The sequence below is a fragment of the Streptomyces sp. NPDC048420 genome, from assembly GCF_040651535.1.
In the GTDB taxonomy this organism is placed as follows: domain Bacteria; phylum Actinomycetota; class Actinomycetes; order Streptomycetales; family Streptomycetaceae; genus Streptomyces.
The window spans coordinates 115,343-172,175 of the sequence record NZ_JBEZKG010000003.1 but is presented as its reverse complement, the minus strand read 5'-3'; the positions used below and the strand labels follow the sequence as shown (position 1 = coordinate 172,175).

General features: G+C 70.6%; 53 protein-coding genes (2 of these 53 cut by a window edge). 11 read left to right on the top strand and 42 right to left on the bottom strand.

Annotated elements, in window-relative coordinates; translation table 11 throughout:
- From AB0D34_RS05860 to AB0D34_RS05820, 9 genes are all read right to left on the bottom strand, one after another.
- Positions 1-102 carry the beginning of an alpha/beta hydrolase gene (locus AB0D34_RS05860; RefSeq protein ID WP_362657038.1) on the bottom strand. The gene continues 675 nt to the left of window position 1, outside the view, so the window shows 102 of its 777 coding nt (coding positions 1-102); the start codon lies at positions 100-102; its stop codon lies off the left edge, out of view.
- Positions 103-208: 106 nt separating this feature from the next.
- On the bottom strand, positions 209-1,522 hold the full coding sequence (locus AB0D34_RS05855; RefSeq protein ID WP_362657035.1) for an MFS transporter: 1,314 nt from the start codon (positions 1,520-1,522) through the stop codon (positions 209-211).
- Positions 1,519-2,556 (bottom strand): alcohol dehydrogenase catalytic domain-containing protein, encoded by a 1,038-nt coding sequence (locus AB0D34_RS05850; protein ID WP_362657032.1) that lies wholly within the window; start codon positions 2,554-2,556, stop codon positions 1,519-1,521. Before AB0D34_RS05850 ends, AB0D34_RS05855 begins: the two co-directional genes overlap by 4 nt.
- Positions 2,553-3,401: a TIM barrel protein gene (locus AB0D34_RS05845; protein ID WP_362657029.1), complete on the bottom strand. Its 849-nt coding sequence runs from the start codon at positions 3,399-3,401 to the stop codon at positions 2,553-2,555. Before AB0D34_RS05845 ends, AB0D34_RS05850 begins: the two co-directional genes overlap by 4 nt.
- A complete protein-coding gene (locus tag AB0D34_RS05840) occupies positions 3,398-4,489 on the bottom strand; it encodes an alcohol dehydrogenase catalytic domain-containing protein (RefSeq protein WP_362657026.1) in 1,092 nt (363 codons plus the stop codon). Before AB0D34_RS05840 ends, AB0D34_RS05845 begins: the two co-directional genes overlap by 4 nt.
- On the bottom strand, positions 4,486-5,421 hold the full coding sequence (locus AB0D34_RS05835; RefSeq protein ID WP_362657024.1) for an ROK family protein: 936 nt from the start codon (positions 5,419-5,421) through the stop codon (positions 4,486-4,488). The genes AB0D34_RS05840 and AB0D34_RS05835 overlap by 4 nt, the downstream gene beginning before the upstream one ends.
- Positions 5,422-5,777: 356 nt before the next feature.
- Positions 5,778-6,461 carry an HAD-IA family hydrolase gene (locus AB0D34_RS05830; protein WP_362657021.1) on the bottom strand — a complete coding sequence of 228 codons (684 nt, stop codon included), beginning with the start codon at positions 6,459-6,461 and terminating at the stop codon, positions 5,778-5,780.
- Positions 6,462-6,493: 32 nt separating this feature from the next.
- Positions 6,494-7,261, bottom strand: coding sequence for an SDR family oxidoreductase (locus AB0D34_RS05825; protein WP_362657018.1), 768 nt, complete (start codon positions 7,259-7,261; stop codon positions 6,494-6,496).
- On the bottom strand, positions 7,258-8,490 hold the full coding sequence (locus AB0D34_RS05820; protein WP_362657015.1) for a sedoheptulose 7-phosphate cyclase: 1,233 nt from the start codon (positions 8,488-8,490) through the stop codon (positions 7,258-7,260). The genes AB0D34_RS05825 and AB0D34_RS05820 overlap by 4 nt, the downstream gene beginning before the upstream one ends.
- A gap of 240 nt (positions 8,491-8,730) precedes the next feature.
- Between AB0D34_RS05820 and AB0D34_RS05815 the strand changes: the two genes are divergently transcribed.
- Both AB0D34_RS05815 and AB0D34_RS05810 read left to right on the top strand, forming a co-directional pair.
- Entirely contained in the window at positions 8,731-9,195 is a 465-nt protein-coding gene (locus AB0D34_RS05815; protein ID WP_362657012.1) for a hypothetical protein, read from the top strand.
- Positions 9,192-9,704 carry an alcohol dehydrogenase catalytic domain-containing protein gene (locus tag AB0D34_RS05810; protein ID WP_362657009.1) on the top strand — a complete coding sequence of 171 codons (513 nt, stop codon included), beginning with the start codon at positions 9,192-9,194 and terminating at the stop codon, positions 9,702-9,704. The genes AB0D34_RS05815 and AB0D34_RS05810 overlap by 4 nt, the downstream gene beginning before the upstream one ends.
- 27 nt (positions 9,705-9,731) lie before the next feature.
- On the opposite strand, the gene AB0D34_RS05805 is transcribed toward AB0D34_RS05810, so the two are convergent.
- On the bottom strand, positions 9,732-10,262 hold the full coding sequence (locus AB0D34_RS05805) for a hypothetical protein (protein WP_362657006.1): 531 nt from the start codon (positions 10,260-10,262) through the stop codon (positions 9,732-9,734).
- A gap of 210 nt (positions 10,263-10,472) precedes the next feature.
- On the opposite strand from AB0D34_RS05805, the gene AB0D34_RS05800 reads away from it, so the two are divergent.
- Positions 10,473-11,474, top strand: a complete 1,002-nt coding sequence (locus AB0D34_RS05800) for a 2-dehydropantoate 2-reductase N-terminal domain-containing protein (RefSeq protein WP_362657003.1) — start codon at positions 10,473-10,475, stop codon at positions 11,472-11,474.
- Positions 11,475-11,480: 6 nt separating this feature from the next.
- Here the strand turns inward: AB0D34_RS05800 and AB0D34_RS05795 are convergent, their stop codons facing one another.
- The 21 genes from AB0D34_RS05795 to AB0D34_RS05695 all read right to left on the bottom strand — a co-directional run bounded on the left by AB0D34_RS05795 (position 11,481) and on the right by AB0D34_RS05695 (position 35,706).
- Positions 11,481-12,215: a sirohydrochlorin chelatase gene (locus tag AB0D34_RS05795; protein WP_362657000.1), complete on the bottom strand. Its 735-nt coding sequence runs from the start codon at positions 12,213-12,215 to the stop codon at positions 11,481-11,483.
- Between the two features lie 5 nt (positions 12,216-12,220).
- Positions 12,221-13,099, bottom strand: a complete 879-nt coding sequence (locus tag AB0D34_RS05790; protein WP_362656997.1) for an ABC transporter permease — start codon at positions 13,097-13,099, stop codon at positions 12,221-12,223.
- The gene (locus AB0D34_RS05785; RefSeq protein WP_362656994.1) at positions 13,086-13,871 is read right to left on the bottom strand and encodes an ABC transporter ATP-binding protein; all 786 of its coding nucleotides are present in this window, start codon (positions 13,869-13,871) and stop codon (positions 13,086-13,088) included. The genes AB0D34_RS05790 and AB0D34_RS05785 overlap by 14 nt, the downstream gene beginning before the upstream one ends.
- 37 nt (positions 13,872-13,908) lie before the next feature.
- Complete coding sequence (locus AB0D34_RS05780; protein WP_362656991.1) at positions 13,909-15,012, bottom strand: aliphatic sulfonate ABC transporter substrate-binding protein; 1,104 nt, start codon at positions 15,010-15,012, stop codon at positions 13,909-13,911.
- Positions 15,013-15,234: 222 nt separating this feature from the next.
- Entirely contained in the window at positions 15,235-16,563 is a 1,329-nt protein-coding gene (locus AB0D34_RS05775; RefSeq protein WP_362656988.1) for a GTP-binding protein, read from the bottom strand.
- Between the two features lie 2 nt (positions 16,564-16,565).
- Complete coding sequence (gene cysD, locus AB0D34_RS05770) at positions 16,566-17,504, bottom strand: sulfate adenylyltransferase subunit CysD (protein ID WP_362656985.1); 939 nt, start codon at positions 17,502-17,504, stop codon at positions 16,566-16,568.
- Positions 17,501-18,064, bottom strand: a complete 564-nt coding sequence (cysC, locus tag AB0D34_RS05765) for an adenylyl-sulfate kinase (RefSeq protein WP_362656982.1) — start codon at positions 18,062-18,064, stop codon at positions 17,501-17,503. Before cysC ends, cysD begins: the two co-directional genes overlap by 4 nt.
- Positions 18,064-18,771, bottom strand: a complete 708-nt coding sequence (locus AB0D34_RS05760) for a phosphoadenylyl-sulfate reductase (protein ID WP_362656979.1) — start codon at positions 18,769-18,771, stop codon at positions 18,064-18,066. Before AB0D34_RS05760 ends, cysC begins: the two co-directional genes overlap by 1 nt.
- Positions 18,768-18,956, bottom strand: a complete 189-nt coding sequence (locus AB0D34_RS05755) for a hypothetical protein (protein WP_356589806.1) — start codon at positions 18,954-18,956, stop codon at positions 18,768-18,770. The genes AB0D34_RS05760 and AB0D34_RS05755 overlap by 4 nt, the downstream gene beginning before the upstream one ends.
- Positions 18,953-20,650, bottom strand: coding sequence for a nitrite/sulfite reductase (locus AB0D34_RS05750; RefSeq protein ID WP_362656976.1), 1,698 nt, complete (start codon positions 20,648-20,650; stop codon positions 18,953-18,955). The genes AB0D34_RS05755 and AB0D34_RS05750 overlap by 4 nt, the downstream gene beginning before the upstream one ends.
- Before the next feature lie 126 nt (positions 20,651-20,776).
- Entirely contained in the window at positions 20,777-20,860 is an 84-nt protein-coding gene (locus AB0D34_RS05745; RefSeq protein WP_349817346.1) for a putative leader peptide, read from the bottom strand.
- 127 nt (positions 20,861-20,987) lie between these two features.
- Positions 20,988-21,560 carry a GNAT family N-acetyltransferase gene (locus AB0D34_RS05740; RefSeq protein ID WP_362656973.1) on the bottom strand — a complete coding sequence of 191 codons (573 nt, stop codon included), beginning with the start codon at positions 21,558-21,560 and terminating at the stop codon, positions 20,988-20,990.
- Positions 21,561-21,577: 17 nt separating this feature from the next.
- Positions 21,578-22,873, bottom strand: coding sequence for a hypothetical protein (locus AB0D34_RS05735; protein WP_362656970.1), 1,296 nt, complete (start codon positions 22,871-22,873; stop codon positions 21,578-21,580).
- A gap of 150 nt (positions 22,874-23,023) precedes the next feature.
- Positions 23,024-24,313, bottom strand: a complete 1,290-nt coding sequence (locus tag AB0D34_RS05730; RefSeq protein WP_362656968.1) for a GAF domain-containing protein — start codon at positions 24,311-24,313, stop codon at positions 23,024-23,026.
- A gap of 291 nt (positions 24,314-24,604) precedes the next feature.
- The gene (locus AB0D34_RS05725) at positions 24,605-26,239 is read right to left on the bottom strand and encodes an acyl-CoA dehydrogenase family protein (RefSeq protein ID WP_362656965.1); all 1,635 of its coding nucleotides are present in this window, start codon (positions 26,237-26,239) and stop codon (positions 24,605-24,607) included.
- Positions 26,240-26,822: 583 nt separating this feature from the next.
- On the bottom strand, positions 26,823-27,806 hold the full coding sequence (gene sbnA / locus AB0D34_RS05720; RefSeq protein ID WP_362656963.1) for a 2,3-diaminopropionate biosynthesis protein SbnA: 984 nt from the start codon (positions 27,804-27,806) through the stop codon (positions 26,823-26,825).
- 30 nt (positions 27,807-27,836) lie between these two features.
- Positions 27,837-28,868, bottom strand: a complete 1,032-nt coding sequence (sbnB, locus tag AB0D34_RS05715; RefSeq protein ID WP_362656960.1) for a 2,3-diaminopropionate biosynthesis protein SbnB — start codon at positions 28,866-28,868, stop codon at positions 27,837-27,839.
- Complete coding sequence (locus AB0D34_RS05710; protein WP_362656958.1) at positions 28,865-29,851, bottom strand: TauD/TfdA family dioxygenase; 987 nt, start codon at positions 29,849-29,851, stop codon at positions 28,865-28,867. Before AB0D34_RS05710 ends, sbnB begins: the two co-directional genes overlap by 4 nt.
- Positions 29,852-29,864: 13 nt before the next feature.
- Complete coding sequence (locus AB0D34_RS05705; RefSeq protein ID WP_362656955.1) at positions 29,865-31,937, bottom strand: non-ribosomal peptide synthetase; 2,073 nt, start codon at positions 31,935-31,937, stop codon at positions 29,865-29,867.
- A gap of 56 nt (positions 31,938-31,993) precedes the next feature.
- Entirely contained in the window at positions 31,994-34,459 is a 2,466-nt protein-coding gene (locus AB0D34_RS05700) for a Pls/PosA family non-ribosomal peptide synthetase (RefSeq protein WP_362657811.1), read from the bottom strand.
- A gap of 38 nt (positions 34,460-34,497) precedes the next feature.
- Positions 34,498-35,706 carry a heparan-alpha-glucosaminide N-acetyltransferase domain-containing protein gene (locus AB0D34_RS05695; RefSeq protein WP_362656952.1) on the bottom strand — a complete coding sequence of 403 codons (1,209 nt, stop codon included), beginning with the start codon at positions 35,704-35,706 and terminating at the stop codon, positions 34,498-34,500.
- 585 nt (positions 35,707-36,291) lie between these two features.
- Between AB0D34_RS05695 and AB0D34_RS05690 the strand changes: the two genes are divergently transcribed.
- Positions 36,292-37,422, top strand: a complete 1,131-nt coding sequence (locus tag AB0D34_RS05690; RefSeq protein ID WP_362656949.1) for a YihY/virulence factor BrkB family protein — start codon at positions 36,292-36,294, stop codon at positions 37,420-37,422.
- Positions 37,423-37,440: 18 nt separating this feature from the next.
- On the top strand, positions 37,441-38,109 hold the full coding sequence (locus tag AB0D34_RS05685; RefSeq protein ID WP_362656946.1) for a helix-turn-helix domain-containing protein: 669 nt from the start codon (positions 37,441-37,443) through the stop codon (positions 38,107-38,109).
- Here the strand turns inward: AB0D34_RS05685 and AB0D34_RS05680 are convergent.
- A complete protein-coding gene (locus AB0D34_RS05680; protein ID WP_362656943.1) occupies positions 38,095-38,493 on the bottom strand; it encodes a VOC family protein in 399 nt (132 codons plus the stop codon). The two genes, AB0D34_RS05685 and AB0D34_RS05680, sit on opposite strands and share 15 nt — an antisense overlap.
- A 52-nt stretch (positions 38,494-38,545) precedes the next feature.
- Entirely contained in the window at positions 38,546-39,178 is a 633-nt protein-coding gene (locus tag AB0D34_RS05675) for a VOC family protein (RefSeq protein WP_362656940.1), read from the bottom strand.
- Between the two features lie 271 nt (positions 39,179-39,449).
- Here AB0D34_RS05675 and AB0D34_RS05670 point away from each other — a divergent pair, with 271 nt between their 5' ends.
- Positions 39,450-39,989, top strand: a complete 540-nt coding sequence (locus AB0D34_RS05670) for a peptidoglycan-binding domain-containing protein (RefSeq protein WP_362656938.1) — start codon at positions 39,450-39,452, stop codon at positions 39,987-39,989.
- A 33-nt stretch (positions 39,990-40,022) separates the two neighbouring features.
- Here the strand turns inward: AB0D34_RS05670 and AB0D34_RS05665 are convergent, their stop codons facing one another.
- The 9 genes from AB0D34_RS05665 to AB0D34_RS05625 form a co-directional block, all read right to left on the bottom strand.
- Complete coding sequence (locus AB0D34_RS05665; protein ID WP_362656935.1) at positions 40,023-40,457, bottom strand: helix-turn-helix transcriptional regulator; 435 nt, start codon at positions 40,455-40,457, stop codon at positions 40,023-40,025.
- 160 nt (positions 40,458-40,617) lie between these two features.
- Complete coding sequence (locus tag AB0D34_RS05660; protein WP_362656932.1) at positions 40,618-40,881, bottom strand: hypothetical protein; 264 nt, start codon at positions 40,879-40,881, stop codon at positions 40,618-40,620.
- Between the two features lie 173 nt (positions 40,882-41,054).
- Positions 41,055-42,098: a substrate-binding domain-containing protein gene (locus tag AB0D34_RS05655; RefSeq protein ID WP_362656930.1), complete on the bottom strand. Its 1,044-nt coding sequence runs from the start codon at positions 42,096-42,098 to the stop codon at positions 41,055-41,057.
- A 178-nt stretch (positions 42,099-42,276) separates the two neighbouring features.
- Positions 42,277-43,869: a glycoside hydrolase family 43 protein gene (locus AB0D34_RS05650; protein WP_362656927.1), complete on the bottom strand. Its 1,593-nt coding sequence runs from the start codon at positions 43,867-43,869 to the stop codon at positions 42,277-42,279.
- Positions 43,866-44,774 (bottom strand): carbohydrate ABC transporter permease, encoded by a 909-nt coding sequence (locus AB0D34_RS05645; protein ID WP_362656924.1) that lies wholly within the window; start codon positions 44,772-44,774, stop codon positions 43,866-43,868. The genes AB0D34_RS05650 and AB0D34_RS05645 overlap by 4 nt, the downstream gene beginning before the upstream one ends.
- The gene (locus AB0D34_RS05640; RefSeq protein ID WP_362656921.1) at positions 44,774-45,658 is read right to left on the bottom strand and encodes a sugar ABC transporter permease; all 885 of its coding nucleotides are present in this window, start codon (positions 45,656-45,658) and stop codon (positions 44,774-44,776) included. The genes AB0D34_RS05645 and AB0D34_RS05640 overlap by 1 nt, the downstream gene beginning before the upstream one ends.
- Before the next feature lie 19 nt (positions 45,659-45,677).
- Positions 45,678-47,012: an extracellular solute-binding protein gene (locus AB0D34_RS05635; protein WP_362656918.1), complete on the bottom strand. Its 1,335-nt coding sequence runs from the start codon at positions 47,010-47,012 to the stop codon at positions 45,678-45,680.
- 372 nt (positions 47,013-47,384) lie between these two features.
- The gene (locus AB0D34_RS05630) at positions 47,385-48,485 is read right to left on the bottom strand and encodes a LacI family DNA-binding transcriptional regulator (RefSeq protein ID WP_362656915.1); all 1,101 of its coding nucleotides are present in this window, start codon (positions 48,483-48,485) and stop codon (positions 47,385-47,387) included.
- A gap of 239 nt (positions 48,486-48,724) precedes the next feature.
- The gene (locus AB0D34_RS05625; protein ID WP_362656912.1) at positions 48,725-49,738 is read right to left on the bottom strand and encodes a hydroxyacid dehydrogenase; all 1,014 of its coding nucleotides are present in this window, start codon (positions 49,736-49,738) and stop codon (positions 48,725-48,727) included.
- 291 nt (positions 49,739-50,029) lie between these two features.
- Between AB0D34_RS05625 and AB0D34_RS05620 the strand changes: the two genes are divergently transcribed.
- The 5 genes in view from AB0D34_RS05620 to AB0D34_RS05600 are tightly spaced (at most 55 nt apart) and all read left to right on the top strand, a layout consistent with a single transcriptional unit that may run on beyond the window.
- Positions 50,030-51,379: an extracellular solute-binding protein gene (locus AB0D34_RS05620; protein WP_362656909.1), complete on the top strand. Its 1,350-nt coding sequence runs from the start codon at positions 50,030-50,032 to the stop codon at positions 51,377-51,379.
- Positions 51,376-52,374: a sugar ABC transporter permease gene (locus tag AB0D34_RS05615; protein WP_362656906.1), complete on the top strand. Its 999-nt coding sequence runs from the start codon at positions 51,376-51,378 to the stop codon at positions 52,372-52,374. The genes AB0D34_RS05620 and AB0D34_RS05615 overlap by 4 nt, the downstream gene beginning before the upstream one ends.
- Positions 52,371-53,234, top strand: coding sequence for a carbohydrate ABC transporter permease (locus tag AB0D34_RS05610; protein WP_362656903.1), 864 nt, complete (start codon positions 52,371-52,373; stop codon positions 53,232-53,234). The genes AB0D34_RS05615 and AB0D34_RS05610 overlap by 4 nt, the downstream gene beginning before the upstream one ends.
- A gap of 55 nt (positions 53,235-53,289) precedes the next feature.
- Entirely contained in the window at positions 53,290-55,074 is a 1,785-nt protein-coding gene (locus tag AB0D34_RS05605; protein WP_362656900.1) for a glycosyl hydrolase family 28 protein, read from the top strand.
- Between the two features lie 17 nt (positions 55,075-55,091).
- A protein-coding gene (locus AB0D34_RS05600; protein ID WP_362656897.1) for an alginate lyase family protein crosses the window boundary here: on the top strand, positions 55,092-56,833 show its 5' portion. Its footprint extends 1,597 nt past the window's final position; 1,742 of the gene's 3,339 nt are visible here — the first part of the coding sequence; its start codon is at positions 55,092-55,094; the stop codon falls past the right edge of the window.

The following is a 56,833-nucleotide window of genomic DNA, read 5'->3' as shown; positions in this document are numbered from 1 at the left end:
GGCGTCACCGGTGGCGCCGGTGCCGTGCACCAGGAGCAGACCGGGACCCTGTCCCTCGGTGCGGTAGTGCACGTTCGCGCTGTCGACGGTCGTATGGGGCATCTCGTTGCCTTTCACGGGTGGAGGGGGTGGAGGGGACGAAGGGCGTCGCCAGAAGCGTTAGTGCCACTATATAAGCATCTTGGTCTTTAAATTTGCACACCGACTTCTAAAGGCGCACCTCGACGTGCTGGTCGTCCTTTTCGCCGGGCGCTTCGGCCGCGGGCACCGGGCGCCGCACCAGGACGACCAGCAGCACGAGCGCCACCAGCACCGTCGAGGTGACCGGCAGCCACAGCGCCGACCGGCCGAGCAGCGCGGCGCCCAGGGCCGAGCCGCTCGCGATCCCGATCTGGAAGCCGGTGACATAGACGGAGGAGGCACGGTCGGCCTCCGGGCCGGCCAGGCGCATCACACCCGTCTGGAAGACCGGTCCGGCCGCGGCGAACGCACCGCCCCACAGGGCGACCGCGACAGCGGCCGCCGTACCACGCGCCAGGACGCCGCCGCCCAGCACCGACGCGAGCGCCAGCAGGCCGACGCCCACGGCGAACACCGCGATGGTCACGGACGCCGTCCGCTGGGGGACCGTGTCGTTGTACCGGCCCACCAGCCAGGTGCCCACGGCCCCGGCGCATCCGAAGACCGCCAGCAGCCCGACCGTCGTACCGGAGGCGCCGGTGACGTCGGTGACGAGGACGGCGAAGTACGTGTAGCTCAGGAAGTGCGCGCTGATCAGTACGACCGCCACGGCACACAGGGCCAGGACGCGGGGCCAGTGCGCCCCCCGCCGCCCGGCGCCCGTGCCGTCCGCTTCCCCGGCGCCCCCGTCCGTCACCGTCGCCCCGGCCGGCGTCGGCCGTGCGGGGCCGTACAGCCCGAGGGCCCACACCAGCCCGACGGTCACGGCCATGGTGGCCGCCGCCAGCAGCAGGGCCGTGGCACGCCAGCCGATCAGCTCGCCGACGAGGGTCGTCCCCGGGCTGCCGGCGATCGCGGCCAGGGTGGAACCGCCGAACACGGCCGCGGTGGCGGTGCCCACGCGGCGCCGCGGCACCAGCGTCGCCGCGGCCGGGGCGATCAGCGACCAGAGCACACCGTGCGTCAGGGCCGCGGCCACTCGGCTGACCACCATCATCGCGAAGCTCGTGGCGAACCCGGCGAGCACCTCGGCGACCACGAGGACGAGGAGGGAGACCACCAGGGCGGTACCCCGCGAGACCCGTGCGGCCAGCGCGACCGTCGGCACCGTGACGACGGCCGCGACCACGGCGTAGCCGCTGATGAGCAGCCCCACCCGGCCGGCCGAGACGTCGAGATCGCGGGCGATGTCCTGGAGGAGCCCGACCGGGAAGACCTCGAAGGTCACATAGACGAACGTGGCGCTCGCCAGGACGGCCAGCCGCGCGGCGGCCGACGCGTCGATACGGTCGCGGATCTCTGTCTCGCCGATACGGTCGCGGGCCCTTGTCTCGCCGCTCATGCCAGGCCGGTGGCGGCGAGCGCCGGGTCGATCCGCACGAGGACCTTGGGGCGGTGCCGGCCGCCGTCCGCGAGGTGGGCGAAAGCGGCGTCCAGTTCGTCCAGCGGGAAGACCCGGTCGACGAGCGCGTCGAGGTTCACCGCCCCGGACTCCACCAGGCCGACGAGCCGGTCCCAGTAGCCGATGCCGGACAGCACGCCGTGCAGGGTCACGTCCCGGATCACCAGCGCCGCCGCGTCGAAACCGTCGACGGTGTGGTGGGGCGTGCCCAACTGGGCGATGCGCCCGCCCGCCGCGACCAGCTGGACGGCGGCGCGGACGCCCGCCGCGCTGCCGGACGCCTCGATCACCGCGTCGTACGCCTCCTCGTCGGACGGGCCCGGGGTGTCCTGGACGCGCAGGCCCAGCTCGGCGGCGAGCGCACGGGCCGCGGGCTGCGGGTCGAGGACGAGGGGGTCCGCGCCGAGCGCGCGGGTGATCTGGGCCGCGGCGAGTCCGAGGGTGCCGGCGCCCAGCACCGCCACCCGGTCGGACGCGGTCACGGTGAGCCGGTCCACGGCGTGCGCCGCGGCGGCGGTCGGCTCCAGCAGGGCGCCCGCCGCGTCGGACAGGGCGTCGGGGATCCGCGTGAGGGTGTCCGCCGGCGCGGTGATCAGCTGCGCGCCGGCGCCTGGCCGGGGGCCCAGCACGCCGATCTCGCTGCGGTCCGGGCAGGAGCGGATGCGTCCGGCACGGCAGTGCGCGCACCGGCCGCAGACACGGAAGTTGTGGCCCGACACCCGCCGGCCGAGCAGGTCCGGGTCGATCCCGGGACCGGCCCCGACGACGGTCCCGATCCATTCGTGGCCGAGGACGAACGGGTAGCTCTTCAGCCCGTCGCGCAGGTAGTTGCTGCTGCCGTCGAAGAAGCCGAGGTCGGTGCCGCACAGGCCGAGCAGGCCCACCCGGACGAGGACTTCGCCGGGTCCGGGCTCGGGCGGTGCGGTCTCGGTGACCGACAGCGAGCGGGGAGCGGTGAGCTGGATGACTTTCATGGCGTGTCCTTGATGGGTGCTTCCTTGAGGTGGCGGGGGTTCGCCGCACGGCGGCACAGGGCGATGTCCTCGCGCAGGCGGGCGGGGGAGTGCCGGTAGTCGTTCTCGACGAGCACCGAGCGAGCGCCGGACGCCCTGAGCAGGGCCGGGAGGTCACCGGCCGAGGGCGCCGTCGTACCGGAACCGTCCTTGACGTGCACGTCCGGCAGCAGCAGCCCGGCTGCCGCGACCGCTTCGGCGAAGGCGAGCGGCCGCAGGCCCGCGTCGCACAGGTTGCCGGTGTCCAGGACCAGGCGCAGGGCCGGATGGTCCACCGCACGGGCCAGCGCGAGCGACTCCCGCGCGTCCAGCGGGGACTCGTAGGCGACCAGCAGGTCCGTGCCGGTGAGCCGCGCGCACACACCGCGCAGCGCCTCCACCGTGCCGGCCCGGACGCCCGCGCTGTGCGGCAGGCTGCGCCGGAATCCGGGCACGTGGAGCACGGCGACGCCCAGGCGCAGGGCGCAGTCCAGGGCGTGCCGCAGGAGGTCCACCGCCGCGGGGCCGGGTACGCCCCGCTCGTCCGCGAGGCCGATGTCGTTGAGGTGGTTCACGGCGAGCACGGGCACCGGGAGTTGTCGCGTGACGGCCTCGGCCGCCCGCAGGGCGACGGGGTCGCTCAGCGGCGGGCCGCGGTGGGCGCCGCCGTAGTCCAGGTGCAGTTGGTCGGCTCCCGCCGCGAGCGCGGTGTGCGCTGCCGCACGGCGGTCGGTGTGGATCCGCCACTGCGGGGCGGCGACGGCCGGGGGACTGATGCGTGTGTTCGTGGCTGTGCTCGACGCCGTGTCCGCGGGCGCTCCGGTCATGGCCGGCCCCCCATGTCGATGGACGTCTTGAGCACGCGGCGCCCGGAGGCTTGGCGCGTGCCCGAGGTGAGCACGGTGTTGACGAGGTCGGCGGCCTCCTCCGGTCCGACCCGGTGGGTCAGCACCCGCGCTCCGAGGTCCGGCGCGGTGCGCAGGAGGTCTACGGCGTGCCGCAGATGGCCGTCGCCGACTCCGCGGTGACCGCAGAGCAGAAGCCTGCCGTGCGGGCGCGTGAACTCCTCGACGCGTGGTGGCCAGGGAGTGCCTCCGCAGTTGGCCGCGCGGATCGCGGCCACGTCGATGTCGCCGGCGGTCAGCGGAAGCGGCCCGGGCTCAAGGCCGGCGTGGACGTCGACCAGGAGCGTGCCCGGCACCTGCCGGTCCAGCGTCGTGAGCGCCTCTCGTGTGCCGGTACGCGGTGTGGCGATCACCGCGACGACCGGCGAGGGGAGAGCGGCCAGCAGCCCCGGCAGCTCCGGGTCGGCCGGGTCGGTGGCGTCGGGGCCGTGCCCCACGAGGCGGCAGTGCAGCCCGGGGAGTTCGGTGCGCCAGAGATCGCGCGCGAGACGTCCCACGATGCCGTCTCCCCATACGACCAGGGCCGCGGGCCGCCGCACCGCGTGACGCGCGATCAGCATCCCGTACAGGGCCGAGGCGAGCGGTTCCGCGAGGGCGGCCACCTCCGGCCGCGCGGCGTCCTCGGGCACCGGGACGACCAGTCCGGCGCGCACGGCCGTGGCCGGGACGCGGGTGCGTTCCGCCCACAGGCCGGGGAGGTTGTGGCCGAGCAGGAAGGACGGGTCGTGCGGGTGTGTGGGGTTCACGGTGACCGGGGTGCCCTCCGCCAGGCCCGAATCCCCGGGTTCGACGACGTACGCGACGCCTTCGTGGCCGAGGACCGGGGTGGGGTCGTCGCGCAGGCCGCGCAGGATCTGCCAGTCGGTGCCGCAGATGCCGACGGTCGCCGGTGCCAGCAGGGCATCGCCCGGTTCGAGCCGCGGCACGGGCACCTCGGTCAGCTCGACCAGGGTGTGGCCGGCTGCGTCGGGCGGCCGGCGGACGAGGGCGCGGTGGGTCGCGGCGCTCATCGGGTGATCCCGGGGCGCCAGTCGGCGACGCGCTGTGCGCCGCGCAGCGGGTCGACCCGTCCGGGTGCGCAGAACACGAGCCGCTCGTCGAGCCAGGCGTCGTCGCGGCCCCGGTCGGCGTAGGACGTGGCGGTGGCGAGGAGGCGGCGGATCTCGGCCGCGTAGGGTCCGGAGAGCCCCTCGGCGACCCCGCCGCCGATCCCGATCAGGTCGAGGTGCGGATCGAGACACCACATGGTGCGCAGCAGTTCGGCGACCGGGGCGACGCACAGCTCCAGCAGCCGCCGGGCGCCGGGGTCGTCGGCGGCGAGCGCGCCGGGGAGCCAGTCGGCGACCTGCGCGGGCCGGGCGAGTCCGAGCCGCTCGGCCGCCCGCGCGAGGCCCGGCCCCGAGGCGACCGAGGCGAGGTGATCCCGCGCGCCGCACTCACAGGGCAGGCCCGCGAGGACGTCCGAGCCGGGGGCGGTGAGCGCGACCGGGAGGTGGCCCACCTCGCCCTGCAGTCCCAGGTCGTCGACCGGGATCCGGTGCTGCTCCAGATCCGCCGTACGCAGCGCGATGCCGCTGCTGACGGTCAGATAGGCGACGCGCCGGATGCCGGGCCGGGCGTGCACGGCGGCGAAGTCCAGCAGGGCCGCGGTGACGTCGTTGACGAGGTGCCAGGTGACATCGGGCCTACGCCGCCGCAGCTCGGCGGCCACGTCGTACGGGGCGGTCTCCTCGCCCCACAGCGGGGCCGAACCGTAGACCGTGCCGGTCAGGTGGTCGATGGCCGCGCCGAAGGAGAGAGCGGCTCGGGCACCGGCCGGCACCCGGTCGCACAGCAGGCCGACCAGGTCCGCCCGCAACCGGGGGACGGAACGCTCCGGATGCCGCAGCCGACTCGGCGACGGAACCCGCTCCACCGGTTCCTCCGGCCCACCGGTGCGCATACGCACCCACGTACCGCCGATGTCCGCCGCGAATGCGGTGGGCGCGGGGGAGGCCGGGGGGCTCTCGGGGGTCGGGGGCGCCGGGCGGCCGGCCGATGCCGCGGGCGTCACGGGTGCCGGGGGTGCCGGGTTGCCTGCGGAGGCCGGGGCTGCCGGGGGCGCCGAGTGACCTACGAACCCGCCGGCGGCCTGGGACGTCGTGGGCACCCAAGACCCCGCAGACACCCGAGACCCCGCAGGCACCGACTGACCCACGAACCCCCCGGCAGCCCGGGCCCCCACCCACGAAGGCGTCGCGTCGGTCCCACGACCCTCGCGCGCCTCCCGGGCCGCCCACGCAGGAGTGACGGCGCTCATCAGCTCGCGACCGCCTGGCCCGCGGCGACCGGCTCGGGTACGTCCAGCAGCACGCCGGGGACGCCGGCCTGCGGCGGTTCGACCCGGAAGCCGCGGAAGTCGGCCCAGCGCGGTGCCACGTCGTCGTACGTGTCGAGACCGCCGATGACCACGGTGCGTCCGCAGGCGGCGAGTCCGGCCCGCACCCCGGCGCCGGAGTCCTCGACGACGATCGCGTCCTGCGGCGGGCAGCCGAGTTGGGCGGCGGCGCTCAGATAGCCCTCGGGGTCCGGCTTGCCGCGGCTCACCTCGTCGGCGCTGACCAGGATCCCGGGCAGCGGGAGTCCCGCCGCGGCCATCCGCACCTGTGCGAGTCGGCGGCCCGCCGAGGTGACGACGCCCCAGGTGTGCGGCGGCAGGGCGGTGAGCAGCGCCCGTGCGCCGGGGACTTCGGTGATGCCCGTGGTCTCGGACTCCTCGTGGGCGACGAGGCGCCGGGTCTCCGCCGCCGCCAGGCCCGGGTCGGAGAGGAAGTGGCCGACGGTCTCGCGGGTGGGGCGGCCGTGGGCGAAGTCCAGCACCTCCGCGAGATCGAGTCGGTGCCGTGTGCAGAATCCGGCCCAGGTGGACTCCACCAGGGCGGTCGAGTCCACTAGGGTGCCATCCATGTCGAACAGCAGTGCTGTGGCGTGCAGTTGAGGCAAGGGTTGCTCCAGGGAGAGGGGACAGGCCGCGGCTACGCGCGGACGTCCGCGAGGGGACGCGACTGGGAAACGGGCAGGTTCCCGGCGACGGGCGACCAGGTGGCGTCCTCATGCACGACGAGCGCCTCGCCCGGGTACGGGACGCCCCGGGTGCGGGCGAGCTCCACGGCCAGGGGCGCGAAGGCGGCCGGTGACATGTAGCCGCGATAGTCGAAGTCGGCGGACCGCCGGGCGCGGATGCCCGGGGTGTCGACCATGCCCGCGGGCAGTGTCTGTACGAAGGTCACCTCGGCGGGGTCGATCTCCTGCGAGACCGACCGGATCAGGGAGTCGGCGGCGGCCTTGGTGGCGGCGTAGCCGGAGCGGTGCGGGCCCGCGTTGTACACGACCTCGGACGACACGTGCAGGAACAGCCCCGGTGCCGACTCGCGCAGCGCCGGCAGTGCGGCCCGCAGCGTCCAGGACAGGCCGTGCACGTTGACGGCGAACTGGTCGAGCCAGTCGGCCTCGGTCGTCCGGGTGAACGGCTCCCGCCGGGAGGTGAAGTAGACGGCGGAGTAGCAGACCAGATCGATGCGGTCCGGCAGCCCTGAGCGCAGGCTCTCCTTGGCCCGCTCGGCGTCGCGCAGGTCGGTCCGGTGCCACACCAGCCGCTCGGCGTCGGGGCCGGCCGGGCGGCTGCGGCTGAAGACGTGGGTCTCGATCCCGTCCGCGGCCCAGGCGTCGGCGATGCCGCGCCCGATCCCGGTCGACCCGCCGATCACGACGGCTGTGGCGGGCGTGCGGTCCGGCGCGCTCATACGCTCACCAGCGCCTCGTCCGAGGCGGGCGACAGGTCCGCCGCGCGGCTGTGCAGCAGCCTCGCGGCATCGCGCAGTTCGGCCGGGGTGACGTCGTTGACGAAGCGGTGCCGCCCGATGCCCAGCGGCAGCGGCAGCCGCTGCTGCCCGTCGCGGTGGCGCACGGTGTCCTGCAGCGCGTGTTCGAGCAGGGAGGTGTCGTCCAGCACGTCGTTCCAGAGCGGCAGGCCGAGCGCCCGGATCACAGAGAAGACCCGGTCGGCCTGTGCCTCGCTGACGTCGCCGCGCAGTGCGGACAGCGCGGTGGTGAGGGCCATGTCGATCACGACGGCCTCGCCGTGCAGCAGCTCGGGCAGGGCGTGCATCTCGACGGTCGGGCTGAAGGTGTGGCCGTAGTCCACGCAGCGCTCCAGGGACGACTCCCACAGGTTGGGCTGCAGTTCCTCCAGCATGAGGTGGATGGACTCGGCGATGATCGCGTCGGCGGCGCCGGCGAGGTCGCCGGTCGTGCCCTGGAAGCGGTCCGCGCGCACCGCGGGACCGTGCGACTCCAGGAGGCCGAACAGTTTCTCGGACCGGATGAGGGCCATCTTCAGGATCTCGGCCAGGCCGTTGCTGATGTGCCGCAGGTCCAGGCTGCGCAGGAACGAGCGGTCCAGGAACGTGGCCGTGGCGGGCGCGTAGGTGCCCAGGCGGTTCTTGCCGGTGGAGTAGTTGACCCCGGTCTTCACGCCCACGCCCGCGTCGACGAGGCCGATCAGCGTCGTGGGGATGCGGATGTACGGCGTCCCGCGCCGGTAGATGCTCGCCGCGAAACCGACGATGTCGGTGAGGACTCCGCCGCCGATCGCTATGACCGGCTCACGGCGGCGGTCGATTCCGAAGTCGTTCATCGCGTCGACGACCTGGCACACGGCGTCCCACTGCTTCACGGTCTCGTCGGCGCGCAGGGTGAGGACCGTCGCCCTGACGCCGTGGAAGTCGAGGAACTCCCTGATCTGAGCGCCGTAGAGCGCGTCCACGTTCTCGTCGACGACGAGCAGACGCCGCTCTCCGGAGCGCATCGGCGCGTCCGGGCAGCCGGTCAGCAGTGTGGTGTTGTCCCGCGCGAAGAGGTGGTCGGAGCTGACGACGTGGTAGCGCGCCTGGCGTACGGCCTCGACCGTCCAGGCCGGACTGTCACCCATGGCCAGACGAAGCCCCTGGGCGAGCTGGGTACCGCTGTGCATGTCCCCTCCGGATCTTGGGCGCCATATTGGCGGACAGGAGATAGATTTATAGGCGCCGTGTTCAATATAGTAGCACCAAGGCTCGCTGTGTGACGTGCGTGCTAAAGTTCCCGACAACAGGAGAGGCGGCGACACCGTCGGCCCGCAGCGATGCGCCCGGCGCGCCCACCAACGGGCTGAACCGCTCAGCACCTGGTCACCGCCCCCTTGAGCCGTTGGAACCCCGGGAAGGTCGACCGCATGGCCACGTTGGCAGAACGCCTGAATGCCTGGTTCGCGGATGCCGCAACACCTGACGCTGTGGGACGCCTGCGCGAACCCACGACGGCCGAGGTCGCCAAGGCGATCTCGGAGGACCCCGGTCACGACGTGACGATCTCCCGGAGCTATCTGACGTCGTTGCGCAACGGCTCGCAGACCAACCCGACGATGAACGTGCTCTCGGCGATCGTGCGGTTCTTCCAGTCCCGGGACATGTCCCTGCCGGTCTCGGTGAGCGCGCTCATCTCCGAGCCGGCCCCGGCCGGCGCCCGGGAGGAGAAGGAAGAGCGGACCGAGACCCTCGCCGACCGGCAGGTCCGCTCGATCGCGATGCGGGCCGGCGAGCTCACCCCGGAGCTGCGCGAGCAGCTTCTGTCGATCATGGACGTACTGGACGCCTCACGCAGGGCCCCGAAGCCGGCCCCCGAGGAGGAGGACGCATGAGGGCCGTCGGCCTGACCAGGACCGGTGGACCGGAGGTCCTCGAAGTCCTCGACCTGCCGGAGCCGGAAGCCGCCGACGCCCTGGTGATCGAGACCGCCGCGGCCGCCGTCAACCCGGTGGACCTGGCGACCCGTTCGGGCCTGATCCCCACCTCCCTGCCCGCCGTGCTCGGCTGGGACCTGGCGGGCACCGTCGCGCACGCACCCGCCGGCTCCGGCTTCCGCACCGGCGACCGCGTCCTGGCGATGACGGCACAACTGGGCACGGGCGTGGGCAGCATGGCCGAGTACGTCGCCTTCGACCCCGGCTTCGTGGCGCACGTGCCGGACGGCATGAAGCTCGAACAGGCCGCGGCGCTGCCGCTCGCCGGAGTGAGTGTCGCCGAGGCCGCGGCCCGTGGCATCGCACCGCGTCAGGACCTCACTGTGCTCCCGTTCGAGGACGCGGCCGAGGCCCACCGCCGCCTGGAGCGCGGCGGCTTCCGCGGCAAGCTGCTCCTGGCGCCCTGAGGCCCGCGGCCCCGGAGCACACTCGGTTCACCGCAGGCCGTCCTCGAAGACGAGGCTGCCGAAGACCGAGGGCCGCCACGGCTCGTCGAGGCCGTAGCGCTGGGCCTGTCGGTGCATCGACATCGCCTGGTGCATCAGCGTGGACGCGACGACCTCGGCGTCCCGTTCGTCCCGGTCGGAGTAGCAGGTGCGCAGCAACGGCAGCTCGGGCCGCTCTCCCGCCAGGTCGTAGGCGATGATGTGGCCGATCTCGTGCAGCACGATGTGCGCCTGGTGCGCCTTGGTGGTGTTCGCCTGGTAGACGATGACGTCCTCGTCCGGCCGGGACAGCAGCACACCGAAGGGGCCGTCGGCCGACAGCTCCCACTCCAGCAGTGTGATCGGGGTTCCGCGCTGCTCGGCCAGCAGCTCGCACAGCTTGGTGATGCCGAGCGGCAGCGGAGGCGCGAGCCGGTGGAGCAGCCGTCGGCTGTGCGCCCGCAGCTCGGCGTCCCGCCGCCGGTCGCCGCTCCCACGCGGCCAACGCCCTCCACGACGCCGGAAAGCTTCTCTCAACACCTGTCGTGTCCCCCAGCTAGACCCACAGCAACTGACAGGCCGTTACTCACGCGACGCGTCGTTGAGCCGGAGCCGACCAGCCCTCAAGGCTACGCTCCCGGACTGACACCCGCCACGAGGGCGACCGGGAACAGCCGCAGGCGGCGAGCCGGGACGCCCGTCCCTGCCCCCGGGGACACGGCAACCCCCGTCCTCTGCGAGGCTTTTCCCATGCGCTACATCATCATCGGGGCAGGGGCGGTCGGCGGGACCGTCGGCGGACGGCTCGCGGGTTCGGGGCACGAGGTCGTGCTGGTCGCGCGGGGCGCGCACCACGCGGCCCTCCGCGACGACGGACTCAGGCTGCGGGTCCCGGAGGGTGAGCTGACGTACCGCCTGCCGGTCGTCGACGGGCCGGCTCCGCTCGGCGAACTCAGGGAGGACGACGTGCTCGTCCTCGCCGTGAAGACCCAGGACACGGAGGCCGCCCTGGAGGCCTGGGGCCCGGCCCCGGTCGAGGGTGGCGGCACCGCGGCCGAGCGGCTGCCGCTGTTGTGCGCGCAGAACGGCGTGGAGGGCCAGCGCCTGGCCCTGCGCCGCTTCCGGCACGTGTACGGCGTCTGCGTCTGGCTGCCGGCGACCTTCGTGGAACCCGGACTCGTCTCCGCCGCGGGCAGCCCGCTCACCGGCATCCTGCACCTGGGCGTCTACCCGCACGGCACGGACGAGACCGCCCGACAGATCGCCGCCGACCTGGAGAAGTCCAGGTTCGAGGCACCGGTCGTACCGGACCTCGCCCGCTGGCAGTACGCCAAGCTGCTGGCCAACCTCGCCAACGCCGTCGAAGCTGTCACCGGTCCCGTCGAGAGCGAGGAGGCGTCGGCGTTCGTCGACCGGGTCCAGGCCGAGGGCGCGGCCGTCCTCGACGCCGCCGGAATCCCGTACGCGAGCACCGAGGAACAGCGTGCGATGCGCGGCGACAAGATCACCCTGCTGCCCCTCGACGGCACCCCGCGCGGCGGCGGCTCCTCCTGGCAGTCCCTCACCCGCGGCACCGGCAGCATCGAGGCCGACTACCTCAACGGCGAGATCACCCTCCTCGGCCGCCTGCACGGCATCCCGACCCCGCTCAACGAACTCCTCCAGCACCTGGCGAACACCTTCGCCCGCGAGCGCAGGGGGGCCGGGTCGATGCCGCTGGTGGAACTCGTACGGCTGGCCGGCGAGATCTAGGGCGTCCTACGCACTCACGGACAGCAGCACCCGCGCCGACGCGGTGTCGTACCGGCGCAGCGCCACCCGCGCCACCTCCGGCGCCGCCCCCAGCACCTCGGCCAGCACATCCGCGTCCGCCGCGCCCCGGGCGATGCGGTCGGGGAGGAAACCGGGGGCCAGGACGTACGGGGCGACGGCGACGCGGGAGCAACCCAGCTCCCTCAACTCCCGCACCGCGTCCTCGGTCCGGGGCAGTGCGGCGGAGGCGAACGCAGGCCGCACGGCGCACCAACCGGTGTGCCGCCACTCCCGCGCGATTTCTGCGATCACTGCGATCGCCTCCGGGTCGGTGGACCCCGCCGAGGCCAGCACGACCCCGGTCGAGGATTTGTCTGCGGGCGTCAACCCCGCTTCGTACAACCGTCGTTCGAGCGCCGACAGCAGGAGCGGCGACGGGCCCAGCACCTCCGCCTGGTGGATCCGCAGTTGCGGTGGTGCGTCCCGCAACACCGCCGGGATGTCCGCCTTCGCGTGGAACGCCCGCGTCAACAGCAGCGGCAGCGCTACGACATCACGCACGCCCTCCGCCGCCAGCGACTCCAACACTCCCTGCACGGAAGGGATGTTGAAGTCCAGGAAGCCCGTCTCCACCCGCAGGCCGGGGCACATCGCGCGCACCCGGCGTACCAGAGCGTGCACCGTCGCGGCATGCCGTGGATCACGGCTGCCGTGGGCGATGACGAGGAGGACGGGCTTCATGGGAGTCAGCCCTTCACCAGCAGACCGCGGCTGCGCAGCACCCACCGCTCCAGCGGGCTGAAGATCAGCAGGTCGATCGCGATGCCGACGAACAGGATGAGCAGGATCGCCTCGAACACCATGGCCATGTCGCTGTTGGTGCGGCCGTTCTCCAGCAACTGGCCGAGACCCACGCCCAGGTCGGGGAACTGGGCGATGATCTCCGCGGCCATCAGCGAGCGCCAGGAGAACGCCCAGCCCTGCTTGAGGCCCGCCACATAGCCGGGTAGGGCGGCAGGAAGTGTGATGTGCCAGATGCCCTTGATGCCCGTCGCACCCATCGTGCGGCCGGCCCGCAGGAACAGCGGCGGCACCTGGTCGACGCCGGACACCAGGCCGTTGGCGATGGAGGGGACCGCGCCGAGCAGGATCACGGCGTACATCATGGAGTTGTTCAGGCCCAGCCAGATCACGGCCGGCGGCACCCACGCCACCGACGGCAGCGACTGGAGGCCGGACAGGATCGGGCCGATGGCCGCCCGGATGAACTTGACCCGGGCCACGATCAGACCCAGCGGGGTGCCGATGAGCAGGGCGAAGAAGAAGCCCAGCAGACCGCGCGAGACGCTGGTCCAGATGTAGCCGAGCAGATCGCCCTGGAGCCAGGCCTCCTTGAACGTGGAGCCCACGGCTGCCGGCGACGGCAGCTTGGACGGGTCGTCGACGATCGGGTAGAGGAGCGTCCAGACCGCGAGGACCACCGCGAGCGCGATGACCGGCGGAAGGATCTTGTTGACGAGGGTCTGCCGGAAGGTCGGCCGGCCGGTGGCCTGGGTCTCCAGCGCGTCGAGGCCCGCCTCTACGCTCCCGGCGTCCTGGGCCGGTGTCGTGTCAGTGCTGGCCATGACGGCGGATCTCCCCACGCAGTTCTTCGGTGATCTCACGGGCCAGTTCGGCCACGGGCGCGTCCTCGATGCGGCGCGGCTGCGGGATGTCGACCGTCCACTCGCGCGCGATCCGGCCGGGGCGCGAGGACAGCAGGATCACGCGCTGCGCGAGCCGTACCGCCTCCCGGACGTTGTGCGTGACGAACAGGACGGACAGGCCGGTCTCCGCCCAGATCCGGGTGATCTCGTCGTGCAGCACGTCCCGCGTGATGGCGTCCAGGGCCGCGAACGGCTCGTCCATCAGCAGCAGGTTGCTCTCCTGGGCGAGCGCGCGGGCCAGGGCCACCCGCTGGCGCATACCGCCCGACAGTTCGTGGACGCGCTTGCCGTACGCGCCCTTCAGCCGGACCAGTTCGAGCAGCTCCTCGGCCTTGTCGCGCCGCTCGGGCTTGGGAACTCCCCTGAGCTTCAGGGCGAGTTCGATGTTCTTGCCCGCGGTCAGCCACGGGAAGAGCGCGTGCTCCTGGAACATCAGGGCGGGGCGGCCGTCCGTCGTGATGGACCCGGCGCTCGGGCCGTCCAGCCCGGCCACCAGGTTCAGCAGCGTGGACTTGCCGCAGCCCGAGGCTCCCAGGAGGGTGACGAACTCGCCGGGCGCGACATCGATGCTGATGTCGTCCAGGACGAGCTGCTGTCCACCCGGTCCCGCGAAGGACTTCGAGACGTGGTCGAGACGCGCGGCGTACTCGACCGACTCGTCGGCCTTGGCGAGCGTCGTGGTCGTGGCCATGGTCGTCACCTCCTGGGAACTCATCGGGGAACGGGGGTCAGCTGGTGCCGAGACCGGCGGCGTCCACCGCGGACTCGCCGTCGGCCTTGAGGACCTTGTTGAGGATCGTGAGGTCGTAGATCCCGTTCAGGTCGGGCTTCTCCAGCAGACCGGCCTTGACCGCGTGCTCCGCCTCGGTGTTGAGGGTGGCGGCCAGCGGGTCGTTGGTGAACTGGATCGACTTCCAGGCCGGGTCCAGGACCGCGGGCTTGAGCGCCTTGCCGGAGTCGGCCTCCAGCTGCTTGTTGGCCGCCGCCTTCGCCTCGTCCGGGTTGGCGTTGATCCACTTGTTGGCTTCCACCGACGCCTTCAGGACGGCCTCGACCGCCTTCGGGTGCTCCTTGAGGAAGTCCTGGCGCACGATGATGTTCGTGATCACGAACTTCTTGTCCGGCCACAGCGACGACTCGTCGAGCAGCACCTTCGCGCCCTCGGCGACCAGCTTGGACGCGGTCGGCTCCGGCACCCAGGCGCCGTCGATGGAACCGGACTTGTAGGCGTCCGGCGTGATCTTGTTGTCGGTGCGGACGACGGTGACGTCACCCTTGCCGCTCTGCGCGTCGACCTTCCAGCCCTGGTCCGCGATCCAGTTGAGGAACGCCACGTCCTGCGTGTTGCCGAGCTGCGGGGTGGCGATCTTCTTGCCCTTGACGTCCTTCAGGGACTTGATCTTGTCCGGGTTGACGACGAGCTTCACCCCGCCGGACGCCGAACCGCCGATGATCTTCAGGCTCTTGCCGCCCGACTTGACGTAGCCGTTGATCGCCGGGGAGGGGCCGATCCAGCCGATGTCGATCGACTTGGAGTTGAGCGCCTCGATCTCGGACGGGCCGGCGTTGAAGGTCGCGTACGAGGCCTTGGTGGCCCCGAGCTCCTTCTGGAAGAAGCCCTTGTTCACCCCGACGAGCGCGGTGCCGTGGGTCAGGTTGCCGAAGTAGCCGATCTTGACGGAGTCGAGCCCGTCGATCTTCTTGGCGCCGGCAGCGACCTTGACGGTGTCGGTGTCCTTCGCCTCGGAGCCGTAGCCGCAGGCGGCGAGGGTGAGAAGCGGGAGCGCGGCGATGACCGCGAAGGAGCGGCGAAGAACTGATGTAGCAGGCACGGGAGGTGTTCCTCTCGGAGGCCCGGCGGTCACGGTCTCTCAGGTCGTGGCCGGGAGGTCGGCAGGTCTGCGTCTACGGCTGTGGGGGGACGGGGCGCGCAAGCGGTGCGCGTACGTCAGCGCACACATCGCGCCACCCCGCCCTGCCCGCTGCCGAGCGCGCCGCTGCCTACGCGGCCGCCCTCCTTCGCGAACGTGGACCAGTAGTCGGTGGAGTTCATGTCAGAAGTCCCACCCGTCGTCCTCGGACTCGTCCTTGACGGGCTCCGGGGACGCGAACGACTCGCCGACCATGCCCGCGGTGAGCGTGGTCCCGTCGTTCGGGTCGATGAGGATGAACGAACCGGTGCGCCGCGAGTCCGAGTAGGAGTCGACGGGCAGCGGCTCCGCGGTACGGATCTTCACGCGGCCGATGTCGTTGGCGACGAGCTGTCCCGGGTGCGGGTGCAGGGACAGGTCGTCGAGGGTGAGCCGGGACGGGATGTCCTTGACGATCGCCTTGACCGTGCGGGTGCCGTGCTTGAGCAGGACGCGGTGGCCGACGGTCAGCGGGGCGTCGGCCACGTGGCAGACGGTCGCCTCGATGTCCTGGGTGGTCGGCGGCGCGTCCTTGCTGGGCACCAGCAGGTCGCCGCGCGAGATGTCGATGTCGTCCTCCAGGAGGATCGTCACCGACTGCGTGGTCCAGGCGACGTCGACCGGCTCGCCCAGCAGGTCGATGCCGGCGATCTTCGTGGAGCGGCCCGACGGGAGCACGGTGATCTGCTCGCCGACCCGGAACGAACCGGCGGCGATCTGACCGGCGTAGCCCCGGTAGTCGGGGTGCTCGGCGGTCTGCGGCCGGATCACGTACTGCACGGGAAGCCGTGCGTGGCAGTGGCTCAGGTCGTGGGTGACCGGGACCGTCTCCAGGTGCTCCAGGACGGTCGGGCCGCCGTACCAGTCCATGTTCGCGGACGGCTCCACCACGTTGTCCCCGGCGAGCGCCGAGATCGGGATGGCGGTGACCTCCGGGACGCCCAGTTCGAGCGCGTACGCCGTGAACTCCTCGGCGATCGCGGCGAAGACGGACTCCTGGTAGTCGACGAGGTCCATCTTGTTGACCGCGAGCACCACATGCGGCACCCGCAGCAGCGCCGCGAGGGCCGCGTGCCGGCGGGTCTGCTCCACGACCCCGTTGCGGGCGTCGATCAGGATCACCGTCAGCTCGGCCGTGGAGGCACCCGTCACCATGTTGCGGGTGTACTGCACGTGGCCGGGGGTGTCGGCGAGGATGAACCGGCGCTTGGGCGTGGCGAAGTAGCGGTAGGCCACGTCGATGGTGATGCCCTGCTCACGCTCGGCGCGCAGGCCGTCGGTGAGCAGTGCGAGGTCCGGGGCCTCCTGGCCGCGGCTCGCGGAGGCACGCTCGACGGCCTCCAGCTGGTCGACGAGGACCGACTTGGAGTCGTGCAGCAGCCGCCCGACGAGCGTCGACTTGCCGTCGTCGACCGAACCGGCGGTCGCGAACCGCAGCAGGGTCGTCTCGGTGAGTTCCGTGGTGGTGCTCATGCTTAGAAGTACCCCTCGCGCTTACGGTCTTCCATCGCGGCCTCGGACATCTTGTCGTCGGCGCGGGTGGCGCCCCGCTCGGTCAGCCGGGAGGCGGCGATCTCCGTGATGACCTGCTCCAGCGTCACCGCGTCGGAGTCGACGGCACCCGTGCAGGACATGTCACCGACGGTCCGGTAGCGCACGAGCCGCTTCTCGACCCTCTCGCCGTCCTTGGGCCCGCCCCACTCGCCCGCCGTCAGCCACATGCCGCTGCGCGAGAACACCTCACGCTCGTGCGCGAAGTAGATCTCCGGGAGCTCGATGCCCTCGCGGGCGATGTACTGCCAGACGTCCAGCTCGGTCCAGTTGGACAGCGGGAAGACGCGGACGTGCTCGCCGGGCGCGTGGCGGCCGTTGTACAGGTTCCACAGCTCGGGGCGCTGGCGGCGCGGGTCCCACTGGGAGAACTCGTCGCGCAGCGAGAACACCCGCTCCTTGGCGCGGGCCTTCTCCTCGTCCCGGCGGCCACCGCCGAAGACCGCGTCGAACTTCTCCGCCTGGATCTTCTCCGTCAGCGGGAGGGTCTGGAGTGGGTTGCGGGTGCCGTCGGGACGCTCCTTCAGCACACCGCGGTCGATGTAGTCCTGTACGGAGGCCACATGGAGGCGCAGCCCATGTGCGGCGACCACACGGTCCCGGTACTCAAGGACCTCGGGGAAGTTGTGTCCGGTGTCCACGTGGAGCAGCGAGAAGGGGATCGCCGCCGGGGCGAACGCCTTCAGCGCCAGGTGCAGCATGACGATCGAGTCCTTGCCGCCGGAGAACAGGATCACCGGCCGCTCGAACTCACCCGCCACCTCACGGAAGATGTGGACCGCCTCGGATTCGAGCGCGTCCAGGTGGGACAGGGCGTACGGGGCTTCCGTGCCCTCGTCCACCGTCGCGACGGTCGTCGTCATGCCAGTCCCCTCTCGGTGAGCAGCGCGTGGACCGCGGCCGCGGACTCCTGGACGGTCTGGTTCTGCGACTCGATCCGCAGATCGGGCGACTCGGGCTCCTCGTAGGGGTCGTCGACCCCGGTCAGCCCGGACAGCTCACCCGCGGCCTGCTTGGCGTACAGGCCCTTCACATCGCGTACGGAGCACACCTCGACCGGGGTCGCCACGTGGATCTCGAGATACGCGGCGCCGCTCTCCTGGTGGCGCTTGCGGACGGCCTCGCGGCTGTCGGCGTACGGCGCGATGACCGGGACCAGCGCCTTGACGCCGTTGCGGGCCAGCAGTTCGGCGAGGAAGCCGATGCGCTGCACGTTGGTGTGCCGGTCCTCGCGGCTGAAGCCGAGGCCCGCGGAGATGAACTCGCGGATCTCGTCGCCGTCGAGCACCTCGACGAGGTGGCCCTCCTCGCGCAGCCGGCCTGCCAGCTCGTACGCGATGGTGGTCTTGCCGGCACTCGGCAGACCCGTGAGCCAGACGGTGGCTCCGGTCGTCACGTGCGACTCCTTGTCAGTGGTGGTCATCAGTGCAGCCCGCACTCGGTCTTGGCCCGGCCCGCCCAGCGGCCCGCGCGGGCGTCCTCGCCCTCCAGGACGCGGCGGGTGCAGGGGGCGCAGCCGACGGAGGCGTAGCCGTCCATCAGGAGCGGGTTCGTCAGGACCCCGTGTTCGGTGACATAGGCGTCCACGTCGTCCTGGGTCCAGCGGGCGATCGGCGAGATCTTGACCTTCTGGCGCTTCTCGTCCCAGCCGACGACCGGGGTGTTCGCCCGGGTCGGGGACTCGTCGCGGCGCAGTCCGGTAGCCCAGGCCAGGTAGTCCTTCAGGCCCCGCTCCAGCGGCTCGACCTTGCGCATCTTGCAGCACAGGTCGGGGTCGCGGTCGTGCAGCTTGGGGCCGAACTCGGCGTCCTGCTCGGCGACCGTCCGCGTCGGTGACAGCGTGATGACGTTGACGTCCATCACGGCCTCGACCGCGTCGCGGGTGCCGATGGTCTCCTCGAAGTGGTAGCCGGTGTCGAGGAAGACGACGTCCACGCCCTTGAGGACCCGGGAGGCGAGGTGGGCGACCACAGCGTCCTCCATCGAGGAGGTCACGCAGAAGCTCTTGCCGAAGGTGTCGACGGCCCACTGGAGGATCTCCAGCGCGGAGGCGTCCTCCAGGTCGCGGCCGGCCTGCTCGGCGAGCGCCTTGAGGTCGTCGGTCGTGCGTTCTTCCTGAATCGCGGTCATATCTGATCTCCCCCTGCGTCGGTGTGCTGAAGGCCCCGGGCGAGCAGCCCGAGGAACTTCAACTGGAATGCGCGGTTGCACGCCGCGCATTCCCAGGCGCCGTGGGCGCCTTCCAGGGCTTCGCTCGGACGCAGGTCCTCGTCGCCGCAGTAAGGGCAGTAGAAGGGGGCGGCACGCTCGCTCATGAGAGGGCCTCCTCGGACGCACGGGAGGCCCAGGCGGCGAACCGCTCGCCCTCCTCGCGCTCGGCCTGGAACCGCTTCAGAACGCGCTCGACGTAGTCCGGCAGTTCCTCGGCGGTGACCTTCAGGCCACGCACCTTGCGGCCGAAGCCGGCCTCCAGGCCGAGGGCGCCACCGAGGTGCACCTGGTAGCCCTCGACCTGCTCGCCCTGGTCGTTGAGGACCAGCTGGCCCTTGAGACCGATGTCCGCCACCTGGATACGGGCGCAGGCGTTCGGGCAGCCGTTGAGGTTGATGGTGAGCGGCTCGTCGAAGTCCGGGATCCGGCGCTCCAGTTCGTCGATCAGCTGGGAGCCGCGCGCCTTGGTCTCGACGATGGCGAGCTTGCAGTACTCGATGCCGGTGCAGGCCATGGTGCCGCGCCGGAAGGGCGAGGGCTTGGCCGTCAGGTCCAGTGCCGCCAGGGCCTCGACCAGCGGTTCGACCTGCGTCTCCTCGACATCGAGGATGATCATCTTCTGCTCGACGGTGGTACGGACCCGGCCCGAGCCGTGGGCCTCCGCGACCTCGGCGATCTTCGTCAGCGTGGCGCCGTCGACCCGGCCGACGCGGGGGGCGAAACCGACGTAGTAGCGGCCGTCCTTCTGGCGGTGCACGCCGACGTGGTCGCGCCAGCGGCCCGAGGGCTCGGAGGGCGCGGGACCGTCGACCAGCTTGCGCTTCAGGTAGTCGTCCTCCAGGACCTGGCGGAACTTCTCCGGGCCCCAGTCGGCGACGAGGAACTTCAGACGGGCCCGGGTCCGCAGGCGCCGGTAGCCCCAGTCGCGGAAGATGCCGACCACACCGGCCCACACCTCGGGCACCTCGTCCAGCGGCACCCAGGCGCCGAGCCGGACACCGAGCTTCGGGTTGGTGGACAGACCGCCGCCGACCCACAGGTCGAAGCCGGGGCCGTGCTCGGGGTGCTCGACACCGACGAACGCGATGTCGTTGATCTCGTGGACCACGTCCAGGAGCGGGGAGCCGGAGATCGCCGTCTTGAACTTGCGCGGCAGGTTGGAGAACTCCTTGCTGCCGATGTACCGCTCGTGGATCTCGTCGATGGCCCAGGTGCCGTCGATGATCTCGTCCTCGGCGATCCCGGCGACCGGCGAGCCGATGATCACACGCGGGGTGTCACCGCAGGCCTCGGTCGTGGACAGCCCGACCGCCTCCAGGCGGTTCCAGATCTCCGGGACGTCCTCGATGCGGATCCAGTGCAGCTGGATGTTCTGCCGGTCGGTGACGTCCGCGCTGCCGCGCGCGAACTCCTGGGAGATCTCGCCGATCACGCGCAGCTGCTGGGTGGTGAGGCGTCCGCCGTCGATCCGCACCCGCAGCATGAAGTACTTGTCGTCCAGCTCCTCCGGCTCCAGGATCGCGGTCTTGCCGCCGTCGATCCCGGGCTTGCGCTGGGTGTAAAGCCCCCACCAGCGCATACGGCCGCGCAGGTCGTTGGGGTCGATCGAGTCGAAGCCGCGCTTCGAGTAGATCGTCTCAATGCGTGTCCGCACATTGAGACCGTCGTCGTCCTTCTTGAACTGCTCGTTGCCGTTCAGCGGGGTGTGGTGCCCCGCGGCCCACTGACCCTCACCGCGGTGACGGCTCACCTTGCGGCGGGGCGCTGCGGCAGCAGGGTTCTGCGGGGTGGCGGCCATGGTTGTTACGTCCTTCGGGACAGGCGGGAAGCGGCTCTTACCTGCGCGTACGGGCGCATGGGTGTACATGCGCGGCATTGCGCGGGGAGGAGAACGAGAGGATGTGTCGGGTGCTGCTGCGGCTCGTCAGCGCACCGGACAGATGGCGCTGGACATGCGGCCGAGGTCGACGTGCCGCCGACTCACCAAGGCAATTCCAGTTCCAGACATGACGGAAGCGTGTCACGGCGATCTGGACACAGTCCAGCTTTATCCGCCATGTGGACACCCTTGTCTCGCTTGGTGAGACAAGGGTGTCGTTGGTCACAAAGATCCCGGGACCCCTTGTTCCCGCAGGTCAGGCCGGGTACGCCCCAGGCCAGGGTCCCGGTGCGGGCCCGTCGGCCTCCTCCTCGACCTTGGTGTCGAAGAGCTGGAAGCCACGGCGCTGGTAGTTGGCCATCGCGTGCTCCCCGTCCTTGCTGCAGGTGTGCAGCCAGACCCGCTTGGTGTCCGTCAGCCCCGGCCAGCGGTCCGCGAGGTCCCAGGCGCGGGCGGTGCCGTACGAGAGGAGGTGGCCGCCGATCCGCCGGCCGCGGAACGCCGGGATCAGGCCGAAGTAGACGATCTCCACGACGCCGTCGTCCTGGGGCTCCAGCTCCACGTAACCGGCCGGGGTGCCATGGTCGTAGGCCACCCACGTCTCCACGCCGGGGCGCTCCAGGTGCTCCTGCCACTGGGCGTAGGTCCAGGAGAGACGGTCGGTCCAGCGGATGTCGCCGCCCACGGAGGCGTAGAGGTAGCGGCTGAACTCGGGGGAGGGGATCTCGGAGCGGCGGATCTGTACATCGCCGTCCGGGGTGACGGCCGGGAGGAGGTCGGTCGGGGCGGTCTGTTCCAGGGACCAGGTGGTCACGGGGATGTTCGGCATGCCGGTCAGGGAATCATCTACCCGAGAGATCTGTCGATCGAGGCCAGTGGCAGCGCGAACAGCACCCTGCCCGACTGGGACCACACATCGCCCGTCTGTTCCCAGTACGACAGGGACTCCGACTCCGCGCTCCAGCAGCTGCGGGTCTCGTCCGTGCCGCAGCGGGTCGCCTTCGCGGGGGTCGAGGTGTTCTGCCGCCACAGGGTGCCGTGGTCGCCCGCCGTCTCGGCCGCCCGGCCCAGGTACCACTGGGAGTCGTACGACAGGACCGGGCCGGAGCCGGAGGCCTCGGTGGCGTAGGCCTCGGCCACGCGTGCGTAGCCGTCGGTGCCGGTGGCGAGGAGGCCGGAACGGCCGGGGTCGGCGCTGAAGTCGTAGCGCCACACGCGGGCGTCCGTGTCGCCGTCGCCGGAGACCCACTCGCTCGCGACCAGGCTGTCCGGGGAGGTGCTGCGGTCCAGGGAGAGGTAGTCGGGGCGGGTGGCGCCGGTCTCGGAGGCCAGGCGGTAGGAGCCCACCGCGGGCAGGACCCACTGGGCGCCGTGCGCCGACCAGCCGCCGCGGACCCTGCCGACCGCGTCGCTGTCGACGGTGGCCCGCTGCACGCGGTTCATGTCGTAGACGTACAGCGCGTCGCCGTCGTCGCCGCTCGCGGTGACCAGCAGCTTGTTCTGGTACCAGACCATTCCGGAGACCTGCGAGAGGAGGCCGCGGTAGTCGCGTCCGCCGTCCACGGGGACGGCGAGGAGGACCCAGGAGTAGGTGAGCCGGCCCAGGTCGTCGGCGTCGACGAAGGCGACCCGGGCGAGGCCCCCGCCGTTCGCCTCGGTGCCGGTGCGGCTCCACGCGGAGAGGATCACGCGGTGGGCGCCCCACCTGCCGTCGTCGTCGGCGTCCCCGGAGGTGGTGACGGCCCCGGCCCGCCAGGACCGGGTGTCGGCGGCGTCCCAGCAGTACGCGGCGGTGGCCGCCGGTGCCACGGGCAGCGCCCTGCGCTCGCCGGGCGTGCACTCGATCGCGTCGCGCAGACTCCGGTCGGCGGAGTCGAGGACGGCGGACACCCCGACCGGACGTCCCATCGCGGCGGAGAGCCGGTCGAGGGAACCCTGCGGGACCTGGGACTCCTTGAGCCGCAACTGGTCGGTCTCGGCGGCCGAGTCGAGCGCCTTGAGCGTCCCGGGATTGGCGGCGACCGTGGCCTGGGAGGCGCTGATCATGGTGGCGGCGGCGGTCAGCGCGAGGGCGGTCCCGGCCAGGAAGGCGCGCAGCGCTTGGCCCCGCTTGCGCCTGCGGTGTCTGCCACGTTGCTTCATACCGTCCTCCCGAGGCGGGCCAACTGCGCCTGATGATCCGTACGTTGATCGAGGAGCAGGTGGGGTGGCCCGTAGGGGGATGCTACGGCAGTGAAGGGCCGCTGGGGACGAAGACCCTGCAATTATGCGGAAGTCGCACACCCGGGACGGTCAGTTCGTCCCGTCGGACACACGGACGCCGAGCACGGCCGGCGCGGTCGAGTGCGGCAGCAGGTCGCCCGGGCTCTCCGGCAGCAGCACCTCGACCTCGGCGTCTTCGCAGAAACGATACGGCCGGTGTTCCAGGAACGCCCCGAGATATCGCCGTACCCGGGACATCTCCGCGCGCACGGTCACCGTACGGCCCGGATCGCCGAACATGTCCTCGGCCAGGCCCGCCGCGCTGCGGCCCGAGCGGTGCAGGGCCAGCAGGTAGAGCAACTCGGCGTGCCGGGGACTCAGTTCGTGACTCCAGCTGCCGGCGCCGCCCGACACCGTCACCGTCCAGCGGCGCGGATGCGTGAGGTCGAGGACGATCCGGGTGACGGTCTGCGGCTCCGGCTGGTCGGCGGCGCGGATCAACCAGCCGCTCGCCAGCGGCTCCAGGGAGCACAGTCCGAGCGCCGGCAGCCACCGGCGGCCCGCCGAGGGCGACTTGGGCAGCGCGATCCGGTTCGGGTACGGCATTCCGGTCACCGCCGCCGTCCAGCCGTCCCTGTCCACCACCAGGGCCCGGCCATCGAGCCGGCAGAGCACCGGCGCCGCCACCGCGCGCAGTTGCTCCAGTGAGGTCAGATGCAGTTCACGCAGCCGTGACTCGGCGAGCTTGGCCACCGAGTCGACCCAGGAGAGGGTGGCCGGGTGCATGGTCTCCAGCGGGCCGCTGACATCGACCACGCCGATCAGCCGGCCGTCCCGCGGGTCCTTGATGGGGGCGCCGGTGCAGGTCCACGAGGTCTGCGAGCGGACGAAGTGCTCGGAGGCGAAGACCTGGACGGGGCGGCGCACCACCACCGGGGTGCCTATGCCGTTCGTCCCGACGACGTTCTCCCGCCAGTCGGCGCCGAGTTCGAAGCCGGTGCCGTCGGCCTTGCGCAGCACATGGGAGCTGCCCTCCCGCCACAGCACCCGGCCGTCCTCGTCGGCGACCACCATGATGTGGTGGGCCACGTCCGCGACCGACAGCAGCCCTTCCCGCAGCACCGGCAGCACGTGCCGCAGCCGGGTGTCCTCCCGGCGCCGCCGCACCTCCTCCGGCGGCAGCAGCCCTGACCGGAAGTCATGGTCCGGGTCGACGCCGCCGCGCAGCATACGGCCCCAGGACTCCTCGATCACGGGGCGCGGAGCCATGGGGGCGCGCCGGCCGGACAGCGTGGCTGAGCGGACGTCGCTCAGTACCCGGGCCGCGCGTGCCGAGTCCACGGCGGCGAGGTGGGTCACGTGTGTCGGCGAGAGCGGCACGGGTCCGTCCTTCCGGTCCGTTTTGACTGTCTGTCCAATAGTGCCGGTCGTGTCCGAGTGAGGGACACAGTCCGTTCATAGACGCCAGGAAGTTGCAACCCCCTGCAACCCTGGTGGTGGACGGTGGCTTGTTTGAAACTTGGGCCAACGCCGTCTCGCAGCGGCGTGTTTCGGCCTCTGGGCCATATCGGGGGTGGTGCCGTGTCGGCGCAGCACCACCCCCGGCTTTTTGCTTGTGGGCGTCTGCGGCGCCGTTGTGGCTTGTCGCGCAGTTCTCCGCGCCCCTGTCGGTCAGGCCTGCGGCCTTGACCGATCCACCATCTTCGCCAGGTCCAAACTCGTGGGCAGGGTGCCGAAGGCCGTTCCCGAGTCGCCGCCCAGGCGAGACGCGCAGAAGGCGTCTGCCACCTCCGGAGGGGCGTAGCGGACCAGCAGGGAACCCTGTAGCACCAGCGCGAGGCGTTCCGTCAGGCGGCGGGCCCTTCCCTCGATGCCGTCCAGGTCGGCCAGTTCGGTGAAGAGGTGCTTCGTCGCCGCGTCCAGGCGGTGGTCGGCGCCGCGGGACACGCCGATCTCCAGGAGGTAGGCGTTCAGGGACTGGGGTTCTCGTTGGAGGGCCCGTACGACGTCCAGGGCCTGGATGTTGCCCGCGCCCTCCCAGATCGAGTTCAGCGGTGACTCGCGGATCAGGCGGGGCAGGCCCGACTCCTCCACGTAGCCGTTGCCGCCGAGGCACTCGGCGGCCTCCGTGGTGAGGGGGGTGCAGCGCTTGGTGATCCAGTACTTGGCCGCCGGTACCGCGACCCTGAGGAAGGCACGCTCCTGTTCGTCGTCCTTGTCGTAGGCGGCCGCCAGGCGCAGGGCGAGGGTGGTCGCCGCCTCGGATTCGAGGGCCAGGTCGGCCAGGACGTTGCGCATCAGCGGCTTGTCGACGAGCTTGCCGCCGAAGGCCTCGCGGTGGGTGCAGTGGTGGATCGCCTGGGCCACGGCCTGGCGCATCAGGCCCGCCGAGCCCAGGACGCAGTCGAGCCGGGTCGCCTCGACCATCTCGATGATGGTGCGCACCCCGCGGCCCTCGTCGCCGACCCGGCGGGCCCAGGTCCGGTCGAACTCGACCTCGCCGGAGGCGTTGGAGCGGTTGCCGAGCTTGTCCTTGAGGCGCTGGAGGAGAAACGTGTTGGCGGTGCCGTCCTCCAGGACGCGGGGGACGAGGAAGCAGGTGAGGCCGCCGGGGGCCTGGGCGAGGACCAGGAAGCCGTCCGACATGGGGGCCGAGCAGAACCACTTGTGGCCGGTGAGCTCGTAGGTCTCGCCGTCGGGGAGGGGGCGCGCGGAGGTGGTGTTCGCGCGGACATCGCTGCCGCCCTGCTTCTCCGTCATGCCCATCCCGAACAGGGCGCCCGCCTTGAGGTGGGCGGGCCGCAGCTCGCGGTCGTAGACCATGGAGGTCAGGCGGGGCTCCCACTCGGTGGCGAGGTCGGGGTCGGTGCGCAGGGCGGGGACCGCGGCGTGGGTCATCGACAGCGGGCAGCAGTTTCCGGCGTCGACCTGTGTCCACAGCACGAACGCGGCCGCGCGCCGGACGTGCCCGCCGGGGCGGGCCCAGGCGGCGGTCAGGCCCGCCGAGACGCCCTTGCCGAGCAGCCGGTGCCAGGCCGGATGGAACTCGACCTCGTCGACACGGTGGCCGTAGCGGTCGTGGGTGTGCAGCCGGGGCGGGTTCTCGTTGGCCTGGACACCCCACTCCTGCACCTGCGCGGAGCCGCAGGCCCGGCCGAGCGCCGCCAGCTCACCGTGCACCTCGTCGAGCAGCTCGGGGTCGAGGTGGCGTTCGACGGCCGCCCGCAGAGCGCGGTCGGCGCTGTAGACGTCGTAGCCGATCAGGGGCGGGGGCTGGTTGGTCACCGTGTGCGTGCTGCCTGCCATGCCTGCGAACGTACCCCGGGGTGGGGGGCCGGTCACCTCACGGACACGGCAGGGGGCGGTGGATCTTCGAGGCGGTCGCGGGGCTGGTGGGTGAGGTTCTGTGGTGGCGGGGAAGCAGGTCGGTGGGGTGTCGGTACGTGGATTTCCGTGCTGGTCGGGGCGCTGGTCCGTGGACGCCGTGTCGGCCGTGGCGCCGGTTCGTGGTGGCCGCGGGCTGGACCGAGGGCCCGCTGGTGGTCGTAGCGCCGCTTGAGGAGCCCGTGCTGCCGCGGAGCCCGCGCGTGGCTCCCGTGTGGGTCCGCGGGGCTGATCGCCCGGGCGCGCATATGCCGTGGCGCCGCCTTGAGGCCGGTGCTAAACGCCACCTGGCCGTAGCTGTACGAGAACTGGGCCGCGTCGGTGTCGCGGGCGGTGGCCGCGACCTTGTCGCCGCGCTCCAGGGCCGCCCTGCCGCAGGGGCCACCGGAGCCGGTGATGCGCTGCGCCGACCCGAGCCCCGTGCCGAGGCGCCCCCGACGGCCGCGCCCGAACACGCACCGGCCGCCCGCCCTGCGGAAGGGCGGGCGGCCGGGGAGGGCGGGGCTCACGCGAGGTGGGCCATCACCTCCGCCGTCTGGTGGACCGGGTCCGCCTCGGGCAGGCCGTGCGGCCAGCCGGGGCGGTACACCGTGTCGAGGTAGCGCTCGCCGAGGTCCGGGGCGATCGCCACCGCAGTGAGGCCGCGGCGGCCGTGGGCGGACAGCCACTGGTGGGCGCCGCTGACGACCGTGCCCGTCGAGCCGCCGAACAGGAAGCCCCGGGCGGCCAGCCGGCGGCAGACCTGGAGGGTGTCCGGTTCCTCGACGAGCACCACGTCGTCGATGTACGACTTGTCGAGCAGCTGCGGGGGCACGCTCGTGCCGAGACCCGGGATCATCCGGACTCCGGGCGGGCCGCCGAAGGTGATCGAGCCGACGCTGTCGACGGCGACGATCCGCACCGGGCGCCGCCACTGCCAGAACCAGCGGGCGCAGCCCATCAGGGTCCCGGTGGTGCCGGCCCCGACGAACAGCACGTCCAGGTCCGGGAAGCGGCGCGCGATGTCCGGCGCGGTGGTGCGGTAGTGCGCCCGCCAGTTCCCCTGGTTGCTGTACTGGTTGAGCCACACGTACCGCTCGTCCGAGGCACACAGCGCCCGCACGTAGTTGAGCCGGGCCCCGAGGTACCCGTCGTGCAGGTCCGGCTCCCTGACCACGTGCACCCGGGTGCCGAGTGCCTCCATCAGCCGGATGGTGACCAGGTTGCACCGCGAGTCGGTCACGCACAGGAACCGGTAGCCCCGGCTCGCGGCGATCATGCTCAGAGCCACCCCCAGGTTCCCCGACGACGACTCGACCAGGATCGACCCGGGCCGCAGGGTGCCGTCGCGCTCGGCGGCGTTCACCATCTCGCGGGCCGCCTTCAGCTTGATCGACCCGGCGAAGTTGAAGCCCTCGCACTTCAGGTACAGCGGAAGCTCCAGCGCCGCCCGCAGGTCGACGTAGAGGTCTGACTCGTTGAACTCCGAAGGATCGGATATGACGGGCATGACGCCCCCCTCCTCATGCGCGCAGCTGGTTCAGCCGTACCGGCGCAGCTCGTTGAAGAACCCGTCGACGACGTGCAGTTCGCCGCGCCGGGCCAGTTCGTCGTGGACGAACCGGCCGACGGCGAGGTCGAGCACCCCCAGGCCGAAGGGGGAGAACACCACCGTCCGGTCCGTCGGGACGGTCACCCGTCCGGTCAGCACGTCGTCGAGCGTGCCGTCGATGAAGTCCCTGCTCCCCGTGAGCTGTTCGGCCAGGTGCGGGGAGGTCTCGGCCTTGAGGCAGTGCTCGACGTCGTCGACGAAGTTGGCGGAAGCGAGCAGGATCTCCGGGTCGAGATCGCGCAGGGACACATGCAGGACCAGGGGGTGATGGCCGAACCACGACGGATCGTGGACGTGCGGCTTGCCCGCGACCGTGGCGAAGACCACCAAGTCGCTGGAGCGGATGAGGGATTCGGCCGTGTCGTGCACGGACACCTTCCCCGGCGCCCCGGACCGCTCCAGATAGCCGCGGAACCCGGCGGCGCTCTCGGCGGACAGGTCGTGTACACCCGTCTCCTCGAACTCCCAGCCGGTGGCGGTGAGATGGGTGTGGATGTAGCGGGCGATCAGCCCGGTGCCGATGAAGCCCACCCGGGTCGGGCGGACCCGGCCCGCGATGAGCTTCCCGGCCGCCAGCGCAGCCGAGGACGCCGTACGCGTGGCGCTGATGACCGAACTCTCCAGACAGGCGAACGGGTAGCCGGTCTCCGGGTCGTTGAGGATCAGCACCGCCGAAGCGCGCGGCAGACCTGACTTGATGTTCTCCGGGAAACTGGAGACCCACTTCAGGCCGTCGACCCTGAGCGGTCCGCCCAGCGAGGCGGGCAGCGCGATGATCCGGGACGACGGGCGGTCCGGGAACTTCAGGAAGTACGAAGGCGGGTTCACCGAGTCGCCGGCGCCGTGCAGCCGGTACACGGCCTCGACGAGGTCCGCGATCTCCGGTTCCCTTCCGTGCAGGGCCTGTTGGACCTGGGCGCCGGTGACGAGCGCGAAGGAAGGAGTGTCCAGGGTGCTCATACGCCACTCACCTCGCCGTCGGCGCGCAGCACCGGGTTGCCGAGCGCGGCCAGCACCTCGCGCGGCCCCTCGAAGGGCTCGCGGCTGTGCGCCGTACGGATGTTGTCGACGAGCAGGAGGTCGCCGTCCTGCCACGGCTCGCGCACGGTGTGGGCGTCGTAGACCTCGTTGATGGTCCGCACGACCTCCGCGTCGATCGGATCGCCGTCGCCGAAACGGGTGTTGAAGGGCAGTCCGTCGGCGCCGTACATCTCCACCAGGTATTCGTGCACTTCGGGCTCCATGGTCCACTCGTTGAGGAACGCGATCTGGTTGAACCAGCAGGGCAGGCCCCCGGCCGGGTGCCTGAGCACCGCGCGGCGCCGCTGCCGGGTGTGCAGGGAGCCGTCGCTCTGCCAGGCGAACTCGATGGCGTGCCGGCGGCAGTAGCGCTCGACGGCGTCGCGGTCGCCCGTGCCGAACGCCTCCTCGACGGACGCGCCGATCTCCTCGTGGTACGCCCGGGTCAGCAGCCAGCCCTCGCGCTCGAACCGGGAGACCAGGTCGCGGGGCAGGTCCCGCAGCACCGCCGACGCGTCGGCGAGCGCGGTCGCGCCTCCCGACCCGGGCGCCTCCAGGCACGCGTACAGCAGCAGGCTCGGGAACTCCAGGCCGTAGCTGAGCTCGTGGTGCATGCACATCAGCTGGTTCGGCGGCCACTTGGTGGACGAGTACACACCGTCCGCGTAGCGGCGCCGGGGCGCGAAGGGCTCGCGGTCGGGCATCAGGCCGTCGGTCAGCCGCCGGAAGACGGCCTCGGTGGTCGCGGGGTCGGCGAGACCCAGACCGCGTACCAGGACGGAGCCGTGTCCGAGGACGAGGGCGTGCAGCGGGTCACGGTGCTCGGCGGCCCAACTCACCGGATTGCCCCCGGACTTGGCGTGCAGGATCGGCGGAGTGCCGGGGGCCAGGTCCAGGTACGGAAGGAGACTCGTGGATGACATCTCGGGGTTCCTTTCAGCTGCGCCGGTCGAGCAGGTCCGCCAGGTCCGCGAGGACCGGGTGGCGGACGACGTCCTTGAGGGTGATCGCGCGGTCCAGGGCGATCGCGAGACGCACGGCGGACAGCGAGCTGCCACCGCGGTCGAAGAAGTGGTCGAGCCGGCCGATCCGGTCGGCGGGAACACCGAGGACCTCGGCCCACGCGGCCGCCAGCCGCCGCTCGCCTTCCGTCACGGGCTCGCTCGCCACCGTGGCGTCGAGGTCCTCGGCGAGCGCGGTGAGCGTGCGGCGGTCGGTCTTGCCGTTGGCGGTCAGCGGCAGCCGCTCCCGCCAGTGCACGACGGCGGGCACCATGTACGACGGCAGCGACGCGGCCAACCGCTCCCGTACCGTGTCCGCGCCGACCGGCTCGGGCCCGGTGCAGAACGCGGCGAGCTGGGCGCCCCGGACGACCACGACGGCTCCGTCGCGGACGCCGTCCACCCGCAGCAGCGCGTTCTCGATCTCACCGATCTCCACGCGGAACCCACGGATCTTGATCTGGGTGTCCCGGCGGCCGAGGAACTCCAGCCGGCCGTCCGGCCGCCAGCGCCCCACGTCACCGCTGCGGTAGAGCCGCTCACCAGGCCGGTGCGGGTCCTCCATGAACGCGGCCGCGGTCCGCTCGGGGTCGTTGACGTACCCGCGCCCCACGCACACCCCGGAGAAGACGATCTCACCCGGCGCACCGAACGGCACGGGGACCAGGTCCTCGTCCACCACGTACACCCGCACATTGCGCACCGGCCGCCCGAGCGGCACCCGGTCGCCGTCCGGCACCCGGTCCATGACCTCGTGGTTGGTGTCGTCCGAAGTCTCGGTCAGTCCATAGGCGTTGGCCAGCCTGATCCCGGGCGCGTTGGCGAACCAGCGCTGCACCAGCTCCCGCTTGACCGCCTCACCGGTCACCGACACACAGCGCAGGTCGGCCAGTTCACGCGGCCGCTGCCCCAACTCGGCCAGTACCGCCTCCAGATACGACGGCACGATCTGGAGCACGTTGACCCGTCCCCGGACCACCGTGTCCACGAACCGCGGCACGTCCAGGATCGTCTCCTGGTCGACGACCACGGTCCGCCCGCCCACGAGGGTGGCGGCGAGCAGCTGCCACAGGGAGATGTCGAAGCACTGCGGCGCGGTCTGCGCGACCACGTCGTTCTCGCCGATCCCCAGGTCCTCGATCTTGGCGAGCACATGGTTCAAGAAGCCGGCGTGCTCGCACATCGCGCCCTTGGGCTCACCGGTGGAGCCGGACGTGAAGTAGATGTAGGCCAGTTGACCCGCCGCGACCGGGACCCCGAGGTCGTCGTCCGCGTGGCCCTCGGTGTACACGTCTTCCACGAACAGCGTCCCGTCGGCCGTACCGGAGAGGGAGCCGGTGCTGCCCTGCTCCGTGACGACGAGCTCGCAACCCGCCCGCGACAGCGTCCTCGCGACCCGCTCGGCCGGGAAGTGCGGCTCGACGGGCAGATACACCCCGCCCGCCTTGAGCACGCCGAGTACGGCCGCCATCCAGTCCAGGTTCCGTTCCATGACGACGGCGACGACATCCTCGGCCGTGAGGCCACGGGCCAGCAGGGCCCGACCGACCTGGTTGGCCCGGGAGTTGAGCTCGGCGTACGTCCACTGCCGCTCACCTTCCACGGCGGCCACGGCGTCCGGGTGCTTCTCGACCCGCTCCTCGAACAGCTCGTGCACGCGCCGGTCCGGGAGTTCACGGTCAGGGCCCGCCAACCCCTCTAGTTGGAAGCGGAGTTCGTCCTCGGACAGCAGGCTGGTGCGGTCCGGGTCGGTGAGCGCGGTGAGGTGGTAGCCGGCGATGCGGGCGGCGGCGTCGGTGTCGAGGACGCCGGTGCGACAGCCCAGCCGAAGTGTGCCGTCGGTGATGGTGACCCGCAGTTCGTCGTCGGGCGTGCCGAGGGCGGCGAGGACCTTGGTGTGCGCCGTCAGCAGCGCGGCGGGATCGGTCGGTGTGCCCTCGGGCAGCCGGACCGCGTACTCCGTGACATCCGGTATCGGACCGGGCGTCGGGTGCGGAACTGTTTCCATGACGTGCTTCCCCCTGTGTGTTCTTCGTTCAGGCAGTTCGGGCCGCGTCGGGCCCGTCAGACGCCTCGCAGCGCCACCGCCGGATTACCGCCCCAGTGCGCCCCCGGCGGCATCTCTTCGCCCTTCATCAGGAAGGCGTCGGCACCGAGCACCGCGCCGTCGCCCATCCGGACGCCGTAGTGGACCAGCGCGCCCGCCCCGAGGGTGCAGCCGTCGCCGATGACGATGTGGTCGGACTTGAAGGTGCCGTCCTCCTGGGAGTGCGACTGCACCTTGGAGTGGGCGCCGAGCGTGCAGTCGTCGCCGATCGTGGTGAGTGTCCGCTCGGTGATGGCGACGCCGTCGTCGAAGACCCGGCGGCCGATCCGCACGCCCATGAGCCGCCAGACGACGTTCTTGAAGGGCGTGCCGTTGAACACCTTGAGCTGGCCGTCGGGCACCTTCCACAGGCGCTCGTGCCACCAGAAGTACGGGTCGTAGATGGAGCACAACCGCGGCTGCAGCGGCCGGAACCGGGTGATCAGGCGCTCGACCATGACGTAGTAGCCGACGGTCAGCACGAAACCGGCCATCAGGTAGGCGCTGATCAGCAGGGAGCCGAGGGCGCCCTGGCCGCCGTAGAGATCGAGGACCGCGAAGCCGAGCAGGGTCAGTGCGAACCAGTGCAGCCACCGGACGAAGAGAAACAGGGCCATGGAGCGGGCGTTGAAGCGGTTCTTGGCGGACAGGCGGCGGCGCAGCTCATCACCCTCACGCAGGTGGTCGAAGCGCCGGTCACGTTCCACCGTGCGCGGGATCTCGAAGGGCGGTGAGCCCAGCAGACCCACTCCCTCGCGGAGTTCGCCGTCGAGCGGGACCATCACCTTCGTCGCGAGCAGGCAGTTGTCGCCGGTACGGCCCCCGACCGGGTAGGCGATGTGGTTGCCGAGAAAGTTGTGCCCCCCGATCGTGACCCGCGAGACACGGAACGAGGTGCTGGAGTACTCGGCGTTGAGGACCGAAAGGCCGTCGGCGACCATCGTGCCGCTGCCGACGGTGGCCAGGTAGGGCGTCTCGTGCGCCACCTCGGTGCCGAAGTTCGAGCCGGTCTGCTCGACGTGAGAGAGGTCGTAGCCGATGGACCGCAGGTAGGGAACGATGTACGAGCTGTCGCCGCACAGCCACTTGAAGAACTTGATGTTGGTCATGCGGGCGATCGCGCGCTGCACCGAGTAGTGGTAGCCGTACAGCGGATAGACCCGGTCGGCTGTGAGCGTCAGGTTCAGCAGCCGGGGCAGCACGGTCACGGTGACCAGGCCCATGGTGATGGAGCCGAGGAAGAGGGCGAGGGACAGGGCCAGGGCCTGGGCGTAGAAGGCCGTCGTGGTCAGTTCGTTCGTGTTCGGTTCGAGGAGCGGGCCCAGCGCCGGGACGAGATCCATCACCAGGTAGGTGCCGCCGATGCCGAACGGGACGTACACCAGCAGGGTCTGGAGCAGCGCCACCAGCGCGTAGCCGAAGCGACGCGGGGTGGTGCAGCGGGCCGCGGGCACGCGGATGTGGTCGACGTCGGTGGGGCGGGCCGGTGAGCCGTGCCAGCGCTGGCCGGCGGGGATCGCGGCGCCGTCGTACAGCGCGGAGGAGTGGCCGAGTTGGCCGCCGTCGCCGATCGAGGTGCCGATGTCGAGGACGGTCTTCTCGCCGACGAACACGTCCCGGCCGAGGGTCACGGGGCCGGTGCGGATCCGGCCCGCGTGCGCCCGGTAGCCGAGGAACAGGGAGTCCTTGCGGATCACCGTGCCGGCGCCGACGGTCAGCAGGTCGGTGGCCACCGGCACCGAGTGGGACAGGATCGTGACGCCCGGGCCGATACGGGCGCCGAGGGCCCGCAGGTAGAGGACGTACAGCGGGTTGCCCGTGAACAGGACCATCGGGTTGGCGTGCAGCAGCGCCTTGACGAGCCAGAAGCGGACGTAGGCGAGGCCCCACACCGGGAACTCCGTCTCCTTCCAGCGGCCCACCAGCACCCACTTCGCCACCACCGGCAGGGTGCACACGGTGAGGAACAGGGCGCCGCCGAAGACCAGCGAGCGCAGGTAGACGGAGAGCAGGCCGTGGCCGCCGGATATCCAGGAGTACCCCCCGGCCAGGGCCGTCCCGGCGGTGAAGCAGTACACGGCGAACAGGAGGAACTGCAGGACCCCGCACAGGACGTAACGGGCGGTGCTGCCAGGCGGCGGGGGCGGCTCGGCCGGTCGGGCGGGCGCCGGTTCGGCGGCCGGGACCTCGGCGAGCGCCGCCGCCAGACTGCGGATCGTCGGATGGCCGTAGACGTCCCTCATCGACACCGCCGGCAGGTCGCCCCGCTTCCTGACCCGCGCGCAGAACTGCGCCATGACCAGGGAGTTGGCGCCCAGGTCGTCGAAGAAGTGGCTGTCGATGGGCACTTGATCCGTCTTCACGACCCCGGCCAGCACCTCGGCGAAGACCTGCGCGGTGCCGTTCGCCGGGGCGACTGTCGTGATCTCGCCGGGATTTACCACCACTTGAGCTCCTAGATCATTACTTTTGGTCTTATGGACTATTCGGTGTGCCTGCTAAGTCGGACCGGGCCGTCCACCGGTTCCGGGGGTTGCGGCGGTGTTACGGCCTCGCGACACCGCCGGGCCGCGCCTGCGACGACCGTTTCCAGCGGGCCACGCCCGACGTGCCGCCACGCGAGGGCGAAGAGGAGCGCTCCGGTGGTCATGACGGCGTAGAGGAGCTCGGGGGAGTCGGAGAGCGCACCGGTGGCGAGCAGGAGCACATGGGCGGCGTACAGGGTCAGCGGCATGCTGCCCGCCGCTGCGAGCGGTGTGAGCGCCCGCGTGAGAAGGGCGCTCCTGGTCAGCAGCAGGGCGCCGCCGAGGATGGCCGCCGCCGAGCCCAGGGTGAGGAGCATGTCGAACGGCGTGGTGGTGTGCGGCGCGCGGGAGAGCAGGGCCCACCAGGTCACGCCGTCCGGGCTGTCCCACAGGGCCTCGGCGCGGGAGGCGCCCGGGAACTCCGCGCGCCACAGCTGCCGTAGGCCGTCGAACCGGAACAGGACCAGCGACGACACCGCCCAGACACCGGCGACCAGGGCGAGGCCGCCTCCGAAGAGCCGGGGCGCGATCCTTCGGGACGTCAGGTCCACTCGGCCGAGGGCGAGTCCGGCACACAGGTAGGCGGTCCAGGCGAGTACCGGGTAGTCGCCGTGCACCAGCAGGTCCGAGACCAGGCCGAGCGGGTCGGTGACGACGTCCTGGAGGACCGGGTCGCCGTCGAAGGCGGGCTCGGGCAGCACGCCCCGCAGTGCGTGGACGGCGAACGGGGCTCCCAGGGCCAGGGTCAGGGACAGGGCCGTCAGGGTCCGCGGGCCGAGGCCGAGCAGTGGGATCGCGATCAGGAACAACAGGGCGTAGAACGCCAGGATCACGTCCACGTCCAGGTCCGCCGCGCGTGAGGCGTAGCCGAGCAGCAGTCCGATCAGCGCGATGACGCCGGCCCGTGCCGCCACCGCGGCGGCCGCGGGCCGACCGGTCACCGGCCGGCGGCCGCCGGTGGTGAACGCCAGTCCGATCCCGGCCGTCACGGCGAACGTCGCCGAGGAACGGCCGCCCGCGAACATCCATGCGGGCGTGGGCGATCCGGCCTCGTCGAACGCGCCGAACACATGAACGGAGAACATTCCGAGCAGTGCGAGGCCCCGTGCCACATCGACCCCCACGACGCGCGGCACGGCATGCTTCGGTGTGTACGGAGCAGGCATGGGAATTCTCCAGAGAGAGATACGGCGGAATAATGCCCGCTGTTCACCGCGCAGCGGAAAATCATGATGAAGAACCCCCGTGTTTCCGGTGTGCCGGAAGAAAAAGAAGTGCCATGAGACACTGAGTGAAAGAGGAGAAGGAGCGGTTCGGTATGCGCCTGGAGTGACCACGCGGCGGGTGCGGGGCGGCCGGTTCGAGCCTTGGTCAGGGCTCTGAGAATGCAATCCGAATTGTTTCGATGCGCTCATGAACGGGTCAAGCGCGTTTCAGTCAATGGCGGTTTCTTGCTGGTCGACCGTTCCCTGTCGGTATGACCCGTTGGTGCCGTTCCGTGGCGCCACCGGGGAACTCACCCCATGGGTGGTGCATATACCATCGGGCATTCCGCTTTCCGGGGCCTCGAAATCCGGCCACCGGGTTCATGACAGAAAAGGGGTTCGATTTCCTTGACCATTTCCGAGGAGTTGCCCGGCGTTTTCCGCGGCATGACGGAACCGAACACGAGCGGGCGTTCCCCGCACGGATGTGCTCCCGACCGGGACCGGGGGATGAGTGCACGCTCCCACGGCGGATACCTTTAGGTCGTGCAGGCAGCAAGCGAATCCCCTCAACAGCCCTCCGGCCGGCTCCACCGGGCCCGTGCCCTCTACCGGAACGTGTCGAAGCGCAGGACCGCCTGGCTGCTGCTCAAGGACACCGTCAACTCGTGCATCGAGTACCGCATCCTCGGGCTCGCCGCCGAGGCCGCGTTCTTCTCACTGCTGTCGGTGCCGCCCCTGCTGCTCAGCCTCATCGGCCTGCTCGGCTACGTCGACGACTGGACCGGCACCGACACCATCAACAGCCTTGAGGCCAACATCCTGGACGCCGCGCGCACGGTCCTGTCCGACAAGGGCGTACGGCAGATCGCGCAGCCGATCCTCGACGACGTGATGAAGGGCGGCCGCCCCGACGTCATCTCCGTCGGCTTCCTGTTCGCCCTGTGGTCCGGGTCGCGCGCGGTGAACGTCTTCATCGACACCATCACCGTCATGTACGGCCTCGACGGGGTCCGGGGCATCGTCAAGACCCGGCTCGTGGCGTTCGCCCTGTTCATCGCGGGGCTGCTGCTCGGGTCGGTGGCGCTGCCGCTGGTGGTGGCGGGGCCGGACGCGGTCGTACGGATCGTGCCGTGGTCGGAGACGCTGGTGCAGGTGTTGTACTGGCCCGTGGTGATCGTGCTCTCCATCGCCTTCCTGACGACGCTGTTCCACGTCTCGGTACCGGTGCGCTCACCGTGGATCGAGGACGTGCCGGGCGCGCTGGTGGCCCTGGCGATGTGGGTGCTCGGGAGCTTCCTGCTCCGCATCTACCTGCAGAACACGATCGAGGGCGCGACGATCTACGGCTCGCTGGCCGCGGCGGTGGCGGTGCTGCTGTGGATCGGCGTCTCGGCCTTCGCGGTACTGGTGGGCGCCGCGGTGAACGCCGCGATCGACCGCGTGTGGCCGGCGGCGGCGACGGCGGCGGCGCGCGCGGCGAACGAACGGATGCGGGAGGCGCAGGTCGCGGAGTACGTGGCCCGGGCGGCCGCGGGCCACGAGACCGACCCCGACGACCCCGACATGCCCTCCGAGTTCCCGGAACGCTGGTCCCGCTTCCTTCCTCCGGAGGACGTGACGGCCAGGTTGCGCGCGAAGACGACACATCCCCCGCAGAAACCGGAGGGTTCCTGAGAGGGGCGCGTCGTAGCCTTGGTACGTGTACAGGGAAGGCCCTCCACGCTCTCAGGTGCTGTCGTTTGGACCGGTGACGGCTCCGGGCGGGTCCTGCCCGACGGGTGCATGGACCTGCTCTGGAACGAGGGGCGACTGCTCGTCGCCGGGCCCGACACCCGGGCGTACGTCGCCGGAGGCGCCCCGAGCACCTGGGTGGGCCTGCGCTTCGCTCCTGGTTCCGCGCCCGCCTTCCTGGGAGTGCCCGCTCATGAACTGCGGGACCTCCGTGCCGAGTTGGCCGATCTCTGGCCGGCTTCGGAGGTACGGCGGCTGCGGAGCCGTATCGCAAGGGCCGCGGACCCCGCCACGGCCCTGGAGGAGATCGTCCTGGAGCGTGCCGCACCGCCGGACCCCCTCCTCGGAGCCCTCGTCACCTCGCTCGACGCGGGCCGCTCCGTCGCCGTGGCCGCCGACGAACTCGGCCTCGGGGCACGCCAGTTGCACCGGCGATCCCTCGTCGCGTTCGGGTACGGGCCGAAGACGCTGGCCCGGATCCTGCGCTTGCGGCGGGCTCTCGTGCTGGCTCGGGGCGGAGTGCCGTTCGCGGAGACGGCGGTGCGCAGCGGGTTCGCGGATCAGGCCCATCTCGCGAGGGACGTCAAGGAGTTGGCGGGAGTACCGCTCGGGCGGCTACTCGACGGCTAGCGGCGCGTACAGGTCGACGCCGTTGCCGTCCGGGTCGTGCAGGGAGGCGTAGCGCTGGCCCCAGGGGGCGTTCCACGGCTTGAGTTCGCCGTGATGGCCCTCGCTCACCAGCTCCTCGTACACCGCGTCGACCTCGGCGGGGTCGGCGCAGCGCAGCGCGAGGCCGGTGCGGCTGCCGCCGGCCGGTGGCTGCCAGCCGGGGAGGAAGGAGCGGACCGTCTCCTCGGTGTCGATCATCAGCCGCACACCGCCAGGGAGTTCGGCCTCCGCGTGCGGCTGCGTCTCGGCCCCTTCGGGGAACGGGAACCCGAGCCGCCGGTAGAAGGCGACGGAGGCGGCCATGTCGGAGGCCACCAGACCGATGGCGTCGAATCGTGGAGTCATGGGGGCAGCGTAGGCACGGGCCGTTCCTCGGGTCTTGAAGGAATCGGACACGTCAGTCGAAGGTCACCGGCCCCTGTGGGGTGTCCACCGTGAAGGAGAGTCCTACCGGGCCCTCGGCGAGGGGGAGCTCGGTGTCGAGGGCGGCGAGCAGGGGGCGGATCCCGGCGGGGGAGGGGGCGGTCGCCCGCAAGGAGAGAAGGGGAGTCGTGGGGAGGTCCGAGGCCGTCGGGTGGGCGGAGGTGCCCCAGTCGATCAGGAACGGGACCAGACCCGAGGGGTGCTGGGAGTCGCCGTCCGTCAGGCGCCACCGCAGGAGCGTGCCGTCGGGTCTGCGGCGGCTCATCGGGCGGATGTCGCCGGGGTCGTAGCCACGGGCCCGGGCCCTGGCCACGGCCGTGTCCAGGTCGGGTGGGCTGATCGCCCAGGTCACCGTGCGGGCGGCGGCGAGGGTGTCGACGTCGAAGGGGCGCGGGCCCGTCGGCTCCGGCTGGTCCGGGTCCGGGCCGATGATCTCCAGGTAGGCGGTGCCGCCGAGGGACACGAGGTGGTTGCGGGTGCCGAGACCGACATGCGCACCGCCGGGGGCGGGCGCCACCCCGGTGCGCCGGGTGAGCTCGGCGACCGTCGCCGCCAGGTCGGGGGTCGCGAGGACGAGATGGTCGAGGCGTGCCGGAATCGCGTTCACCGCGCCGAGGCTACGCACAGCGGACCGCACGGTGGAACACCTTCCCGGCCCCCGTCGGCCGTCCCAACCCGTCCCCGCAGGTCCCCGTACGTCCCGCTCTGCCGGACCACTTGGCCGTACCCGGGGTGGACCGTCCCCCGTCGGTCCGGGGACGCCGGCAGGTCTCGCCGTGCGCACCTCAGGGCTGTGACGCTGTGCCGTGCCAAGCGAAGCGAGCCGCCCCAGGGGGAACCACGGGGGGAACCACGGCGGTTCGGAAAGGGAGAACTCCATGAGCATGCGCAAGCGGGCCGTCGCGATGGTGACGGCCGCGTTGCTGGGCGCCGGGGCCATCGGCCTCGCCGTGGCGCCGGCGGCGGACGCGGCCTCGTACCACGGCATCGACGGCAACGGGCCAGTGAACGACGACTGGCAGGACGAGGAGAATCTCAGCGTCGACGACTACACCGACAGCAACGCCACCGCCCTGTGGCAGTCCGTCCTGTACGCGGACGGTGCGCTGTGGCAGGACGAGGACGGGGACTGGCACAACTTCTCCAAGCGCCAGATCGACGGCTCGTTCGGCCCGCAGACCGAGTCGGCCACCCAGTGGTGGCAGGAGCACTACAACCTCGCGGAGAACGACGGCGTCGTCACCGACCAGAGCTGGGAGTTCGCCCAGAAGTGGCTGCTCGGCCCCTCCTCGGGCGGCGGCGTCAGGTACCACGGCGACAAGCGGGACGTCGACCTCAAGCGGGTCAGCGGCAAGTACCGGGTGAAGCTCAAGGGCACCGGCTCCTGGCGGATCGCGTACTACGACCAGCTCGGCTGACCGGCACCGGCGGGGGAGCGGGCGGCCGTGCGGTCACCCGCCCCCCGACGGCCACGCCCACAACACCCCCGCCACCAGCAGCACGATCACGGCGAACGCGACCAGCGCCGCCGTACGCCATCGCCGGTACTCGAGGCCGGGAGCGACCACCGCAACCGCCTCGGGCACCACCTCCGGCACCACGGCGGTGACCACCGCGCCGTTCGGCCAGACCGGATCGGCCAGGTCCCACAGCGCCAGCAGCCGTGCCTGGTCCGCGCCCGCCACCCGGCACAGCGCCTGCACCGCTCCCCGCGGCGGCTGCTTGGCCCCGTTGAGATACCGCTGCCAGGACGACTTGCTGTACGCCGTGCGCCGGGCCAGCTCGGCGAGGCTCAGATCCGTACGGTCCTTGAGCTGCCGCAGCTGCTCGACGAGGTGCCGGGCCTCCCTCGGCAGTGAGTCGGGCAGCGGCCGCCAGCGCGTCATGGTCGTCCCCCAAGTGCTCGCCGCCGCCCCGACCGGGACCGCGGCCCCCCTCCCCGCCGCAACGTTCGACGCCCGTCCGCCCCGGCCAGTTCCCCTCGCCCACAGATGACCGGAAGTGAACGAAACCGACGGTCAGAGCTCTGAGAACGCTGGGCCGGGCTCAGCCCCCACCGTCGACCCGGCTGACGACCTGTCGGAGTTCCCGGGCGCTCCTGCGGGACAGGGCCCGAGTCGCCGTGTCGAGGAGGACACGGGCCTCGAACGGGTCACCGCAGCAGTCCCAGTGGTCGTCGCCCCCCTCGTAGTCGCGCCACTGGTCGCGCTCGGGGCGGCGTACGTGGTCCTTCCACCGGCGTACGGCCGTGCTGACCTCTCCCGGCCGCAGGTGGTTGCGGGTGCGTTCGAGCTGGGAGATCTCGGACATCGCCCGCGCGGACAGGCCGTCGATCTCCGGGCCTGCCCGTGGTGTGCGGCGCCCGGGGAAACGCGCCCGGACGCGCCTTGGCCGGCTACGCGGCATGCACCTTTCGGTTCGTCGTCATGCCGGACATCGTGCCAGGAACCCGAACGGTGTCGAACGGAATTCGTCGCCGGGACTCAGCCGCGCGGCGCCGCCGTGCTCGCCCGTTCCACCAGCCGCGTCGACAGTTCCGTCCTCGTGCTCTCCGGGCGGTCGCCCTCCATCATGCGGACCAGGAGACGCAGGGCCGTGGCCGCCATCTCCGACAGGGGCTGGCGGACCGTGGTGAGGGGCGGGGTGGTCCAGCGGGCCTCGGGGAGGTCGTCGAAGCCGACGACGCTCATGTCGTCCGGAACCCGCAGACCCCGCTCGGCCAGGGCCTCGTAGACGCCGAGGGCCATATGGTCGGAGCAGACGAAGACCGCGGTGGGAGGCTCGGGCAGGTCGAGGAGTTCGAGCATGCGGCGGTGGGCGACGCTCTCGTCGAAGGCCGCGTGACGGACGTACTCGGGACGCTGCCGTACCCCCGCCGCCGCCAGCGCGGAACGGTAGCCCGCCACCCGCGCCCCGCTGCACATCTTGCGGTGGTGCCCGGCGACTACCGCGATCCGCTCATGGCCCAGCGCGAGCAGGTGCTCGGTGGCCGTCACCCCGCCCTGCCAGTTCGCCGCGCCCACCGAGACCACGCCGGCCGGCGGCTCCACGACCGGGTCGATCAGGACGTACGGGATGCGGTGCTGGTCCAGCCAGCCGTACTGCGTCGGTGTCAGCTCGGCCAGGTTGAACAGCACCCCGGAGGAGCCGCGCGCGGTCAGCTTGTCCATCCAGCCGCGGTCCGGGCGCCCCGCCCGGGTCCGGGTCAGCCCGGCCGAGACCACCACCTCGAGGCCGGCGTCGTGGGCGGCCGCCTCCACCCCGTGCAGCACCGCCCCCGACCAGGAGGTCTCCAACGAGTGCACGACCAGGTCGACCATCCCCGAGGCCTTCGTCGCGTCGAACCTCGGTCTGCGGACATAGCCGAGCCGGTCCAGCGCCTCGGTGACCCGGCGGCGGGTCTCGGGTGCCACGTCCTCCCGCCCGTTGACCACCTTGGAGGCGGTCGGCACCGACACTCCCGCCTCCCGGGCCACGACCGCGAGCGTCGGCCCGGCCGCCACGCTCGCACTCCCCGTGCGGACCATCGGGAACCACCTCTCCGGCCCGCCCGAGGGCCATGAAAGTTTCGACCAGCGCGAAAACAGACAGCGCGAAACAGTAAGCGCTTCCTACCCTAGGTTCGCCGGGTGAAGTCGGGAAGAGGTCGGGCTTCGCAGGTCTTCGTGGTCCCGTCGCTTTCGAAACTTCGAACGCGGCGGCAAGCTATCCGCAGTCGAGCCGGAACCCGCTGAAATCAGCCATGAACTCTGCGTCGACCAGGTCCACCGCATGAATTCCGGCCATCGCACCCGTGAAGCGGAGCTTGGAGCCGTGATCGTCGGAGAGTCGGGTGAAGTCCAGCTCCGGACCGACGGGGGTGCGTACCCCGTCCTCGTCCGCGTGCCAGAAACGGGCCGACCCGTCCGCTACGGTCACCCCGAGCCTGAACGCGCTTTCCCCGTCGACGTCCACCACGGACACCTGCCGCGTGCTCCCCTCGTCCCGCTCGACCAGCCGGAGCACGGTCCGTCCGCCGCCCCGCCACTGCTGGCCCCGCTGCTCCTCGCCCTCGGGCTCCGCCCAGGTCACGTCGAGGGCCAGATACGACTCGGTGTTGTACCAGAGCACCAGCCCCGCGGCCTGCGTGAACGTGCGCGGCCGTGCCTGGACGACGACCTCCGCCTCCGCCCGGTGCTCGGTGATCCGCCGGGCGAGCAGACTGTGCGCCCACCGCGACTCCGGCCCGTGCCGCCCGCGCAGCCGGATCCAGCCGGGACGTACCGCGGCGTCCGCCCAGGACGGGTCGGGAGCGGCCCGCAGACTGCTCCACGGCCAGCCCAACGGATGCTCAGGAGCCCCGAGTTGCTCCAGCGGTCGCGGCTGCGTCGACACGTCGACCTCGACCGCCGGATGCGCACCCCCGTGACGCAACCTCGGCCAGCCCTCCGCGTCCCACGTCACCGCCTGGACCGCCGTCTCACGGCCGAGCGGGCAGCGCGGCCCCTCCGGCGTGTCCAGCGGACGGGCCGCGAGGTGACTCAACACCCAGCTGCCGTCCGGCAGTTGGACCAGCTCACCGTGGCCCGCCTTCTGCAACGGCACCGAGGGATCGTCCCGGGACGTCAGCAGCGGACGGTCGTCCAGCTCGTACGGGCCGGTGATCTCCCGACTGCGGGCCACCAGCACCCCGTGCTCGAACCCGGTGCCGCCCTCGGCGAGGACGAGGTAGTACCAACCGTCCTTCCGGAGCAACTTCGGCCCCTCGACGAGCCGTTCGTGCTGGAGCAGGAGGTGGGTGTCACCGACGGGCGCCAGCGTCTCCCGGTCCAGCTCGGTCAGCACGATCCCGGCGAAGCGCCGGCCGCCCGGGCGATGGTCGTTCTGGAGGTTGAGCAGCCACAGCCGGCCCTCGTCGTCGTGGAAGAGGGCGGGGTCGAAGCCGTGGCTCGCGATCCGCCGCGGTGCCGTCCACTTGCCGGCCGTTTCCGACGCCGTAGCGACATACGTGTCCGTGTCGAAGTACGGCGTTCCCACCGAGCGGACGATCGAGTAGACCACCCAGAAGCGCTCGCCGTCCCAGCTCAGCGACGGGGCCCAGATGCCGCCCGAATCGGGGACGCCCGCAAGGGAGTCGCCCGGGACCGCGCCCTCGACATGACCCGCGTACTCCCAGTGCGCGAGGTCACGGGAGCGGTGGATGGGGATCGTCGGGAACCACTCGAAGGAACTGGTGGCCACGTAGTACCAGTCGCCGACGCGGACCATCGAGGGGTCGGGGGCGAAGCCGCGGATCACCGGGTTGTGCAGCACGGTCACTTGAGGGCTCCGAGGGTGACGCCGGTGCGCCAGTAGCGGCGCATCGCGACCATCATGATCGCCATCGGGACGATGGAGAGCAGGGCGCCGGTGAGGACCAGGCTGGTGAGGTCGACGCCGGACTCCAGGCGTTTGCCGGACCAGTTGTAGAGGCCGATGTTGAGGGTCCAGTTGTTCTCGCCGCGCAGCACGGTCAGCGGCAGGAAGAAGGCGTTCCAGGTGTTGACGAAGGCCAGCAGGAACACCGTCGCGCCGCCCGTCGTCATCATGCGCAGCACGATGCTGAAGAAGATCCTGAGCTCGCCGGCTCCGTCGATCCGGGCCGCTTCCAGAAGCTCGAAGGGGATCGTGGCCTCGGTGTAGACCTTGGCGAGGTACACGCTGAACGGGTTGATCAGACAGGGGACCAGCATCGCCCAGGGCGTGTCGACCAGGCCGATCTCCGAGAACAGCAGATACAGCGGCAGCGTGAGCAGCGCGATCGGGATCAGGAAGGAACCCACCACGCACGCGAACACCAGGTTGCGGCCCGGGAAGTCGAAGCGCGCGAGGCCGTAACCGGTGGCCAGCGCCAGCAGCGTGCCACCGAGGGAGCCGACACCGGCGTACAGGAACGAGTTGGCGGTCCAGCGCAGGAAGATGCCGTCCTCGTAGGTGAACAGCTGATGCAGGTTGTCCCACAGATGCCAGCCGGAGAACCACAGCCCGTTGCTCTGGTAGAGCCCGGTGCGGTCCTTCGTGGAGGCGACGATCAGCCACCACACCGGAAACAGGCTGTAGACGCTCGCCAGGGACAGGCCGACGAGAAGGAACCGCTGCCCGCCCCGTGAACGGGCAGCGGAGTCCGGGGTGTTGAGACGGCGGACGGACTGCGTCCTGCGAGGGCGTTCCTCGGTGAGCGTCATCAGTCGGCCTCCTTCGAGGTGAACCGGTAGAACAGGAAGGAGGCGACACCGAGGATCAGGGCGAGCAGCACCGAAAGAGCCGCCGCGTAGTGGTAGTTGCCCGCGTTGAACGCCTGGTTGTAGATGATCATGATCGGGGTGAAGGAGTCGCTGACCGTCTGCGGGGTGACGTTCCTGAACAGCGCCGGCTCGTTGAAGATCTGGAGCATCTGGATGATGGAGAGCATGCCGGTCAGCACCAACGCGCCGCGCACGAACGGGATCTTGATGCTCAGCGCGATCCGCCACTCCGTGGCCCCGTCCAGGCGCGCGGCCTCGAACAGCTCGCGGGGCACGCCCTGGAGTGCCGAGTAGATGATGACCATGTTGTAGCCGATGCCGTGCCAGGTCAGCAGGTTGCCGATGGACGGCCACACCATCGACGGCGCGAAGAAGTTCCAGGAGAACCCGAAGACCTCGCCGAGCGGGGTGAGCGGACCGACGTCCGGGCTGTACAGGTTCAGCCACACGATCGCCGCGACCACGCCCGGGATCATGTACGGCACCAGGAGCAGGATCCGGAACCGCCCTGCCGCCTTCGAGGAGAGCGAGTCCAGGAGCAGCGCGAGCACCAGACTGACGAGCAGCATGACCGGGATCTGCACACAGGCGAACAGCACGACCCGCAGCACGGACCCCATGAACGCCGAGTCGGTCAGCCCCTGCTGGTAGTTGTCGAGGCCGGAGAACTCGTCTGTCGTGCCGCCGAGGCCCAGTCCCGAGGACTGCGACCGGTACAGCGACTGGTAGACGGCGTACCCGATCGGCAGCAGGTACAGGAAGACGAAGCCGAGCTGGAAGGGCACCGTGAAGGCGGCGCCCTTCCAGCGCAGGGAGCGAATCATCAGTAGCAGCCCTAAGCCTCTAGCCCTTGACGCTGATGCCGCGGGACTTCAGGTCGTTGACCGTCCACTCCTGCATGTGGGCGAGGAGCTCCGTCACCGTCTGCTCCTTGCTGACCACCTTCGCCCAGCCGGCCTGCATCTCGGTGAACATGGCGGTCCAGTCCGGCCCGAAGGTCCAGTCGGTGGTGACGGTCTTCAGGCTGTCCTTCACGACCTGCTGGCCCGCCTGGTAGTTGGACCCGAGCAGCTTCTCGGAGACCGCCTCGGGCACGTACGAGTCGCTGTCGGCCAGCGCCGGCATCACGCCGTTGCCGGTCGTCGGGCTCGCCATCGTCTTCACGGCGTCGGTGTTCGTGGACATCCACAGCGCGGCCTCGGCGGCCTGCTCCTGGTTCTTGCAGTCCTTGGTCACCAGGGTCACGCTGCCGGTCAGGTTGGTACCGGCCGGGGTCTTGGCGGCCTCACCCGCGAAGGTCGGCCAGGGCGACAGCGCCCAGTCGCCGAACGACTTGGTGAAGTTCTGCACCATGCCGGCCATCTGCCAGGTCGAGATCTGCCGGGTGGCGGTCCCGCCGGTGTCGTAGTTGCGCTGCACGGCCGCGTAGTCGGCGAACGACAGCTTGCTGTTGAGGTCGTTGTCGATGATCTCCTGGATCACCTTCGCGGCCTTCAGGGTGCCCGCGTCCTGGAAGTCCACCTTCCAGGAGTTGCCGTCGATCGCGTACCAGTGCGCCCCGGCCTGCATGGCGAGCACCTCGAGCGTGCTGGGGTCCTCACCGGCGTAGTTGGTGATCTTGACGCCGTGCTTCTTCAGCTCCTTGCCCGCGGCGATGAACTCGTCCCAGGTCGTCGGCGCCTTCAGCCCGTACTTCTTGAAGATGTCGGTGCGGTAGATCGTGAACGCCGGCGCGGAGGCCGTCGGAACGCCGTAGATCCTGCCCTGCACCTGGCCGTTGGCCCAGGCGCCGGAGTTGAACTTGTCCTTGCTCGACTCGACGTACTTCGTGATGTCGGCCAGCGCGCCCTGAGCGACCCAGCTCGTCACGTACTCGGCGGTGTTCTGCACCAGACAGGGGGCGTTGCCCGCCTTCACCGCGTTGGTCAGCTGCTTCTGCATGGTCAGCTGGTCGGTGACCTTCGTGTACTTCAGCTGGATGTCCTTGTGCGAGGCGTTGAACGCCTTGACGACCGCGTCCTGGCCGTTGGCCCAGCCCCAGAAGGGGAGGGTGACCGGCCCCGACGACTGCGAGTCGCCGGAATCGTCCGACCCGCCGCACGCGGTGAGCAGACCTGACAGCGCGAGTCCCGCAACGGCGACGCGGGCGAACCTTCTCCGGGGGCTGCTGAAGTTCATCTGACCGTGTTCCTTCGGAAAGTAGGGCTTCTCGGAGAGGAGAGAGGGGATCGGCGGCTCGGTGTCGGCCGGAAACGGCGGCCGGAAGTCTCGTCGGCTCGCGGTTGCGGGGGGTCGGCCCAGCTGAAGCTGTAGTAACCGGTTGCTGGGACGTTAGGCCGAGGGTCGTGTGGTTAGCAAGAGGTAGTCGGCAATTTGTTACGCCGGTTTGTCCTGGAGGTTAGCTCGGAGAGCGGTCCGGACGGCCGGGCGAGAGCTGACGTACTGCCAGCTCAGAGGCGTTTCCGTGCGGCGGGCAGGCCGCGGGGAGGTCTTCCGGAGTGACCCGTACCGCTCCCGGGGATCTATGGAAACCGTTTACGAAACGATCTCTTACTCTGCCTGCCGTCCGGGTCGCGCGGGCGGCCGTACGGAGTTCCGTACGACGACATGGGTGCCCAGCACCAGATGGTCCCCGTCGGCCCCCCTGCGCCGCGGCCCGCCCCCCTCGCGCCGATCGGCGACGGCACGCAGGGCGACCCGCCCCATCTCCTCGTAGGGGACGTGCACGGTGGTGAGCTGGGGGGTGAGCTGCGAGGCGAGCGGGATGTCGTCGTACCCGACGATCGACACGTCTTCGGGCACCCGCAGGCCGGCCGCCCGCAAGGCCTGCATGGCACCGGCCGCGACGACGTCGGTCCCGGCGAGGACGGCGGTGAAGCCGAGCCCGTCACGCAGGCACTCCTCGACGGCCTCGTACCCGTGCTCGTAGTCGTAGGGCCCGTGGCGCACCATGTCGGCCTCGAAGGGCACGCCGTACGCCTCGAAGGCGCGCCGTGCTCCTTCCAACCGCCCCTGGGCGGTGGTGAGTTCGGAGTGCCCCGGCAGCACGAGCACCTTCCGGTGCCCGGCCGACAGCAGATGGCTGGCCATCGCGTAGGCGCCGCCCTCGTTGTCGTAGTCGACGGTGGTGGCCGGTACGTCGCCTTCGAGCGGGGGCCGGCCGACGAGCACCAAATGCGACCCGGCGGCATCCAGGGAGCGTGCGAACCGGGCCATGCGCAGCTGGTACTCGTCGTAGTCGTAGGCACCGCCGAGCAGCACCACGGCCGCGACCCCCTGCTGGCGCATGAGGTTGACGAGGGCGAGCTCCCGCTCGGGATCGTCCCCGGTGGTCCCCACCAGCGACAGCCATCCCCGCAGGGTGGCGGCTCCTTCGACGCCCTTGGCCACGTGGGCGAACGCGGCACCGGTGATGTTGTTGATGAGGATGGCGACGGTGGGTGTGCCGCCCCCGGCCAGCGAGCGGGCATGGGCGTTGGTGACGTAGTCCAGGTCGCGGACGACCTTCATCACCCGGCGGCGCAGGTCCTCGGAGACCGGGTAGTTTCCGGACAGCACCCGCGACACACTGGCCACGGACACCCCGGCCCGCTCGGCCACGTCCCGGATGGTGGCCCGTCCGACGTCCCCGGACGCCTTGCGCTGACTCACCCTTGCGGCTCCTTCACGGTCGTGGCCGGGGGTTCCGCCCCATGCGGGTGCGGAAACCGTATCCCATTGTTACTACGGCACGATTCCGACGGCGTAGGTACAGCGGACCGCAAGCGCCCACCAACTCGGCCTGCACCCCGGACACCGACCGAACCGATGCGGTGCGGGTACATGAAGCAGCAAGCAGCCCCCGGCCAGGTAAAACGAACCCCGCCCGGCCAAAACACCCCCCGCCCACCTCAAGCCACCCGAGCCATGTCCGCATACCGCACCTCATGCACCAACCCCACCCCCGCCCCCACCCGCTCCAGCTCCTCCACCACGATCCGCCCCAGCCGCTCCAGCTCGTTCCCCAGCGACCCCGCGATGTGCGGCGTGAGGAACACGTTGGGCAGCCGGTACAGCGGTGAACCAACGGGCAGCGGCTCGGGTTCCGTGACGTCGAGCACCGCGCGCAGCCGCCCGGAGACCAACTCGTCGGTCAGCGCGTCGGGATCGACCAGCGCCCCCCGGGACGTGTTGATGAGGACGCCCCCGTCCCGGATCAAACCGAGCCGGGCCCCGTCGAGCATCCGGTAGGTCTCCGGGATGTCGGGCGCGTGCAGCGACACGATGTCGCTGTGTCTCAACAGGTCCTCCAGCGACAGGAGTTCGGCTCCCAGTGCGCCGGCCTCCGCGGGACTCACGTACGGGTCGTGCAGCAGCACCGTGAAGTCGAACGGCCGCAGCAGTTCCAGCAGCCGCCGTCCCACCCGGGACGCCCCGATGACCCCCACCCGCCGCCCCACGTTCCCGGTGGACGCGGTCTCCGCGGGCGGCGGATACGCATGGGTGACCCGGAACCGCTCCCGGTGATCGAACGCGTCCTTCCCCCACAGCAGGATCATCGCGAGCGTGTACTCCGCGACCGGCAGGGCGTTGCCGGTGACCGCGCTGGAGACGGCGATCCCGCGTTCCCACACGGCGTCGCCGACGAGGGAGCGGACGGAGCCGGCGGCGTGCAGGACGGTCCGCAGCCGGGGCGCGGCGGTGAGGACCGCGGTGTCGAGGCGGGGGCAGCCCCAGCCGGTGATGAGCACGTCGGCCCGGGCCAGCGCGTCGGCCGCGGCAGGGTCGCTGAAGTCCTGGACGACGAGCGCGGGGTCGAGGTCGGCGGCCTCGCTCAGCCGGGTCATCAGGGGTGGGGGAAAGAGCAGGGGGAGGTGTACGGGATCCATCGCGAACACGGCCCTGGGTGGCTGAGGGCTGGGCATGTCACTCCTGACACACTGAGTGGAAACATGGAAACAGTTTCTGAAAACGCCTTCTACGGCAGATCTACCGTAGGTCTGGCCTCCAGGGGTGGTCAATCGCTGAAGAAGCCTTGACAGCAACCGGTTTCTCCACCGGAGCCCATGTCGGCGAGGTTACACAGTCTTTTCGAAAGTTCGTCAAGCCTCTTGACGCGGTTTCCAGCCAGGGCCGAAGCTCTGCCCCAACGCAGCAACCGGTTGTCGAAAGGTTGCCGCGTGCCCATGAACGGACAGAGCAGGAGGTGGTGCGTCGTGCGCCCACATGCCGGTGCAGCGCTGAGCCGCCGCCGTTTTCTCTCCCTTTCCGCAGGCGGTGCCGTGGCGGGAGGGGCTGCGCTGAGCGGCTGTGCTCTCCAGGTCTCCACCGGGGTCAGCGGCTCGGGCGAGACCATCACGATGATGGTCAAGGCCGACGACCTCTCGCCCGATCTGGTCAAGCAGGCCAAGAAGGAGACCGGCGTCACGATCAGGCGGGTCGACTACGACATCACCAAACTGATCGCGATGCTCACCAGCGGCAACCCGCCGGACCTGGTGCGCGCTGTCGGTGCCACGGACGCGGCGTACTTCGCGGCCCGGGACGTGATGGAGGAGCTCGACCCCTACTTCGCCAGGAGCAGTGTCCTCAAGGTCGACGACCTGGACCCGGTCAACGACCTGTGGCGCTACGACGGCAGGACCCAGGGCAAGGGCCCCCGCTACGGCATGGCCAAGGACTTCTCCCAGGACTCCATGTTCTGGTACAACACGGCGGCCTTCGACAAGAAGGGCGTCGACTACCCGTCGGAGACCGAGCCCGTCACCTTCGAGGAGTGGCTGGAGAACTCCCAGCGCCTCACACAGCGTTCGAAGGGCCAGACGACCGTCTTCGGCGGCAGCTACAACGGGCTGCTGAAGCTCACGCTCATGGCGACCATGACGGCCTCGGCCGGCGGCAGCCTGTTCAGCGACGACTTCTCCCGCGTCGACTTCACCACCCCCGAGGCCCGCAAGGCGCTGGCCTGGTACATCGACTACTGCAAGCTCAAGGTCGGGCCGAGCCCCATCCTTCCCGACCCCAACGGCTGGGACGGGCCGACGTTCCAGGCCGGACGGATGGCCATGTCGAACTCCGGCTACTGGATGGGCGGCATGATCGGCACCGACAAGAAGCTGGCCGAGGTCTCCCGGCTCGCTCCCGCCCCGGTCTTCGCGGGCGGCCCGCGCATCAGCGCCTGCCAGGGCGCCACCGGCCTGTGGATGCCGCGGAAGGCGAAGAACAAGGACGCCGCGTGGCGGGTCTTCGAGTGGTTCTTCGGCGAGGCACCGGCCAAGGCCCGCGCCTCCAGCGGCTGGGGCATCCCCTCCCTGAAGTCGCTGCGTCCACTGATGCCCCAGCAGGAGGACTTCCAGAAGCGGACGTTGAAGGCGCAGGAGAACGAGCTCAAGCACTTCTCGGTGGTCTCGCTCAGCCCCTACATCACGGGGGACGCCTTCGAGTCCCTCTTCAACCAGGTCACCCCGGCCGCGATGAAGGGCGAGATCTCCGTCGACACCGTCGCGGGACGCCTGAACCCGATCATCAACGAGCAGCTCAAGCGCGGTAAGGAGCAAGTGGGATGACGGTCGATCAGGTCTCCTCCGTCGCGGACCGGCCGCGCGCCACCGCGGATGTCGGCCGCACCCGGTCCGCCGACCGCTCCGGGCCCTCGATGACGACGCGCAGGTACCGCGCGTTCTACATGTTCACCTCGCCTTGGATCATCGGCTTCGCGCTGCTGACCATCGCGCCGATGGCGTACGCGCTGTGGCTGAGCTTCACCACGTACGACGGCATCTCGCCGAACTGGCACTACGTCGGCCTCGGCAACTACAGCGAGCTGATGCACGACTCGCAGACGTGGGACTCCCTGGGCCGCGCGGGCCTGTTCGCCCTGATCTCGGTGCCGCTGTCGATCGTCGCGGGGCTCGCTCTCGCTGTCCTGATGAACCGGCCGATCAAGGGGCGCGGGCTGTTCCGTACCTTGCTCTATCTGCCGGCCGTGGTGCCGCCGGTCGGCGCGGGCATCGCCTTCAAGAACCTCTTCGACCAGAACTCCGGTGCCGCGAACGGTGTGCTGACGTTCTTCGGGTTCGACGCGATCGGCTGGCTGGCCGACCCCTACGCCCGGTACGTGCTCATCATGACCGTGCTCTGGGCGGCCGGGAACGTCATGATCATCTCGCTGGCCGGGCTCCAGGACGTACCCCGCGAACTCCACGAAGCGGCCCGCCTCGACGGTGCGAGCGCCTGGCGGACCTTCCGCAGCATCACCGTGCCGCTGCTGTCGCCGGTGCTGCTGTTCCAGACCGTGACCGGGATGATCGCCTCGGTGCAGACGATCATGCCGATGCTCCTTGCACCCCTGGCCACCACGGGCGGACTCACCACGATCCCGCAGTCCAACTACACGTACATGATCCATGTGTTCTCCGAGTACTTCGCGCTCGGCCGCTACGGATACGCCTCCGCACTGCTGTGGGTGCTCTTCGTCCTGATCCTCATCGCCACCGGACTCATCTTCAGGTTCACGTCCGGCGTGGTGTTCTACAACGTCGACCCGGAGGCGAAGAAGTGACCGCCACCAGCCTGAACCCCAAGTCTCCGGCCCGCGTGCGGATACGCGTCAACCGCCTCGTCCTCTACACGGTCCTCGTCGCCGTCACCGGGCTGTTCCTCGGCCCGTTCGGCTGGCTGGTCCTCACCGGCCTCAAGGCCCCGGCCGAACTGGCCGCCGCGCCCGTGCACTGGCTGCCCACACACTTCCAGTGGCACAACTTCGCCGACGCCTACAAGCTCATCGACTTCCTCGGCTACGCCCGCAACTCCCTGATCATCGCCACGATCTACGCCACTCTGGTCACCCTCAGCTCCGCCTGGGTCGGCTTCGGCTTCGCCCGTCTCTCCGCCCCCGGCAAGAAGACGCTGTTCGGCATCCTCATCGGCTCGATGATGCTGCCGCAGATGATCACCCTGCTGCCGACCTACCTGATCTTCGCCAAGCTCGGCATGGTCGACACGTACTGGCCGTGGGTGCTGTGGGGGCTGTCCTCCGCGCCGTATCTGGTCTTCCTCTTCCGGCAGTTCTTCGCCGGGCTGCCCCGCGAGCTGGAGGAGGCCGCGATCATCGACGGCTGCGGATACGGCCAGATCTTCTGGCGGATCTTCCTGCCGCAGTCCTGGCCGGTGCTGTCCGCCGGCTTCGTCATCTCCTTCACCTGGACCTGGGGCGACTACATCGCCCCGCAGTTGCTGCTGTCCACCGACAAATCCACGCTCGCCGTAGCCGTGATGACCACCTACGTCTCCTCGGCCGGCACTCCGGTCACCAACCTCCAGGCCGCGGCCTCGGTGATGTACGTCGTCCCGATCCTGCTGATCTTCCTCGTCGCCCAGCGCGGCTTCGTCGCGGGCATGTCGACCTCCGGTCTCAAGTAACCACGCGCCCCACGCCTGTTCACACGCCCCGTCGCGTATCGAAGGACATACCTCCATGAACGACACCCAGAGCACCGGCCTGTCCCGGCGCACCATCCTCCAGGCCGCGGGCGCCACCGTCGCCGCGTACTCACTGATCGGTGCGACAGCCGGTACCGCGAGGGCCGCCGACACATCCGGGGCGCCCGACAAGCTGGTGGTGTACCCCATCCCGAGCGGGGTCCCGACCAACTCGAGCTACTCCGTCAAGGCCCGTGTCGCGGGCGGCGAATGGCAGACGGTGCCGGTCTACCGCGCCAGAGCGAAGCAGATCGACGCGAACACGGGCAGCGGCCCGGTCTTCAACTCCTCCGTCGCCATGTTCGACTTCGCCGGCACGGTGGAGGTCGCCGTCACCTCGGCCAAGGGCACCATCGGCTCCGCGCGGATCCGCCCCCTGTCGTACGGCACCCAGTTCACGGTGGACGGCGCCACGGTGACCTTCACCCTCACCGAGCCGCGCAACCTCTCCATCGAGGTCGACGGCGACATCTTCAACAACCTCCAGCTGCACGCCAACCCGATCGAGTCGAACGTCCCCGACTCCGACGACCCGGACGTGCTCTACTACGGTCCCGGCCTGCACACCACCACCAGCGGCGTGGTGAACGTGCCCAGCGGCAAGACGCTCTACCTGGCCGGCGGCGCGGTGCTGACGTCACGGGTGGCGTTCCAGAACGTGGAGAACGCCCGGGTGCGCGGCCGGGGCGTGGTGTACAACTCCGCGAACGGCGTCCTCGTCGAGTACTCGAAGAACATCGAGATCGACGGCATCACGGTACTCAACCCGAGCAGCGGCTACGCGATCACCGTCGGCCAGTCCAAGCAGGTCACCATCCGTGACTTCCACTCCTACAGCCACGGCCAGTGGGGCGACGGCATCGACGTCTTCTCCAGCGAGGACGTACTGATCGACCGCGTCTGGATGCGCAACGCCGACGACTGCATCGCGATCTACGCCCACCGCTGGGACTACTACGGCGACTGCCGCAACATCACCGTCCGCAACTCCACCCTCTGGGCGGACGTCGCGCACCCGATCAACGTCGGCACGCACGGCAACACCGACAAGCCCGAGACCATCGAGAACCTCGTCTTCAGCAACATCGACATCCTGGACCACCGGGAACCGCAGATGGACTACCAGGGCTGCATCGCGCTCAACCCCGGCGACAGCAACCTGGTGAGCAACGTCCGCGCGCAGGACATCCGGGTGGAGGACTTCCGCTGGGGTCAGCTGATCAACATGCGGGTGATGTTCAACAAGTCGTACAACACCTCCGTCGGCCGGGGCATCGACGGCGTGTTCATCAGGAACCTGTCCTACAACGGCACACACGCCAACCCGGCCGTCATGGTCGGTTACGACGCGGACCACGCCATCCAGAACGTCACCTTCCAGAACCTGGTCATCAACGGCAAGTTCATCGGCAACGGGATGAAGAAGCCCGGCTGGTACAAGTTCACGGACATGATGCCGGCGTACGCCAACGAGCACGTGCTGAACATGCGGTTCCTGAACTCCACCGAGGCCACGTCCACCGACGCACCGAAGATCACCAGCGCGGACCAGGCCACGGCCACCAAGAACCAGGTCTTCAACTACCTGATCACGGCCGGCGCGCTGCCCACCTCGTTCGCCGCCGAGGGGCTGCCGAAGGGGCTGGACATCGACACCGCCACCGGTCTGATCTCCGGCACCGCCGAGGACAACGTCGGCACCTTCACCGTCACGGTCTCGGCCACCAACAGCGTGGGGACCGCGACGCAGGACGTCACCCTCACCCTCCAGCACGCGTGACGCGGCACGACTGAACCATGGAGTCACCCGTGCTTCCTCTCAGCCGCCGGACCTTCCTCGGCGCGGCAGGGATCGTGGCCGCGGCCGGAGGCGGACTGCTGTCCGTGTTCGCCGCGCCCGCCCTCGCCCAGGACGACACCACCGGCACCCGGGCCTTCACCCACCCCGGTCTGCTGCACAGCGCCGACGACCTCGCCCGGATGAAGGCCGCGGTCGCCGCCCAGGAATCCCCGGTCTACGACGGATTCCTGGCCCTGGCCGCCCACGCGCGCTCATCGGTGTCGTACAAGGTGCAGAACACCGGCCAGATCTCCACCTGGGGCCGCGGCCCCACCAACTTCCAGAACCAGGCCGTCGCCGACTCGGCCGCCGCCTACCAGCTCGCCCTGATGTGGCGCATCACCGGCAACCGTGCGTACGCCGACAAGGCCCGCGACATCCTCAACGTCTGGTCGGCCTCGCTCACCGGCATCACCGGCGCCGACGGTCCGCTGGGCGCCGGACTGCAGGCCTTCAAGTTCGTCAACGCGGCCGAGCTGCTGCGGTACAGCGACTACGACGGCTGGACGGACGCGGACATCGCGCGCTGCGAGGAGTCCTTCCTGCGCGTGTGGTACCCGGCCATCTCCGGCTACATGCTCTACGCCAACGGCAACTGGGACCTGACCTCCGTCCAGTCGATCCTCGCCATCGGGGTCTTCTGCGAGGAGCGCACGCTCTTCGAGGACGCGCTGCGGTTCGCCGCGGCCGGCGCCGGCAACGGCAGCGTCGCCAACCGCATCGTCACCGACGCCGGCCAGGGCCAGGAGAGCGGACGCGACCAGGGGCACGAACAGCTCGCGGTCGGCCTGCTCGCCGACGCCGCACAGATCGCCTGGAACCAGGGCGTCGACCTGTGGGCCTTCGACGACAACCGCATCCTCGCCAACTTCGAGTACGCCGCCCGCTACAACCTCGGCGGGGACGTGCCCTTCGTCCCCGACCTGGACCGCACCGGCAAGTACATCAAGACCACCGTCTCCGACAAGCAGCGCGGCGCCCTCCCGCCGATCTACGAGATGGCGTACGCGCACTACGCGGGCGTCCGGGGCCTGGACACCCCGTACACGAAGAACGCCGTCTTCCGCGGCACCGGAGGCACCCGGGTGGTCGAGGGCAGCAACGACGACCTGCCGAGCTGGGGCACCCTCACCTTCGCCGGGACCAAGGCACCCGACCCGAGCGCGCCGACCGCTCCCGCCGGGGTCACCGCGCTCGGCGACGACAGTGCGGTCACCGTGGCCTGGCTGCCGTCGACCTGGGCGACCGGCTACACGGTCCGGCGGGCCACCAGGCCCGAGGGACCCTACGAGCAGGTGGCCACCGACATCGAGGCGGCCCACTGGACCGACCACGACGTCAACCCCGGCAAGGCCTACTACTACACCGTCACCGCCACCAACTCCCTCGGCTCCAGCGACGAATCGGCGGTGACCGCGGCGACCGCCGGGCTGCCCGAACCCTGGTCGACCCAGGACGTGGGGAAGGTGAGGATCCCCGGCGCCGCCGCCTTCGACGGCGAGCGTTTCGTCCTGGAGGCGAGCGGCACCGCGGACACCTACCGGCTGGTGCACCTGCCGCTGACCGGCGACGCCACCATCACCGCACGGATCGTGTGGCCGCTCAGCTCCCAGTACTCCAAGATCGGCGTCACGGTCCGCGACTCCCTCGACGCGGACGCCGCCTCCGCCTCGATGCTGATTCAGGGACTGCCGCTGCA

Coding starts and splice junctions, on each gene's coding strand:
- AB0D34_RS05855 (WP_362657035.1), bottom strand. CDS start 1,522: ATGAGCGGCGAGACAAGGGCCCGCGACCGTATCGGCGAGACAGAGATC.
- AB0D34_RS05850 (WP_362657032.1), bottom strand. CDS start 2,556: ATGAAAGTCATCCAGCTCACCGCTCCCCGCTCGCTGTCGGTCACCGAG.
- AB0D34_RS05845 (WP_362657029.1), bottom strand. CDS start 3,401: ATGACCGGAGCGCCCGCGGACACGGCGTCGAGCACAGCCACGAACACA.
- AB0D34_RS05840 (WP_362657026.1), bottom strand. CDS start 4,489: ATGAGCGCCGCGACCCACCGCGCCCTCGTCCGCCGGCCGCCCGACGCA.
- AB0D34_RS05835 (WP_362657024.1), bottom strand. CDS start 5,421: ATGCGCACCGGTGGGCCGGAGGAACCGGTGGAGCGGGTTCCGTCGCCG.
- AB0D34_RS05825 (WP_362657018.1), bottom strand. CDS start 7,261: ATGAGCGCGCCGGACCGCACGCCCGCCACAGCCGTCGTGATCGGCGGG.
- AB0D34_RS05820 (WP_362657015.1), bottom strand. CDS start 8,490: ATGCACAGCGGTACCCAGCTCGCCCAGGGGCTTCGTCTGGCCATGGGT.
- AB0D34_RS05815 (WP_362657012.1), top strand. CDS start 8,731: ATGGCCACGTTGGCAGAACGCCTGAATGCCTGGTTCGCGGATGCCGCA.
- AB0D34_RS05810 (WP_362657009.1), top strand. CDS start 9,192: ATGAGGGCCGTCGGCCTGACCAGGACCGGTGGACCGGAGGTCCTCGAA.
- AB0D34_RS05800 (WP_362657003.1), top strand. CDS start 10,473: ATGCGCTACATCATCATCGGGGCAGGGGCGGTCGGCGGGACCGTCGGC.
- AB0D34_RS05795 (WP_362657000.1), bottom strand. CDS start 12,215: ATGAAGCCCGTCCTCCTCGTCATCGCCCACGGCAGCCGTGATCCACGG.
- AB0D34_RS05790 (WP_362656997.1), bottom strand. CDS start 13,099: ATGGCCAGCACTGACACGACACCGGCCCAGGACGCCGGGAGCGTAGAG.
- AB0D34_RS05785 (WP_362656994.1), bottom strand. CDS start 13,871: ATGGCCACGACCACGACGCTCGCCAAGGCCGACGAGTCGGTCGAGTAC.
- AB0D34_RS05775 (WP_362656988.1), bottom strand. CDS start 16,563: ATGAGCACCACCACGGAACTCACCGAGACGACCCTGCTGCGGTTCGCG.
- cysD (WP_362656985.1), bottom strand. CDS start 17,504: ATGACGACGACCGTCGCGACGGTGGACGAGGGCACGGAAGCCCCGTAC.
- cysC (WP_362656982.1), bottom strand. CDS start 18,064: ATGACCACCACTGACAAGGAGTCGCACGTGACGACCGGAGCCACCGTC.
- AB0D34_RS05760 (WP_362656979.1), bottom strand. CDS start 18,771: ATGACCGCGATTCAGGAAGAACGCACGACCGACGACCTCAAGGCGCTC.
- AB0D34_RS05755 (WP_356589806.1), bottom strand. CDS start 18,956: ATGAGCGAGCGTGCCGCCCCCTTCTACTGCCCTTACTGCGGCGACGAG.
- AB0D34_RS05750 (WP_362656976.1), bottom strand. CDS start 20,650: ATGGCCGCCACCCCGCAGAACCCTGCTGCCGCAGCGCCCCGCCGCAAG.
- AB0D34_RS05745 (WP_349817346.1), bottom strand. CDS start 20,860: ATGTCTGGAACTGGAATTGCCTTGGTGAGTCGGCGGCACGTCGACCTC.
- AB0D34_RS05740 (WP_362656973.1), bottom strand. CDS start 21,560: ATGCCGAACATCCCCGTGACCACCTGGTCCCTGGAACAGACCGCCCCG.
- AB0D34_RS05735 (WP_362656970.1), bottom strand. CDS start 22,873: ATGAAGCAACGTGGCAGACACCGCAGGCGCAAGCGGGGCCAAGCGCTG.
- AB0D34_RS05725 (WP_362656965.1), bottom strand. CDS start 26,239: ATGGCAGGCAGCACGCACACGGTGACCAACCAGCCCCCGCCCCTGATC.
- sbnA (WP_362656963.1), bottom strand. CDS start 27,806: ATGCCCGTCATATCCGATCCTTCGGAGTTCAACGAGTCAGACCTCTAC.
- sbnB (WP_362656960.1), bottom strand. CDS start 28,868: ATGAGCACCCTGGACACTCCTTCCTTCGCGCTCGTCACCGGCGCCCAG.
- AB0D34_RS05710 (WP_362656958.1), bottom strand. CDS start 29,851: ATGTCATCCACGAGTCTCCTTCCGTACCTGGACCTGGCCCCCGGCACT.
- AB0D34_RS05705 (WP_362656955.1), bottom strand. CDS start 31,937: ATGGAAACAGTTCCGCACCCGACGCCCGGTCCGATACCGGATGTCACG.
- AB0D34_RS05695 (WP_362656952.1), bottom strand. CDS start 35,706: ATGCCTGCTCCGTACACACCGAAGCATGCCGTGCCGCGCGTCGTGGGG.
- AB0D34_RS05680 (WP_362656943.1), bottom strand. CDS start 38,493: ATGACTCCACGATTCGACGCCATCGGTCTGGTGGCCTCCGACATGGCC.
- AB0D34_RS05670 (WP_362656938.1), top strand. CDS start 39,450: ATGAGCATGCGCAAGCGGGCCGTCGCGATGGTGACGGCCGCGTTGCTG.
- AB0D34_RS05665 (WP_362656935.1), bottom strand. CDS start 40,457: ATGACGCGCTGGCGGCCGCTGCCCGACTCACTGCCGAGGGAGGCCCGG.
- AB0D34_RS05660 (WP_362656932.1), bottom strand. CDS start 40,881: ATGTCCGAGATCTCCCAGCTCGAACGCACCCGCAACCACCTGCGGCCG.
- AB0D34_RS05655 (WP_362656930.1), bottom strand. CDS start 42,098: ATGGTCCGCACGGGGAGTGCGAGCGTGGCGGCCGGGCCGACGCTCGCG.
- AB0D34_RS05645 (WP_362656924.1), bottom strand. CDS start 44,774: ATGACGCTCACCGAGGAACGCCCTCGCAGGACGCAGTCCGTCCGCCGT.
- AB0D34_RS05640 (WP_362656921.1), bottom strand. CDS start 45,658: ATGATTCGCTCCCTGCGCTGGAAGGGCGCCGCCTTCACGGTGCCCTTC.
- AB0D34_RS05635 (WP_362656918.1), bottom strand. CDS start 47,012: ATGAACTTCAGCAGCCCCCGGAGAAGGTTCGCCCGCGTCGCCGTTGCG.
- AB0D34_RS05625 (WP_362656912.1), bottom strand. CDS start 49,738: ATGCCCAGCCCTCAGCCACCCAGGGCCGTGTTCGCGATGGATCCCGTA.
- AB0D34_RS05615 (WP_362656906.1), top strand. CDS start 51,376: ATGACGGTCGATCAGGTCTCCTCCGTCGCGGACCGGCCGCGCGCCACC.
- AB0D34_RS05605 (WP_362656900.1), top strand. CDS start 53,290: ATGAACGACACCCAGAGCACCGGCCTGTCCCGGCGCACCATCCTCCAG.